44 protein-coding genes and 1 tRNA gene (1 of these 45 cut by a window edge) are annotated in these 57,671 nt (G+C 70.1%); 16 read left to right on the forward strand and 29 right to left on the reverse strand.

Features of this window, described 5'->3' with window-relative positions; genetic code table 11:
- Positions 1-6: 6 nt before the first annotated feature.
- From rpsA to aroA, 3 genes are all read right to left on the reverse strand, one after another.
- On the reverse strand, positions 7-1,719 hold the full coding sequence (gene rpsA, locus CRO12_RS12250; protein ID WP_097064380.1) for a 30S ribosomal protein S1: 1,713 nt from the start codon (positions 1,717-1,719) through the stop codon (positions 7-9).
- Between the two features lie 198 nt (positions 1,720-1,917).
- The gene (gene cmk, locus CRO12_RS12255; protein ID WP_097064381.1) at positions 1,918-2,550 is read right to left on the reverse strand and encodes a (d)CMP kinase; all 633 of its coding nucleotides are present in this window, start codon (positions 2,548-2,550) and stop codon (positions 1,918-1,920) included.
- Positions 2,547-3,887, reverse strand: coding sequence for a 3-phosphoshikimate 1-carboxyvinyltransferase (aroA, locus tag CRO12_RS12260; protein WP_097064382.1), 1,341 nt, complete (start codon positions 3,885-3,887; stop codon positions 2,547-2,549). Before aroA ends, cmk begins: the two co-directional genes overlap by 4 nt.
- A gap of 104 nt (positions 3,888-3,991) precedes the next feature.
- On the opposite strand from aroA, the gene CRO12_RS12265 reads away from it, so the two are divergent.
- From CRO12_RS12265 to CRO12_RS12275, 3 genes are all read left to right on the forward strand, one after another.
- On the forward strand, positions 3,992-4,309 hold the full coding sequence (locus tag CRO12_RS12265) for a TIGR02300 family protein (RefSeq protein ID WP_097064383.1): 318 nt from the start codon (positions 3,992-3,994) through the stop codon (positions 4,307-4,309).
- Positions 4,310-4,400: 91 nt separating this feature from the next.
- A tRNA-Ala gene (locus CRO12_RS12270) sits at positions 4,401-4,476 on the forward strand.
- 102 nt (positions 4,477-4,578) lie between these two features.
- Positions 4,579-5,259: a ThuA domain-containing protein gene (locus CRO12_RS12275; protein WP_245858482.1), complete on the forward strand. Its 681-nt coding sequence runs from the start codon at positions 4,579-4,581 to the stop codon at positions 5,257-5,259.
- A gap of 46 nt (positions 5,260-5,305) precedes the next feature.
- On the opposite strand, the gene CRO12_RS12280 is transcribed toward CRO12_RS12275, so the two are convergent.
- The 3 genes from CRO12_RS12280 to CRO12_RS12290 are packed head-to-tail and all read right to left on the reverse strand — an operon-like array spanning position 5,306 to position 6,890.
- Positions 5,306-5,593, reverse strand: coding sequence for a hypothetical protein (locus CRO12_RS12280; protein ID WP_097064385.1), 288 nt, complete (start codon positions 5,591-5,593; stop codon positions 5,306-5,308).
- Positions 5,590-6,258 carry a class I SAM-dependent methyltransferase gene (locus CRO12_RS12285; RefSeq protein ID WP_179641018.1) on the reverse strand — a complete coding sequence of 223 codons (669 nt, stop codon included), beginning with the start codon at positions 6,256-6,258 and terminating at the stop codon, positions 5,590-5,592. Before CRO12_RS12285 ends, CRO12_RS12280 begins: the two co-directional genes overlap by 4 nt.
- Positions 6,258-6,890, reverse strand: coding sequence for a DedA family protein (locus CRO12_RS12290; RefSeq protein ID WP_097064386.1), 633 nt, complete (start codon positions 6,888-6,890; stop codon positions 6,258-6,260). Before CRO12_RS12290 ends, CRO12_RS12285 begins: the two co-directional genes overlap by 1 nt.
- A gap of 665 nt (positions 6,891-7,555) precedes the next feature.
- Here CRO12_RS12290 and CRO12_RS12295 point away from each other — a divergent pair.
- The 6 genes from CRO12_RS12295 to CRO12_RS12315 all read left to right on the forward strand — a co-directional run bounded on the left by CRO12_RS12295 (position 7,556) and on the right by CRO12_RS12315 (position 14,716).
- Positions 7,556-8,476 carry an AraC family transcriptional regulator gene (locus CRO12_RS12295; protein WP_245858484.1) on the forward strand — a complete coding sequence of 307 codons (921 nt, stop codon included), beginning with the start codon at positions 7,556-7,558 and terminating at the stop codon, positions 8,474-8,476.
- A gap of 126 nt (positions 8,477-8,602) precedes the next feature.
- A complete protein-coding gene (locus CRO12_RS12300) occupies positions 8,603-9,553 on the forward strand; it encodes an SDR family oxidoreductase (protein WP_097064388.1) in 951 nt (316 codons plus the stop codon).
- 23 nt (positions 9,554-9,576) lie between these two features.
- Positions 9,577-9,792, forward strand: a complete 216-nt coding sequence (locus CRO12_RS17790) for a hypothetical protein (RefSeq protein ID WP_144033606.1) — start codon at positions 9,577-9,579, stop codon at positions 9,790-9,792.
- 8 nt (positions 9,793-9,800) lie between these two features.
- Positions 9,801-11,084, forward strand: a complete 1,284-nt coding sequence (locus CRO12_RS12305; protein WP_097064389.1) for an MFS transporter — start codon at positions 9,801-9,803, stop codon at positions 11,082-11,084.
- Positions 11,085-11,220: 136 nt separating this feature from the next.
- On the forward strand, positions 11,221-12,372 hold the full coding sequence (locus CRO12_RS12310; RefSeq protein ID WP_425443033.1) for an aldose epimerase family protein: 1,152 nt from the start codon (positions 11,221-11,223) through the stop codon (positions 12,370-12,372).
- Between the two features lie 40 nt (positions 12,373-12,412).
- Positions 12,413-14,716 (forward strand): GH92 family glycosyl hydrolase, encoded by a 2,304-nt coding sequence (locus CRO12_RS12315; protein WP_097064390.1) that lies wholly within the window; start codon positions 12,413-12,415, stop codon positions 14,714-14,716.
- On the opposite strand, the gene dgcA is transcribed toward CRO12_RS12315, so the two are convergent.
- The 9 genes from dgcA to CRO12_RS12360 all read right to left on the reverse strand — a co-directional run bounded on the left by dgcA (position 14,713) and on the right by CRO12_RS12360 (position 27,315).
- Positions 14,713-15,726: an N-acetyl-D-Glu racemase DgcA gene (gene dgcA / locus CRO12_RS12320; protein WP_342747233.1), complete on the reverse strand. Its 1,014-nt coding sequence runs from the start codon at positions 15,724-15,726 to the stop codon at positions 14,713-14,715. The two genes, CRO12_RS12315 and dgcA, sit on opposite strands and share 4 nt — an antisense overlap.
- A complete protein-coding gene (dgcN, locus tag CRO12_RS12325; protein ID WP_097064391.1) occupies positions 15,702-16,712 on the reverse strand; it encodes an N-acetyltransferase DgcN in 1,011 nt (336 codons plus the stop codon). The genes dgcA and dgcN overlap by 25 nt, the downstream gene beginning before the upstream one ends.
- 108 nt (positions 16,713-16,820) lie before the next feature.
- A complete protein-coding gene (gene paoC, locus CRO12_RS12330; protein ID WP_097064392.1) occupies positions 16,821-19,019 on the reverse strand; it encodes an aldehyde oxidoreductase molybdenum-binding subunit PaoC in 2,199 nt (732 codons plus the stop codon).
- Positions 19,020-19,024: 5 nt separating this feature from the next.
- Positions 19,025-19,975 carry an FAD binding domain-containing protein gene (locus CRO12_RS12335; RefSeq protein WP_097064393.1) on the reverse strand — a complete coding sequence of 317 codons (951 nt, stop codon included), beginning with the start codon at positions 19,973-19,975 and terminating at the stop codon, positions 19,025-19,027.
- Complete coding sequence (gene paoA / locus CRO12_RS12340; RefSeq protein WP_097064394.1) at positions 19,972-20,601, reverse strand: aldehyde dehydrogenase iron-sulfur subunit PaoA; 630 nt, start codon at positions 20,599-20,601, stop codon at positions 19,972-19,974. Before paoA ends, CRO12_RS12335 begins: the two co-directional genes overlap by 4 nt.
- A 175-nt stretch (positions 20,602-20,776) precedes the next feature.
- Positions 20,777-22,090, reverse strand: a complete 1,314-nt coding sequence (gene xylA, locus CRO12_RS12345; protein WP_097064395.1) for a xylose isomerase — start codon at positions 22,088-22,090, stop codon at positions 20,777-20,779.
- Positions 22,090-23,535 (reverse strand): xylulokinase, encoded by a 1,446-nt coding sequence (xylB, locus tag CRO12_RS12350; protein WP_097065045.1) that lies wholly within the window; start codon positions 23,533-23,535, stop codon positions 22,090-22,092. Before xylB (CRO12_RS12350) ends, xylA begins: the two co-directional genes overlap by 1 nt.
- Positions 23,536-23,635: 100 nt before the next feature.
- Positions 23,636-24,760, reverse strand: coding sequence for a glycoside hydrolase family 43 protein (locus CRO12_RS12355; protein WP_245858486.1), 1,125 nt, complete (start codon positions 24,758-24,760; stop codon positions 23,636-23,638).
- Between the two features lie 152 nt (positions 24,761-24,912).
- Positions 24,913-27,315: a glycoside hydrolase family 3 N-terminal domain-containing protein gene (locus CRO12_RS12360; protein WP_097064396.1), complete on the reverse strand. Its 2,403-nt coding sequence runs from the start codon at positions 27,313-27,315 to the stop codon at positions 24,913-24,915.
- 120 nt (positions 27,316-27,435) lie between these two features.
- Here CRO12_RS12360 and CRO12_RS12365 point away from each other — a divergent pair, with 120 nt between their 5' ends.
- From CRO12_RS12365 to CRO12_RS12375, 3 genes are all read left to right on the forward strand, one after another.
- The gene (locus CRO12_RS12365; RefSeq protein WP_097064397.1) at positions 27,436-29,577 is read left to right on the forward strand and encodes an alpha-glucuronidase family glycosyl hydrolase; all 2,142 of its coding nucleotides are present in this window, start codon (positions 27,436-27,438) and stop codon (positions 29,575-29,577) included.
- Between the two features lie 134 nt (positions 29,578-29,711).
- Entirely contained in the window at positions 29,712-30,701 is a 990-nt protein-coding gene (locus CRO12_RS12370; protein WP_245858572.1) for a LacI family DNA-binding transcriptional regulator, read from the forward strand.
- A gap of 48 nt (positions 30,702-30,749) precedes the next feature.
- A complete protein-coding gene (locus CRO12_RS12375) occupies positions 30,750-32,534 on the forward strand; it encodes an IlvD/Edd family dehydratase (RefSeq protein WP_097064399.1) in 1,785 nt (594 codons plus the stop codon).
- A gap of 78 nt (positions 32,535-32,612) precedes the next feature.
- On the opposite strand, the gene CRO12_RS12380 is transcribed toward CRO12_RS12375, so the two are convergent.
- From CRO12_RS12380 to CRO12_RS12400, 5 genes are read right to left on the reverse strand one after another with little or no spacing between them, the layout of a single operon-like run.
- Positions 32,613-34,013, reverse strand: coding sequence for a sugar porter family MFS transporter (locus CRO12_RS12380; RefSeq protein WP_097064400.1), 1,401 nt, complete (start codon positions 34,011-34,013; stop codon positions 32,613-32,615).
- Complete coding sequence (locus CRO12_RS12385; RefSeq protein ID WP_097064401.1) at positions 34,010-34,900, reverse strand: SMP-30/gluconolactonase/LRE family protein; 891 nt, start codon at positions 34,898-34,900, stop codon at positions 34,010-34,012. Before CRO12_RS12385 ends, CRO12_RS12380 begins: the two co-directional genes overlap by 4 nt.
- Positions 34,900-35,682: a D-xylose 1-dehydrogenase gene (gene xylB, locus CRO12_RS12390; protein ID WP_097064402.1), complete on the reverse strand. Its 783-nt coding sequence runs from the start codon at positions 35,680-35,682 to the stop codon at positions 34,900-34,902. Before xylB (CRO12_RS12390) ends, CRO12_RS12385 begins: the two co-directional genes overlap by 1 nt.
- A 15-nt stretch (positions 35,683-35,697) precedes the next feature.
- Positions 35,698-36,849: a fumarylacetoacetate hydrolase family protein gene (locus tag CRO12_RS12395; protein WP_097064403.1), complete on the reverse strand. Its 1,152-nt coding sequence runs from the start codon at positions 36,847-36,849 to the stop codon at positions 35,698-35,700.
- Positions 36,833-38,887, reverse strand: a complete 2,055-nt coding sequence (locus CRO12_RS12400; protein ID WP_097064404.1) for a GDSL-type esterase/lipase family protein — start codon at positions 38,885-38,887, stop codon at positions 36,833-36,835. Before CRO12_RS12400 ends, CRO12_RS12395 begins: the two co-directional genes overlap by 17 nt.
- Before the next feature lie 108 nt (positions 38,888-38,995).
- On the opposite strand from CRO12_RS12400, the gene CRO12_RS12405 reads away from it, so the two are divergent.
- Genes CRO12_RS12405 through CRO12_RS12415 form a run of 3 tightly spaced genes read left to right on the forward strand, consistent with a single transcriptional unit; the run spans position 38,996 to position 42,231 of the window.
- Positions 38,996-40,567, forward strand: a complete 1,572-nt coding sequence (locus CRO12_RS12405; protein ID WP_097064405.1) for an aldehyde dehydrogenase (NADP(+)) — start codon at positions 38,996-38,998, stop codon at positions 40,565-40,567.
- Between the two features lie 60 nt (positions 40,568-40,627).
- Positions 40,628-41,218 (forward strand): carbohydrate binding domain-containing protein, encoded by a 591-nt coding sequence (locus CRO12_RS12410; RefSeq protein WP_097064406.1) that lies wholly within the window; start codon positions 40,628-40,630, stop codon positions 41,216-41,218.
- Positions 41,191-42,231: a cupin-like domain-containing protein gene (locus CRO12_RS12415; protein ID WP_245858490.1), complete on the forward strand. Its 1,041-nt coding sequence runs from the start codon at positions 41,191-41,193 to the stop codon at positions 42,229-42,231. Before CRO12_RS12410 ends, CRO12_RS12415 begins: the two co-directional genes overlap by 28 nt.
- 9 nt (positions 42,232-42,240) lie before the next feature.
- Here CRO12_RS12415 and CRO12_RS12420 read toward each other — a convergent pair whose 3' ends face one another.
- From CRO12_RS12420 to CRO12_RS12460, 9 genes are all read right to left on the reverse strand, one after another.
- Positions 42,241-43,773, reverse strand: a complete 1,533-nt coding sequence (locus tag CRO12_RS12420) for a cation:proton antiporter (RefSeq protein ID WP_097064407.1) — start codon at positions 43,771-43,773, stop codon at positions 42,241-42,243.
- 62 nt (positions 43,774-43,835) lie between these two features.
- Complete coding sequence (locus tag CRO12_RS12425) at positions 43,836-45,350, reverse strand: tryptophan halogenase family protein (protein ID WP_097065048.1); 1,515 nt, start codon at positions 45,348-45,350, stop codon at positions 43,836-43,838.
- Positions 45,347-47,134 carry a glycoside hydrolase family 9 protein gene (locus CRO12_RS12430; protein WP_097064408.1) on the reverse strand — a complete coding sequence of 596 codons (1,788 nt, stop codon included), beginning with the start codon at positions 47,132-47,134 and terminating at the stop codon, positions 45,347-45,349. The genes CRO12_RS12425 and CRO12_RS12430 overlap by 4 nt, the downstream gene beginning before the upstream one ends.
- Positions 47,134-48,753 carry a glycoside hydrolase family 43 protein gene (locus CRO12_RS12435; protein WP_097064409.1) on the reverse strand — a complete coding sequence of 540 codons (1,620 nt, stop codon included), beginning with the start codon at positions 48,751-48,753 and terminating at the stop codon, positions 47,134-47,136. The genes CRO12_RS12430 and CRO12_RS12435 overlap by 1 nt, the downstream gene beginning before the upstream one ends.
- Entirely contained in the window at positions 48,750-50,270 is a 1,521-nt protein-coding gene (locus CRO12_RS12440) for a tryptophan halogenase family protein (RefSeq protein ID WP_097064410.1), read from the reverse strand. Before CRO12_RS12440 ends, CRO12_RS12435 begins: the two co-directional genes overlap by 4 nt.
- The gene (locus CRO12_RS12445; protein ID WP_179641020.1) at positions 50,267-51,646 is read right to left on the reverse strand and encodes a tryptophan 7-halogenase; all 1,380 of its coding nucleotides are present in this window, start codon (positions 51,644-51,646) and stop codon (positions 50,267-50,269) included. Before CRO12_RS12445 ends, CRO12_RS12440 begins: the two co-directional genes overlap by 4 nt.
- Positions 51,643-53,130 (reverse strand): tryptophan halogenase family protein, encoded by a 1,488-nt coding sequence (locus tag CRO12_RS12450; protein ID WP_097064412.1) that lies wholly within the window; start codon positions 53,128-53,130, stop codon positions 51,643-51,645. The genes CRO12_RS12445 and CRO12_RS12450 overlap by 4 nt, the downstream gene beginning before the upstream one ends.
- Before the next feature lie 2 nt (positions 53,131-53,132).
- Complete coding sequence (locus CRO12_RS12455) at positions 53,133-55,613, reverse strand: glycoside hydrolase family 3 protein (RefSeq protein WP_097064413.1); 2,481 nt, start codon at positions 55,611-55,613, stop codon at positions 53,133-53,135.
- 65 nt (positions 55,614-55,678) lie between these two features.
- Positions 55,679-56,941, reverse strand: a complete 1,263-nt coding sequence (locus CRO12_RS12460) for an endo-1,4-beta-xylanase (protein ID WP_097064414.1) — start codon at positions 56,939-56,941, stop codon at positions 55,679-55,681.
- Between the two features lie 105 nt (positions 56,942-57,046).
- Between CRO12_RS12460 and CRO12_RS12465 the strand changes: the two genes are divergently transcribed.
- A protein-coding gene (locus CRO12_RS12465) for a DUF6445 family protein (protein WP_097064415.1) crosses the window boundary here: on the forward strand, positions 57,047-57,671 show its 5' portion. Its footprint extends 77 nt past the window's final position; 625 of the gene's 702 nt are visible here — the first part of the coding sequence; its start codon is at positions 57,047-57,049; its stop codon lies off the right edge, out of view.

The following is a 57,671-nucleotide window of genomic DNA, read 5'->3' on the forward strand; positions in this document are numbered from 1 at the left end:
TTCGTCTCACTTGCTGTCAGTGCCGCGCGCCTTGAGCGCTTCGCCCAGGATGTCGCCGAGCGACGCACCCGAATCGGACGAACCGTACTGCGCGACCGCCTGCTTCTCCTCGGCGATCTGCATCGCCTTGATTGAGAAGGTCGGCTTCTTGGAGCGGTCAAAGCCGGTCACCATCGCATCGAACTTCTGCCCGACCTGGTAACGCTCCGGACGCTGCTCGTCGCGGTCGCGGCCGAGGTCGGTGCGCTTGATGAAGCCGGTTGCGCCGTCATCGCCCGCCTGAACCTCCAGCCCTGCGTCGCGGACCTCGAGCACGGTGACGGTGATCACCGCGTTCTTGTTCAGCCGGTCGCCGCTCGTCGCCACGCCGACCGACGGGCCGCCGCGCTCCAGCTGCTTCATGCCGAGCGAGATGCGCTCCTTGTCCGGCTCTACCGCGAGCACGATCGCCTGAACGGTCTCGCCCTTGCGATGAAGGTTGAGCGCGTCCTCGCCCGAGATGCCCCAGGCGATGTCCGACATGTGGACCATCCCGTCGACGTCGTTGTCCAGCCCGATGAACAGGCCGAACTCGGTCGCGTTCTTGACCTCGCCCTCGACGGTCGAGCCGACCGGGTGCGCGGCCTCGAAGGCCTCCCACGGATTGTTCTGCGCCTGCTTGAGGCCGAGTGAGATGCGACGCTTCTCGGCGTCGACCTCGAGCACCATGACCTCGACCTCCTGGCTGGTCGACACGATCTTGCCCGGGTGAACGTTCTTCTTGGTCCAGCTCATCTCGCTGACGTGAACCAGGCCCTCGATGCCCGGCTCCAGCTCGACGAACGCGCCGTACTCGGTGATGTTCGTGACACGGCCCGACAGCTTCGCGCCGACCGGGTACTTTTGCGACGCGCCATCCCACGGATCGCTCTCGAGCTGCTTCATGCCGAGCGAGATGCGCTGCGTGTCCTTGTTGATGCGGATGATCTGGACGCGGACGGTGTCACCGATGTTCAGCACCTCCGACGGATGCGCGACCCGCTTGTAGCTGAGGTCGGTGACGTGGAGCAGGCCGTCGATGCCGCCCAGGTCGACGAAGGCGCCGTAGTCGGTGATGTTCTTCACCACGCCGTCGATGATCTGGCCCTCGTGCAGGCTCTGGATCAGGCCGGTGCGCTGCTCGGCGCGAGTCTCCTCCAGGACCGCGCGGCGCGACACCACGATGTTGCCGCGCTTGCGATCCATCTTGAGGATCTGGAACGGCTGCGGGATGTCCATCAGCGGGGTGACATCGCGGACCGGGCGGATGTCGACCTGGCTGCCCGGCAGGAACGCCACGGCGCCGGCGAGATCGACGGTGAAGCCGCCCTTCACGCGGCCGAAGATCACGCCCTCGACACGGGCGGCCTTGGCGAACTCGGTCTCCAGCTTGTCCCAGGCGGCCTCGCGGCGGGCGCGGTCACGCGACAGCATCGCCTCGCCGTTCGCATTCTCGACGCGGTCGACATAGACCTCGACCTCGTCACCCACCTTCAGCTCGGCCTTCTGGCCCGGCGCGGCGAACTCGCGCAGTGGCACGCGGCCTTCGCTCTTCAGGCCGACGTCGATCACGGCCAGGTCGTTCTCAATCCCGGTCACGGTACCGATGACCACGCGGCCCTCGAAGCTGTCGGCGGCGCCAAAGGTCTCATCGAGCAGCGCGGCGAAATCGTCGCGGGTGGGTTGGGCGGCAGTTGCCATAGACAAGCAGTTCCTATTTCTTCAGTTTTCCGGCCAGCCGGTTGTGTCCGGCGGTCTTGGCCAAGAACGTCGCGGCGGCCCCGTGCCGGTCGCGACATCCACCGGGCGCCATCGCCGGCATGAAGACAGGGGACAGATGCAACAAGGGCGCGGCAAGCGGCACCGGCCTGTTCGCCGATCCGCTCCGCGCCTTGCGGGTCAGGCGCTACGCCCGGCCGTCCGTGCCTCCACGAGCGCTATCGCCCGCTGGACGGCCGCGTCTATAGAGAGAAAGCTGGTGTCGAGCAAGGCGGCATCGTCGGCCATGCGGAGCGGCGCCATGCTGCGCGAGCTGTCCCGCTCGTCGCGCGCACGGATGTCGGCAAGCACCTTGTCGAGGCTGACCGCGGAGCCCCGGGCGCGCAACTCGGCGTGTCGCCGCTGAGCACGGATCGTCGGGGTTGCCTTCACGAACAGCTTGGCGTCCGCATCCGGCGCGATCACCGTGCCGATGTCGCGCCCGTCCAATACCGCGCCGTCCGGCTGTTGCGCGAAGCGCCGCTGCCGCTGAAGCAGCGCGGATCGCACCAGCGGATGCGCCGACACGATCGACGCCGCCTTGCCGATCGCATCGTCCTTCAACCGCTCGTCGCCGAGCAGCTGTTCGTCGAATGCGCAGGCGGCGACCGCGTCCGCTTCCTGCTCTGGGTCCAGCTCTAGGTCGATCACCGTCGCCGCCACCGCGCGGTACAACAGGCCGGTATCGAGGTGCGGCAGCCGATAGTGTCGGGCGAGCGCTCGCGCGATCGTGCCCTTGCCGGACGCGGCAGGCCCGTCGACCGCGATGATCACGCTGCTATCTCGGCGGGAGCAAGACCGTCCAGCGTCGCGCGAAACGTCGGATAGCTGGTCGCGATCGGGCCCGCGTCGTCGATCGTGATCGCGCGACGGGCATGAAGCCCGGCGACGGCCAGGCTCATCGCGATGCGGTGATCGAGCAGCGATGCGATCGTCGTTCCCCCTGCGATCGGCTCGCCGCCCGAGCCTTCGATCGTCAGCCCGTCCTCGTGCTCGCTGAGCGTCACGCCGCACGCGGAGAGCGCAGTCGCCATGGCGGCGATCCGGTCCGACTCCTTGACCCGCAGCTCCTCCGCGCCGCGCGCCACCGTCCGGCCCTGCGCAAAGGCGGCGGCGACGAACAGCACCGGATACTCGTCTATCATCGACGGCGCGAGCGCCGGCGGCACCTCGATCCCGACAAGCGCGGCGTGGCGGACGCGCAGGTCGGCGACGGGCTCTCCGCCGACGGTGCGCGCGTCCTGCTCGGCGATGTCGGCACCCATCATCCGGAGCGCCTGGAGTAGCCCGGCGCGTGTCGAGTTCAGGCCGACGTTCTCGATCAGCACGTCCGACCCCGGCACCACGCTCGCCGCCACCATCCAGAAGGCGGCGGAGGAGGGGTCGCCCGGCACCACGATCTGCTGTGGCTTCAACTCAGCCTCGCCGCGGATCGAGATCAGGCGGCCCTCGCTCGTCTCCTCGACGGTCACGTCGGCGCCGAAGCCGGCGAGCATCCGCTCCGAATGGTCGCGGGTCGACACCGGCTCCAGCACCTGCGTGATCCCGGGCGTGTTGAGCCCGGCGAGCAGCACCGCGGACTTCACCTGCGCCGATGCGACCGGCAGCGTGTAGCGGATCGGCACCGCGGGCACGATCCCGCGCACCATCAGCGGCAGGCGACCACCCGGCGAGGAGGTGATGTCGGCCCCCATCTGCGCCAGCGGATCAATCACGCGGTTCATCGGCCGCTTGCTGAGCGAGGCGTCGCCGGTGAAGGTCGCGGTCACGCCGTGGCTCGCGACCAGCCCCATCAGCAGCCGGGTCGAGGTGCCCGAATTGCCCATGTCGAGCGCGCCCTCGGGCTGGAGCAGCCCGCCGACGCCGACCCCGTGCACTCGCCAGCGACCCTCGCCCTCGCGCTCGATCGTCGCGCCCATGCGGCGCAGCGCAGCGGCGGTCGCCAGCACGTCCTCCCCCTCCAGCAGCCCGTCGATCCGGCTCTCGCCAACCGCCAGCGCTGAGAGCATGAGCGCGCGGTGGCTGATCGACTTGTCGCCGGGTACGCGCACGCTGCCCGACAGGGCGCCGCGCGGACTGACATGCCAGGGCTGGGGGGTGACATGGGACATCGGGCGGGGTCTTTGACAGTGCGCTTGCGCTATGGCAAGGCGCGCCCTACGTCCGGGCTCAGCTCCGGATTTCCCCGAATTCCACGTCAGACGAGAGCGGTTTCATGATCAAGCCCGAGTGGGGCACCAAGCGTGCGTGCCCGAAGTGCGCCACGCGTTTCTATGACCTGGGAAAGGATGATCCCGTCACCTGCATCAACTGCGGCGTGACCTGGGAGCCGGAGCCGGTACTGAAGTCGAAGCAGCCGCTGCCGTTTGAGACGGTGAAGGCCGTGTCCAAGGAGAAGGTCGACGCCGATCTGGGCGGCGACGATCTGGACGTGGACGTTGAGGAGGAAGAGCCCTCGGCCGACGACGACGTCGATCTTGGCGGTGACGACGACCTGGGCGTCGAGACCCCGGACGACGACGAAGAGAGCTGATCGCGCTAGGGCGACGGGGCCAAAAAAGCGCCGCGCGCCCCGTTGCCAAACCCGCGCCGCCCGATTAGAGGCGGCGCCTTCCCAAGGATGTGGGGCCGTAGCTCAGCTGGGAGAGCGCTGCAATGGCATTGCAGAGGTCAGGGGTTCGATCCCCCTCGGCTCCACCACCTTCCCGCATCATCGCGAACCGGATTGCGCGCCTGCTGGCGGCGCTGCTGTGTCTGCTGCTGCCGGGTGTCAGCGCGGCGGAGGATCAGTTCGAGCTGCTGGTGATCGCGACGCCCAGCAAGTACCACTACGAGTACATCCCGGTCGCGCGCGAGAACATCGAGCGGCTGGCGCGGCTTCACTCGTTCAAAGTCACCTGGACCAGCGATCCCGCGGTATTCGACCGCGACCTGACGCCCTATGCCGCAATCATGTTCCTCAACACGCCGGCGGAGCAGCTGAGCGACAGCCAGCGCCGTCGCTTCGAGGGCTATGTGGAAGCCGGCGGCAACGCGATGATCGTCCACCGCGCCGCCATCGTGCCCGCGGGCGCATGGCCGTGGTTCGAGCGGCTGGTCGGCCGGTCGTTCGTCAACCATCCCAAGGTGCAGACGGCGGTGGTCACGACGGCGGACCCCGATCATCCCGCGACCTTCGGACTGCCCGCGCGGTGGCTGTGGAGCGACGAGTTCTACGTCACGACGAACCCGCACAAGGTGGCGATCAGCACCGTGCTTCGCGTTGACGAGCGCAGCTACGACCCGACCCGCATCTGGCCCGGGCAGGTCGGCGAGCGGATGGGGGCCGACCATCCGGAGGCCTGGCACCACCGGGTCGGCAGGGGCCGCGTGTTCGTGACCCTGCTCGGCCACACCGCCGACATGTACCGTGACGACCGCTACCTCCAGCACCTGCTCGGCGGCATTTACTGGACGGCGACGGGGCTCGGTCAGCAGCGCTGAGACGTCCGGCGCAAGCCTCGCCGGATCGATCGCGGGACGGCAGCGCTCAGCGCCAGGCGGCGCTGCTCAGCAGATACGGCCCGGTTCCTGCGATCAGCACCAACGCGATCCGGACGCGGGCATAGCTGCGCACGTCGGCGCGGGTGAGCAGCGCGGAAAGGTAGCGCACGTCCTCCATCCCGATCAGCAGCACGCCCGCGACCACGGCATAGGCGCAGAAGAACAGCGGATTGTAGCCGGTGCTGCCGAAGCCTGCCGGCAGGACCGTCGCCGCCAGCAGGTTGGCGGCGACCAGCCCCGCCGATTCGACCCGCAAGGCGAGCGCCTGGCTCACTGCGGGCGGTCGCCGGCGGGCGACGGATCCGGCAGGCGACGGACCCGGAAGACCGACGCGGGCGGCAGGTTGCGATAGGTCGTGCCGACCCGCTCGGCCCCTAGCCTGAGCCGCAGCAGCACATCGGCAGGTACGGAGCAGGTCTGGCCATAGGTGAAGAGGTACAGGCAGGCGTCGGGTTCGAGCAGCGCGAAGGCATTGCGGAGGATCGCCTCCACGTCCGCCGGCGGCATGGCGCGCAGCCCGAGCCCGCACACCGCGGCGCCGAAACGCGCGTCGGCCATTGCTTCGCGAAGCACCGTCGCATCAAGCGCGCGGACGCGGGCGGCGGGGTAGCGCCCAGCGAGGCGGCGGGCGAGCGCGCGATCCCGCTCGATCAACGTGAGGTCTCGTTCGGCGACTCCGCGGGCGAGCAGCGCGGGCACGAACGCGCCGGTGCCGCTGCCGAGTTCGAGCACCGGGCCGGTACCGCAGTCGATCTCCTGCGTGATCAGCGCCGCCAGCGCACGGCTCGACGGCGCGATCGAGGCGACACCGAGCGGGTCGCGCAGCCAGCGCACGAAGAACACGGTCGTATCGCCGATGTCGCGCACTACCCGCCGCGAGAGTGCGGCCACCCGGTCGATGCCGGGCGAGGTGGAGAGCGACGTTGGGCCGGACGTCATCACTTGCGAACCCTTGCTGGTGTGAATGGCTTGGTCGACGCCGGGGCGCGGTGCGGCCGAACATAGCGGGCGATCAGGCCCAAGCACAACGCACCTGCGGCAAACCCAAGGCCGATCAGGGTCGCGTTGGCCGGACTGCCGGACCGGCTGACGACATAGCCGAGGGCGATGAAGCCGGCGTTCCAGATCGCGAGACCGGCGAGCGTTGCGAGCAGGTAGCGCGCCCGGTCACGCCGCGCGAGGCCGGCAAGCAGCGGCGCGAGCGTGCGGCTCGCTGGGAAAAGCTGGGCTGCAAAGGGGAGGGCGACGACGCGGCGGCGAGTGGTGCGCAGCACCGCGCCGATCCTGTCGCGGCGCTTCAGCACCGCCCGCACGCGCGGGGCGGACCCTGCACCTGCGACGAATCCGAGCTGGTAGGTCCCGAGCGCGCCGGTGGCGCTGCCGAGGATCGATGCCGCGGTCGCGGTCGATAGGCACCACCAACCCTCAGCCGCGGCGATGCCGATCGCGGCGAACAGCCCGGATGAGGGCAGGATCGGGATCAATCGGTCGCCGAGCGCCAGCGCGAACACCCCCAGGATGCCGAGCGGCGCAGCCAGCAGCAACGCTGCCCCGACCGGATCGGCGATCACGCAGCGATCTCGGGCGGCAGGCTGTTCGCTTTGTCGACAGTGTAACGGTCGAGCGAAGCGCCGGCGTAGCCGTCCTGCTCACATGGTGCGGGCGGCGTGAGCAAGGCAGGAGCCTCAGGCAGGGGACGCGGGCAGCGCATCGGACGAGTCCTTGACGCGAGGGGAGGGTGGCCACCACGAGCGGAACGGGGCACGCCCACCCGTGGTGGCCTGGTGCCGTCGGGGAGGGGGCAGACGGCGCCGTTCGGAACCTCGACGCGCGACAGGTCACGCGTCGATTGCAAATCGGTGGAATGTTTAGTCGCGAGCGCGCCGGGCGACTTACTGTCGCCGTGCGTTGCCGTTGTACTGCATCGCTAAGCTCTACTCTGCATTCTAAGTGGATGTGCCATCATCGCGGGTCCAAATTCGCTTCAATGCCAGTTGAGCTACACAGCATCCTGTATAGGCTTGATCGTAACCCACTCAGATAGTAAATGTAGTCTATGGATTGCGTAGATAGAATTACGACAGTTCGGTACTTGATAGCTTGACAATCCTTGTGTTCGGCGCATGATTGTCGCGCCCGGCTTGGTTCGACCTACACAAGCTAGAAGGGTGACGCGATGAGCAGAATGCCGAATACCGCAGAAATCTTGCCTTTTCCTCCAGGCGGCGTCGCCGGGATGAGGCCGCAGACACCGCCGGCGCTGATGGGCGCCGTCACAGAGCTGATCGAGTCTCGCGGCGGCGGGCAGGGGCGGTTCGAGACCGGAATGCCCGGCGTCCACCTCGTTCAGTCGTTCCACACCTTCCTGCCGGTGCCCAACATGTACCGGCCGTCGCTCTGCGTCGTGTTCAAGGGTGCGAAGGAGATCCTGTTCGGCGACACCACGCTGCACTACCGCGAGATGGAGTGCCTGGTGGTGAGCGTCGAGATCCCGGCAAGCGGCCGGATGGTCGGCGCGACCGAAGCCAATCCCTACCTCGGCATGACCATCGAGTTCGACACGGCCGCGCTGCGCGAGGTGCTGCAGCAGCTACCCAGGCATCCCGCGCCGCTTCACCAGTCGAGCGCCTGCGTCTTCGTCGGCAAGGTCGATGGCGCGCTTAGCGACTGCCTGACGCGCATGATCCGGCTGATGAGCAACGCGCCCGCCATCCCCGTGCTGTACCCGACGCTCATGCGCGAGCTCTACTACTGGCTGCTGAGCGGACCCTACGGCGGCGAGATCGCGAAGCTGGCGCTGCCGGAGAGCCACGCGGAGCGGATCGCGCGGGCGCTCAACCACATCCGCGAGCACTATGCCGCGCCGCTTCGCGTCGAGCAGTTGGCGGAGGTCGCGGGCATGAGCACCTCGTCCTTCCACCACCACTTCAAGATCATGACCTCGATGACGCCGGTCCAGTACCAGAAGCAGCTTCGGCTGCTGGAGGCGCGGCGGCTGATGCTTTCGGACGCCTCCAACGTGTCGGAGGCGGCGTATCAGGTCGGCTACGAGAGCGCCTCGCAGTTCAGCCGGGAATATACCCGGTCGTTCGGCGTGGCGCCGAAGCGAGACGTGCTGAATTACAAGGCGCTGCTCGCGCAGGCCGAGCCGCGCTGATCTCGCCGCGGCGTCGGATTGGAGGATCGGGCAAGTAAGTCACGGCTTCGGGCATGGTGTCGGCGCGGGGCAGGCGTAATTTCGGGCAAGTCGCTGAACCGGCAGCTTGCTCGAAAGGCTCAATCCATGACCCGTTGGACCCATGCAGACATCCCCGCCCAGAACGGCCGTATCGCGCTGGTGACCGGCACCGGCGGGCTCGGCTTCGAGGACGCGCTGGCGCTCGCCCGGGCCGGCGCCGACACCATCATCGCCGGCCGCAATCCGGCCAAGGGCGCGGAAGCGGTGGCTGCGATCCGGCGGGCGGTGCCGCGCGCGTCGATCCGCTTCGAGCGCCTCGACCTCGCCGACCTGGCCTCCGTGGCCGCCTGCGCCGAACGGCTCGCCGCCTCCGTCGAGCGGATCGACACGCTGATCAACAACGCCGCCGTGATGATCCCGCCGGAGCGGACGCTGACAACGGATGGCTTCGAGCTGCAGCTCGGCACCAATCACCTCGGCCATTTCGCGCTGACCGCGCACCTGCTGCCGCTGCTGCGCCGCGGTCGCGCGCCGCGCGTCGTCTCCGTCTCCAGCGTGGCGGCGCCGCAGGGCCGGATCGACTTCGATGATCTCCAGGCGGAGCACCGCTACGTGCCGATGACGAGCTATTCGCAGTCGAAGCTCGCCAACCTGCTCTTCATGCTCGAACTCGACCGGCGCAGCCGCGCGGGTGGCTGGGGCATGGCCAGCATCGGCGCGCATCCCGGCGTCAGCCGGACCAACCTGATCCACAACGGCGCGGGGGAGAACAGCCTGCACGGGCGCATCCGCACCTATCTGCCGTTCCTGTTCCAGCCGGCGGAGCGCGGCGCGCTGCCGACCCTCTACGCCGCGACGGCGCCGGACGCGCACGGCGGCGGCTACTACGGTCCGGACGGGCTGTTCGGCGTGCGCGGCTATCCGACCGTCGCCAAGTTGCCGCATCAGGCGCTGGACGAGGAGGTCGCTGCGCGGCTGTGGCGCGTGTCGGAGGAACTGACGGGCATCCGCTTCGGCACCGAGCGTCCGGCGGTCGTCCGGCACGCCGCCGCCTGACCCGACCCGAGCGGAGAACGAGCATGACCCAACCCGTTCGTACCGTCATCGAAGCGGCGCTGCTTGCCGCCGCGGCAACGCTGCTGACCGCCGCCGCCCAGTCCGACGACCGACCCCGAATTGCCGCAGCGTGGGGGAAGGCACACTGGGAGGTCAGCGGCAGGCCGGTGCAGGAGCGTGTGCCTCTCGGGTCGTCCCCGCCGGTACAGGCTGCTACCTCTCCTCTCCAGCAGGGCTGAGTGGAGCGATGACGCACCAACCGGCAACGATCACCCCTGCCGATGCGCAAGGTCAGCGCGCTTTCCTGCGCGGTCCGCGCGCGGCGGCGCTGCTCGCGGCGCTGTTCCTCGTGTGCGTGTTCGCGCAGGTCGACCGCATCCTGCCCTTCATCCTGGCGGAGGCGATCAAGGCCGAGCTTCGGCTCAGCGACACGGCGCTCGGTCTTTTGACAGGGGTGGTATTCGCCGCCTGCTATGCGCTGCTCTCGCTGCCGATGGCGCGGCTCGCCGATGAGGGGTCGCCGCGGGTCGTGCTCGTCGGTTGCGCGCTGGTGTGGAGCGCGATGACCGCGCTCGGCGGCGCGGCGACCGGCTTCGCGACGCTTGCCGCGACCCGCTTCGGTGTCGCGCTGGGTGAGGCTGGCGCCATCCCGTCGAGCCACGCACTGATCGCGCGGCGCATTCGGCCGGAGCGGCGCGGCTTGGCGCTGGGGCTGTTCTCCATGGGCATTCCGCTCGGCACCATGGTCGGCTTCGCGGCCGGCGGAGCGCTCGGCGACCGTTTCGGCTGGCGCATGGCGATGGTGGTCGCCGGCGTCTTCGGGGCAGTCGTCTCCGTGCTCGCCTTCGCCGCCGCGGGCCGTACACCGGCCGAGCGGCGGCCTTCGTCCGCGAGCTCCTTCATCGACGCGAGCCGCGCGCTGCTCCGCCAGCCGGCGTTCCGCGCGTTGATCGTCGCCGCGATCAGCATCGGCTTCGCCGCCGCGCCCTTCTACGCCTTCGCCGCCACCTTCCTGATCCGCAGCCATGAACTGAGCGCCGCGCAGGCCGGGCTGATCTTCGGCGGCTTGCAGGGGCTAATGGGCACCGCCGGCACGCTGCTAGGCGGACGCGGCTTCGACGCCGCCGTCCGGGCCGGGTCCACCACGATCCTGCGCGCACCCGCGATTGCGTTCATGCTCGCCGGCGCCTCGACGCTGGTCTCGCTGTTCGTGCCCGTGCTGTGGGTGTCGGTCGCCTTCATGCTCCCGGCCATGTTCGCCTTTGCCTACACGCTGCCCTTCGCCTTCGGCGTAGCGCACCAAGTGGCGGGCGTCGGGCGGGAGGGCATGGCCTCCAGCCTGGCGATGATCGCATCCGGCCTGTTCGGGCCGGCGCTCGGGCCGCTGCTGGTCGGCGCGGTGAGTGACGGCGCGAGCGCGGCGGGGCTGGAGAACGGGCTGGCGGTCGGGCTGCTGCTGGTCCCGGTCGCCTGCGTCACGACCGCGCTCCTCTACCAGCGCGCGGGGCGGCGCATCGCGGCACTCGGCTGACGCTGCCTCCACCCACCCGTTGGCACCGCGGCTGCGCATTGGCGTTGACGCGGGCTCGCCAGGGCGCAAGACCGTGGCGGAACAGCCCCAGCGCGCGCGTCCGGTGCCGCTGGCCGGTGATGCAGGGGAGCAGGTAATGAAGGCAATGATGATGGCGCTGGGGTTGGGGCTGATGGCGATGGCCGATCCTGCGGCGGCGGCGGAGGCGAAGCGGTCGAGCTTCGGCCGCCTGCCGGACGGTCGCGAGGTGCCCGCGGTGACGCTGACCAACCGCAACGGCGTGTCGGCTAAGGTCATCGCCTATGGCGCGGCGCTACAGTCGATGCTGGTCCCAGATCGCGCCGGGCGCGTCGCCGACGTGACGATCGGCTACGCCGACATCGACGGTTACCTGCGCAAGCCGCAGTTCTTCGGCGCGACCGTGGGCCGCTTCGCCAACCGCATCGCGCGGGGCCGCTTCACCCTCGACGGCCGCCAGTACCAGGTGCCCGTCAACGACGGCGTCAACTCGCTCCACGGCGGGACCGCCGGGTTCGACAAGGTGCTGTGGGAGGTGGTGCGCGTGACCTCGGGCCCGAGCGCGTCGGTGACGCTCCGCTACGTCAGCCCGGACGGCGACCAGGGTTACCCCGGCACCCTGACGGCGGAGGCGACCTACAGCCTGGACGAGGCGAACGCGCTGACCATCGAGTATCGTGCGACAACCGACAAGCCGACGATCGCCAACATCACCAATCATGCCTTCTGGAACCTGGCAGGCGAAGGGTCGCCGGGCGGCGCGATGCGTCACCTGCTGACCATCCCGGCCGACACCTACCTGCCGACCGACGCCGGCGCGATCCCGACCGGCGAGCGGGCGAGCGTGCGCGGCACCAACTTCGACTTCCGGCAGCCCCGCGCGATCGGCGATCGGGTGCGCGACGCGAGCGACCGACAACTGGTCTACGGCCGCGGCTACGACCACAACTGGATCGTCGGGACCGCCGTCACCCCCGACCTGCACCTGACCGCCCGCGTGACGGAGCCGGTGTCCGGTCGCGGGTTCGAGCTCTGGTCCAACCAGCCGGGGCTGCAGTTCTACTCGGGCAACTTCTTCGACGGCACCACGATCAACAAGGCCGACCGCATCCTCCGGATGGGCGACGCCATCGTGCTGGAGCCGCAGATCTTCCCGGACACGCCCAACCAGCGCGGCTTCCCGACCGCCCGGCTGAACCCTGGCGAGACCTTCCGCAACACCATGGTGTACCGCTTCACCGGCGTCGGCCGCGCGGCGCCGCGCCGCTGACGCTCGCTGCGGAGTTCAACCAGCGCGCCCGGAGGTCTGCTTGCGTCTTGTCCTGATCGCCGCCGCGCTGATCGCCACGGCCGCACCGGCGCAGCGCGCGCCCGTGCCGGTCGATCCATTCATCGGCACCGGCGGGGAGGGGCACACCTTTCCCGGTGCCGTCGCGCCGTTCGGCATGGTCCAGTTGTCGCCGGACACCGACACGCGGTGCGTCATCCGTGACTGCTACGGCCATGCCGCCGGTTACCGCTACGACGACCCGACGATCGAGGGGTTCAGCCACACTCACTTCTCGGGTGCCGGTCACTCCGATCTTGGCGATATCCTGGTGGCCCCGGTCTCCGGCGACGACGTGCCGCTGGAGGCGGGCACGCCCGAGCGCCCAGGCTATCGCTCGCCGTACCGAAAGGCGTCGGAGCAGGCGCGTCCGGGCTATTACGCGGTCACGCTCGACCGGCCGGGCGTCCGCGCCGAATTGACCGCCGGACGCAGGATCGGCGTCCATCGCTACCGCTTCCCCGCCGGCAAGGCCGCGCACCTCGTCGTCGATCTGCGCTCGTCCTTGTACAATTACCCCGGCAAGGTGCTTTGGTCGGGGCTCCGGGTGCGGCCCGGCGGTACGCTGACCGGCTTTCGCGAGACCCGCGGCTGGGCGCCGGGGCGCAAGCTGTTCTTCGCGATGCGCTTCTCGCAGCCGCTCACCGGCCACGCGCTGCTCAATCGCGAAAGCGATGTGCCGTACAAGGGTTTTCAGGGCCCGGGCCGTGGCAGCGATCAGGTGGCCGAGCGGCTCGGGCGGGCGCTGGTCGCCCGTCTCGACTTCGGCACGCTCGACCGGCCGCTCGAGGTGAAGGTCGCGCTGTCGGGGGTGGATGAGCAGGGCGCACTGGCCAATCTGGCGAGCGAGGCGGGCAACTTCGACGCCATTCGCGCCCGAACGTCCGATCACTGGGCGAAGGCGCTCGGCGTTCTCGACGTCGCGGCGCCGCCAGCCGTGCGAACCAACTTCTACACCGCACTCTACCATGCGATGCTCGCACCGAGTGTCTGGGGCGACGCCGACGGTCGCTACCGCGGACCTGACGACCAGGTGCACCGGGCGGATGGTTTCACCTACCGCTCGACCTTTTCGTTGTGGGACACGTTCCGCGCGCTCCATCCGCTGCTCACCCTGACTCAGCCCGAGCGAGTGAATGCCGAGATCGTGCAGTCGCTGATCGCCAGCCGTGCGGCCAGTCTGGACGGCATCCTGCCGGTGTGGCAGTTCCACGGCCGCGAGACCTGGACCATGATCGGCTATCACGCGGCACCGGTGATCGCCGACGCCTATCTGAAGGGCATCCGCGGGTTCGACGCGCAGGCCGCACTCGACGCCATGGTCGCAAGCGCGAGCTACGCGCCGTACGGCGGTCTCGGCGAGTATATGGCGCGGGGCTACGTGCCGATCGACCGTGAGCCGGAGGCGGCGTCCAAGACGGTCGAATACGCCTATGACGACTGGACGATCGCCCGCATGGCGGCGGCGATGGGGCGGCCGGACGTGGCCTCGACCTTCGCGAAGCGGGCAGGCAACTGGCGCAACAGCTTCGACGTCCGCACCGGCTTCCTGCGCGCGCGCAAGGCGGACGGCAGCTGGCGGGAGCCATTCGATCCGACCGCGATCAACTACGGCTCCGATTACACGGAGGGCAATGCCTGGCAGTACAGCTGGTTCGTGCCCCACGATCAGGCCGAACTGTTCCGTCAGATGGGCGGTAACGCCAGGGTGATCGCCAAGCTCGACCGCATGTTCGAGTTCGACAACTCAACCGTCGATTACAGCCACGCCGAGGACATCGCCGGGCTGATCGGCCAGTACATCCACGGCAACGAACCGAGCCACCACGTCGCCTATCTCTACAGCTACGCAGGCGCGCCGTGGCGGACGCAGGAGCGGCTGAAGCAGATCGTCGAGAGCCAGTATCGGGCGACGCCCGACGGCCTGTCGGGCAACGACGACCTGGGCCAGATGTCGGCCTGGTTCGTGTTCACGGCGCTCGGCTTCTACCCGGTGGCGCCCGGCAGCAACGAATATGTGCTCGGACGTCCGTTCGTGGACCGCGCCACGCTCAACCTGCCGAGCGGCAAGCAATTCACGGTCACGGCGGAGGGGCTGTCCGACACCAACCGCTACGTGGCGCAGGTGCGCCTGAACGGCCGGCCACTGCCCCGCGGATTCATCCGCCACGATGAGGTCATGGCCGGCGGCACGCTCGCCTTCACCATGGCGGCGCAGCCGAACCGCCGCTGGGCGACCACACCCGCCGAGCGCCCGTTCTCCGCGAGCGTGGCAGCGGCCCGCTAGTCCGGTGTGCCCGTGTCGATGAGGCGGGGCGGTCCCCAGAAGTCGGGAGCGGGCGGGGTGACCGTGCCGTCGGGTGCAATGCCGACGCCGCCCGCGCGATCCCCCGCGAGCCACCACGGACCATCGAGGTCGGCGCAGTCCGCGCGCGCCGCGATCTGGAGCGCGGGCGCGATCGCCAGGGACGTTGAGATCATGCACCCGACCATCACGCCCATGTTCGCGTCGCGCGCGGCGGCGTGAAGCGCCAGCGCCTCCGTCAGCCCGCCGGTCTTGTCGAGCTTTATGTTGACGTACGCGTAGCGGTTGCGGAGCCGCGCCACATCGGCGGCGACGTGGCAGGATTCGTCCGCGCAGATCGGCACAGGGCCGCGGAAACCTTCCAGCGCCGCATCGTCGGCGGCAGGCAGCGGCTGCTCCAGGAACGCGATGTCGAGCCCGGCGAGTACCGGCTGGAGTGCCTCCACCTGCGCCATCGTCCAGCTTTCGTTCGCGTCGACGATCAGGCGGGTGTCGGGCAGCGTGGCGCGAACCGCGCGCAGGCAGGCCTCCGGCTCGCGCCCGTCGACCTTGACCTTGACCAGGCGCGCGTCGCGGACGGCAGCGGCGGCGGTGGCCATCCGCTCCGGCGTGTCGATGCCGAGCGTGATCGCGCTCGTGACCGGTGGTAGCGGCGCGGTCGCCGCGATCTCGCCCCGCTTCGCCGCCAGGTCCCACAGCGCGCAGTCGATCGCGTTGCGCGCCGATCCCGGCGGCATGACGCGGCGAATCTCCTCTCGGGTCAGGCCGGCGGCAACCTCGCCGGCGACTCTTCGCGCCTGCGCCAGCACTTGCTCTACGTTCTCGCCGTAGCGTGGCGTAACCGATCCCTCGCCGCGGCCGGTAACGCCGTGCTCGCTGATCGTCACCACGATCACCTCCGCCTCCGTCCGCACGCCGCGGGCGATGCGGAAGGGGGTGCGCAGCGGCCAGCGCTCGATCTCGGCGGTTACCGCCCGAAGCACACCGCCCACCGATCCACGATCGCGCCGACCCCGTGCCGAACCGGGTCGGCGCAGGGCAGGTCGAGCGCGATCTCCACTTCCGTGCACGCGTCGCGCGCCGTCCTCTCGTCCAGTCCGCTGGTGTTGAGCGCCACGCCGACGGCGATGACGTCGGGGTTGGTCAGCCGTGCCGCCTCCAGGTTGCGCTGCAGACAGTCGGCGAGCGGCGGCACCCGGTGATGGGTCATGTGGCGCATCCGCTCTCGCCCATGTTCGTGGCAGAGCACCAGCGCATCGGGCTGCGCGCCGTGAAGCAGGCCGAGCGACACGCCCGCGTAGGACGGGTGGAACAGCGATCCCTGGCCCTCGATCAGGTCCCAGCCATCGTCGTCGCGGGCGGGGGAGAGCTGCTCCACCGCGCCGGAGATGAAATCGCTGACGACCGCGTCGATCGGCATGCCCGCGCCCGAGATCAGGATGCCGGTCTGCCCGGTCGCACGGAAGTCGCAGGACATACCGCGGGTCCGCATCTCACGCTCGATCGCGAGCGTCGTGTACATCTTGCCGACCGAACAGTCGGTCCCGACGGTCAGCAGCCGCTTGCCCGCGCGGGGCACGCCGGTGCCGACCTTCAGCCCCGGCGGCGGCTCGCGCACGTCCCACAGATGGCGGCCGAGGGCGGCGGCACGGTCGCGGATCGCGGGCTGGTCGGCGAGCCGCTGGTGCAGCCCGCTCGCGACGTCCAGGCCGGCATCGAGCGCCAGGAGCACGTCGGCGACGGTCCGCTCGGCCATGATGCCACCGGCGTTGGCGACACCGATCACCAGCGTGCGCGCGCCTGCGGCGGCTGCCTCGTCCATCGTCAGGTCGGGCAGGCCGACCGAGATGCCGGCGGGATCGGTGCGGACCTGCCCGATGCACTGCTCCGGCCGCCACACCGCCAGGCCGCGCGCGGTCTTCGCGGCGATCGTGTCGGCGGCACCGCCCAAGTACAGCAAATATGGCGGCTCTAGCATGTGTGTTCCCCCTGCCGGCCGCGCGGCTTTCCGCCTCGCCGATTGAGCGGCTACGCTAGCATGCTACCGCCGCGCCGGACAGTGCAGTCCGTTGCAGATGCAGAACGGTCAGGCGACCTGGGGCAAGCGGTCAAGGTGCTTGTCGAGCGTGATCGGATAGTCGCGGATGCGGATGCCGGTCGCGTTGTAGACTGCATTCGCTACCGCCGAGCCCGGGCCGCAGATGCCGAGCTCGCCGACGCCCTTGGCCTTCAGCGGCGAGATCACCGGATCGAGCGTGTCGAGGAAGACGCACTCCTGGTGCGGGATGTCGGCGTGGACCGGCACCTCGTATCCGGCCAGATCGTGGTTGACGAAGAAGCCGAAGCGCTTGTCGACCGCCAGCTCCTCCATCAGCGCCGATCCCGCCGCCATCACCATCGCGCCGATCACCTGGCTGCGCGCCGACAGCGGATTGAGGATGCGTCCGGCATCGCAGACCGCGAGCATGCGGCGGATGCGGATCTCACCGGTGTAGCGATCGACGCCGACTTCGGCGAAGTGGCCGGCATAGGTGCCGATGTCGAAGTCGCGCTTGAACCGGCCGAAGTTCATCTCGTCGGTGACGGACAGGTTGCCGGCGTCGGCGAGCCGCCAGCTGCGATTGTCCGCGACGACGCGGCCGTCGGTGAAGGTCGCCGCGTCGCCATCGAAGCCGAGCTTCTGCCCAACCGCACGGCGCAGCGCGAGGCAGACGGCGTAGGTGCCGGCGGTGGAGCTCGCCGCACCCCACTGGCCGCCGGAACCGGCGGAGACGGGGTCGTCGGAGTCGCCGAGGCGTACGTCGACCTGCGCCAGCGGCACGCCCATCGTCTCCGCCGCGGTCTGCGCGATGATCGTGTAGGAGCCGGTGCCGATGTCGGTCATGTCCGTCTCGATCACGACCCGGCCGTTCTCCAGCGTCGCGCGCGCTGCCGACTTCATGGTCGGAGAACCGCGATAACCGGCCGCCACGCCCATGCCGACCAGCCAGCGACCGTCACGAACGGTGCCGGGCTTCGCCTGCCGCTTGTCCCAGCCGAACCGGGCCGCGCCCTCGCGCAGGCAGCGGACGAGGTTGCGGTCGGAGAACTTCTTCTCCGGCGTGCCCGGCACCGTTGCCGGCTCGTTCAGGATGCGCAGCTCGACCGGGTCCATTCCAACCGCCTCGGCCAGCTCGTCGATCGCGACTTCCAGCGCCAAGTGGCCGACCGCCTCGCCGGGCGCGCGCATCGCGTTCCCCTCCGGCAGGTCGAGCTGGGCGGTGTAGTTGGCCTGCAGCCGGTTGGGGCCGGCATACATCGACGCGGTCTGCGCGGTGCCGTTCTCCCCGTCCTGACCGTTGATGTTGCTGGACCAGTTCTCATGCGCGAGCGCGGTGATCCGCCCGTCACGGCCAGCGCCGATGCGGATGCGCTGGATCGTGCCCTGACGGTGGGTTGCGTTGTTGACCATCAGCGGACGTTGCATCGCGACCTTGACCGGCCGCTTCAGCTTGCGCGCCGCGAGCGCCGCGACCACCGCGTCGGCGCGCACGAACAGCTTTCCGCCGAACCCGCCGCCGATGTAGGGCGCGACCGCGCGGACGTTCTCTTTCGGGATCGACAGGATCGTCGCCATGCTGCTCTTGCACCAGGCGATCATCTGGTTCGCGGTCCAGAGCGTTAGCTTGTCGCCCTCCCACGCCGCCGTCGTCGCGAACGGCTCCATCATCGCGTGGCTCTCGTCGGGCGTCGTGTAGCGCTGGTCGATCTTGACGGGTGCGCTGGCGAACGCCGCGTCGAAGTCGCCCAGCTTCTTGTTGTCGGGCTTGCCGCTGCCGTCCTTCGCCATCGGCGCGGATGGCGCGGCGGCGGCGAGGTCGAACTTGCCCTCGACCCGTGCATAGCTAGGGCGGATCAGCGCAGCCGCAGCACGGGCCTGCTCGAAGGTCTCTGCGACGACGCAGGCGATCGCCTGGTGATAATGGCGGATCTCCGCACCGCCGAACAATGCCGTGTTGTTGCCGGTGCCCGTCGGCAGCGGTGCCGAATGATCGAGCGTGGACACGATCCCGATCACGCCCGGCGCGTTCGCCGCATCACGAGTATCGAGTGCGGTGAGCCGGCCCTTCGCCACCGCACTGCCGACGAGGTAGCCGTAGGCTGCGTCCGGCGCGACATCGTGGCGCTCATAGGCGTAGGGCGCGCGTCCGGTGGTCTTGAGCGGGCCGTCGATCCGCAGCGTGGACTTGCCGACGACCTTTGCATTGTCGAACAGGTTCGTCTCGGCGGGTGCGGTGAACTCCATGTGCGTTACGCCTTTGCCTGGTCGATGACGGAGGCGAGCGCGCGCTCCGCCAGCGTGATCTTGTAGCGATTGTCCTCAGTCGGCGTCGCGCCGGCAAAGGCCCGCTCGGCCGCAGCCTTCGCACCAAGCGAGAGCGCGGCGTCCGCCTCCGCGACCCGCCATGGCTTGTGCGCGACGCCCCCGAAGGAAACACGACCCGAGCCATCCCGCTGAATCACCGCAGCGACCGACACGAGCGCGAAGGCGTAGGAGGCACGGTCACGCACCTTCTGGTAGAAGTGCTTGCCGCCGATCGGCTTGGGCAGCGTCACCGCGGTGATCAGCTCCCCTGCCTCGAGCACATTGTCCTTCTCCGGCTGATCGCCGGGGAGGCGGTGAAAGTCAGCGATTGGGATCGCGCGGGTGGCACCGTCCGCCTTGACGGTCTCCACGGTCGCGTCGAGCACGCGCATCGCCTGCGCCATGTCGCCGGGATAGGTGGCGATGCACTTGTCCGAGGAGCCCACGACTGCGAGCTGGCGCGAATAGCCCCCGATTGCCGCGCAGCCGCTGCCGGGCTTGCGCTTGTTGCACGGCATGTTGGGATCATAGAAGTACGGGCAGCGGGTGCGCTGGAGCAGGTTGCCGGCAGTCGTCGCCTTGTTGCGGAGCTGGCCGGAGGCGCCGGCCTGGATGGCGCGGGTCAGCACCGCATAGTCGCGGCGGACGCGCGCATCGGCGCTGAGCGCGGTGTTGCTGACGAAGGCGCCGATCCTGAGGCCGCCCTCCTTGGTCTTCTCGATCCTGTCCAGACCCAGATCCTGGATGTCGACCAGATGGGTCGGCGTCTCGATCTCCAGCTTCATCAGGTCGAGCAGGTTGGTGCCGCCCGCCAGGAACTTGGCGCCCTGCTGACGCCCAACGGCCGCCGCGGCCTCCGCCGGCGTCCGCGCACGCTCATAGGTGGAGCTCTTCATGCGCGTGCCCCCGCGACTTCGGTCATGGCATCGAGGATGTTGGAGTAGGCGCCGCAGCGACAGATGTTGCCGCTCATCCGCTCGCGCATCTCCGCATTGCTCGCAGTCGGTCGCTTGCCGACGTCCGCCTGGACGTGGCTCGGCACGCCGCGCTTGATCTCGTCGAGCACCGCCACCGCCGAGCAGATCTGCCCGGGCGTGCAGTAGCCGCACTGGTAGCCGTCGTGCTTCACGAACGCCGCCTGCATCGGATGAAGCTTGTCGGGTGAGCCCAGCCCCTCGATCGTCGTCACCTTGTCGCCCTGATGCTGCACCGCGAGGGAAAGGCAGGAATTGATCCGCTCGCCGTTGACGATCACCGTGCAGGCGCCGCACTGGCCGTGGTCGCAGCCCTTCTTGGTGCCCGTCAGCTTCAGGTGCTCGCGGAGCGCATCGAGCAGGGTCGTGCGCGTGTCGAGTTCCAGCGTCTGGCGCTTGCCGTTCACCTCCAGCGACACCGGCATCGCAGCCGGCGGCGCGGGGCGGGGAGCCTGCCCCTCGGCCGGCACGGTGGTGAGCGCCGCCACCGCGGTGCCGCCGACCAGGACGCCGCGTCGTGACATTTCGAGATCCGCCTTCAAGGACATGAGTGTTCCTGTTCCGTGCAGCCGACGATGTGCGGCTCCGACATGGGACCAGGATAGCGCCCGCGCGGTGGCGAGCAAAGCCTTCGACTGATGCCCGCCAATGTTTCTTTACAAGCGGACCGTGGCGAACGGCGCACGAGCGCACCGGCGGGTGTAGCCCGCCGGTGCGTGAACGTCAGGCGAGGCGATTGATCAGGTTCTCGATGCGCTCCTGGCGGCCCGAGCGCGGCTTGGGGTCCAGGTCGCGCTCGATCGCCAGGTCGGCGATACCCGCGAGGTCGAGGCCGGCAATCTCCTGACCCAGCCCCTCGTTCCAGCCGGCGTAGCGCTCCGCCTTCCACTGGTCGATCCGGCCGTCCTCGATCAGCCTGGCGGCGTTCAGCAGGCCCTTCGCAACCACGTCGATCGCGCCGACATGGCCGTGGAACAGGTCCTCCGCGTCGATCGACTGGCGGCGGACCTTGGCGTCGAAGTTGAACCCGCCGGTGGTGAACCCGCCCGCCCGGATGATCTCCAGGTTGGCGAGCGTCAGTTCCTCCACCGAGTTCGGGAATTGATCGGTATCCCAGCCGTTCTGCGGGTCGCCGCGGTTCGCGTCGATCGAACCGAAGATACCGAGCGCACCGGCGGTCGCGATCTCATGCTCGAAAGTGTGGCTGGCAAGGGTTGCGTGGTTAGCCTCGATGTTGACCTTGACCTCGTCCTCCAGCCCGTAGCGCTTCAGGAAACCGTACACCGTCGCGGTGTCGAAGTCGTACTGGTGCTTGGTCGGCTCGAACGGCTTCGGCTCGATCAGGATGGTGCCGGTGAAGCCGATCTTGTGCTTGTGCTCGACGACGAGGCTCAGGAAGCGGCCGAAGTTATCGAGCTCGCGCTTCAGGTCGGTGTTGTGGAGTGTCTCGTAACCTTCGCGGCCGCCCCACAGGACGTAGTTGGCGCCTCCCAGACGGTGGGTCGCCTCGAGCGCCGCGCGAACCTGCATCGCGCCCCACGCATAGACCTCCGGAAACGGGCTGGTCGCCGCCCCGGCCATGTAGCGCGGATCGGAGAAGAGGTTGGCGGTACCCCACAGCAGCTTGACGCCGCTATCGACCTGGAGCTGCTCGAGGTGGTCGACGGCGGTCTGAAAATTGCGGCCGTACTCGGCCGTCGTCTTGCCTTCCTCCATCACGTCGACGTCGTGAAAGGCGTAGAAGGGGACACCCAGCCGCTTGATGAAGTCGAACGCGATCTCGCGCTTCGCGGCGGCCGCCTCGCCCGAGTGGGCGTGTGCCTGCCATGGCCGGTGGAAGGTGCCGGGGCCGAACACGTCCGATCCCTGCCAGCAGAAGGTGTGCCACATGCACACGGCGAAGCGGAGGTGGTCCTCCATCCGCTTGCCGAGCACGACCCGGTCCTTGTCATAGTAGCGGTAGGCGAGCTCGTTCTCGGTCTCCGGCCCCTCGAACTTGATCGGCTGGATCGCGGCGAAATAATCGTTGGCGGGCATCAGTGGCTCCTGGGCGAGATCTGCGGGTAGGCGGCACGGAACGCCTCGCGCTTGGGCGCGAGGCGGTCGACGAGGTCGGGTTCGGGCGTCACGACGCGTGCGGTCGGCGGGGCGGCGCAGACGGTCGCGGGATCGCCGCCGTCGACGGCGAGCTGGGCGAGGCGGGCGGCGCCGAGTGCCGGCCCGACCTCTCCACCCTGAAGATAGACGAGCTCGGCGCCGAGCGCGGCAGCAAGGATGCGTCCCCAATAGCCCGAGCGCGCACCGCCGCCGATGACGGCGAGCCGGTCAACCGTAGTGCCGGCGTCACGCAGCGCATCGACGCCGTCCGCGAGCGCGAAGGCGACGCCCTCCAATACCGCCTGCGCGAGCCGTGGACCGTCGCTGTCGTTGTCGAGCCGCAGGAACGCGCCGCGGACCAGCGGATCGTTGTGGGGCGTCCGCTCGCCGGAGAGATAGGGCAGGAACAGCTCGGGGCCGCTCGCCGGGCCCACGGCCTCGGCACGCTGGAACAGTTCGGCGGCGCCGCTCGCGCCGGTGATGCGCGCGACCCAATCGACGCACGATGCGGCCGACAGGTGGACCGCCATCTGGTGCCACAGCCCGGGCAGGCAGTGGCAGAAGGCGTGCACCGCACGGCCGGGATTGGACCGGAAGTCGCTGGTCGCGACGAAGATGACGCCGGACGTGCCGAGCGACAGCAGCGCGTCGCCGTCCTGCACCACGCCGACCCCGGCCGCACCCGCCGCATTGTCGCCGCCGCCCGCCGCGACCGGCACGCACGGCATGCCCCAGCGCTCGGCAACGTCGGCGGTCAGCTTGCCGGTGATCTCAGACCCCTCGAACAGCCGCGGCATCTGCGCTTCACTCAGGCCGGTCGCGGCCAGGAGCGCTTCGCTCCACCGCCGTCCCGCCACGTCGAGCCACAGCGTTCCGGCCGAGTCGGACAGGTCGGACGCCTTGTCCCCCGTCATCCGCAGCCGGACGTAATCCTTGGGCAGCAAAACGGTACGAACCTGAGCGAAGGTGTCGGGCTCATGCCGGCGGACCCAGGCAAGCTTGGGAGCGGTGAAGCCCGGCATGACGATGTTGCCGCCGACACCGCGAAAGTCGGCGGCCGCTTCCAGTTCCTCGCACTCGGCGAACGAACGGCCGTCGTTCCACAGGATCGCGGGGCGGAGCGGCCGGTCGTCGGCGCCGAGCAGCGTGGCGCCGTGCATCTGACCCGCGACGCCGACCCCGCGGACGGAGCGGCGGACCGCCGGGTCGATCGCGCGGACCGCGGCATCGGTTGCCTGCCACCACGCCTCCGGATCCTGCTCGGACCAGAGCGGCTGCGGACGCTGCACCGTCAGCGCGGCGGTGCCTTGCCCGGCGACCGCGCCGGCCTCGTCCAGCACGACGGCCTTCACGCCGGAGGTGCCGATGTCGATGCCCAGGAACATCAGGCAAACACCGCCACCCCGGCGGAGGCCGGGGTCCAGCATCGGAACACTCGCAACTGGACCGCGGCCTGCGCCGGGGTGGTCAGGTGTGCCATTCCCATCACTTCAGCAGCGGCTCGACGGTCTGGATCGTGCCGTCCGCATTGAAGGTCAGCGGCGCGGTCTTCACGTTGCGGAGGTGGTTCTTACCCGACAGCTGGGTGTCGTGATAGAACAGGTGCCACTGATCGCCGACCTGAACGATCGAGTGGTGGTTGGTCCAGCCCTGCACCGGGTTCAGCACCACGCCGCGGTACGTGAACGGGCCGTAGGGCGAGGTGCCGGTCGCATAGGCGATCTTGTGCGTGTCGCCGGTCGAGTAGGTGAAGTAGTAGGTATTGCCGCGCTTGAAGACCCATGACGCCTCGAAGAACCGGCGATCATGGTCGCCGCCGAGCACGGGCTTGCCCTGCTCGTCGAGGATCTGGACCTCCTTCAGCGGCTCGGCGATCTGCTTCATGCCGGCATCGAGGCGCGCGATGCGCGGCATCAGCGCGGGCTTGTCGTCCTGCTTTAGGTCGGTGACCCCGGCATCCTTGTTGTAGGTGCCGGTCGCCCAGTTCTGCAGCTGGCCGCCCCAGATCCCGCCGACGTAGAGGTAGCTGGTGCCGTCGGCGTCGGTGAACACCGCCGGATCCATCGAGTAGGTGCCCTGCATCGGCTGCGGGTCGGCCTTGAACGGCCCCGTCGGCGACTTGGAGGTCGCGACGCCGATCCGGAAGATGCCCTGCTTGTCCTTGACGGGAAAGTACAGGAAGTAGGTGCCGTTCTTGTAGGCCGCGTCCGGTGCCCACATCTGCTTGGACGCCCAGGGCACGTCCTTCACGTCGAGTGCCACGTCGTGGATCGTGACCGGTCCACCGATCCGGTCCATCGACAGCACCCGGTAGTCGCGCATCGCATACTGATTGCCGAGGTCGTCGTCCGGGATGCCTGCGTCGATGTCGTGGCTGGGATAGACGTAGATGCGGCCGTTGAAGACGTGCGCCGACGGGTCGGCGGTGTAGATCTCTTTGACCAGCGGCTGCGACAGGTAGCGCACGTTGGCCGCCGGCGCCGCGTCGCCGGCCGCCGGAGTCGCGGTCTGGGTGGGCGCGGCGGTGTTGCCGGACGGTGCCTGCGAGCAGGCAGCGGTTGGCAGCGAGAAGGCTGCGGCGGCGAGAAGGGCGAAGCGGGCAGTGGTCACGAAGTCCGTCTCCTGGCTGGCACGCCGTCTGCTGCGGCGATCACGATAGCGCTAACATTACGAAGCAATGAAGCGCTTCGCAAGCGTAACTAGTTATCGAATGAGACAGTTCGGTGGCGTGCAGAGTTGCTTCGTCACTGCGCGCCGGTGGATCACGCGATCTCCAGCGTCGCGCTCTTCAGATCGAGCGAGTTCGGCCCGGCCATGATCGTGAAGCGGCCGGGTTCGACCACCTCCTGCAACTCGCGGTTCCACAGCGCAAAGGCGCGGCGGTCGAGCGGGACCGTCACGGTCCGCGTCTCGCCGGGGGCCAGTGTCACGCGCTGGAAGCCGACCAGCTTCTTGCCCGGCTGGGTCACGCTCGCGACCTCGTCGCGGACATATACCTGGACCACCTCGTCGCCGGCGCGGTCGCCCGCGTTGCGGACGGTGACCGCGACGTCGACCGTACCGGCCGGTCCGATTCGCGCGGCGGAGAGCACGGGCGTGCTCACCTCGAACCGGGTGTAGCTGAGTCCATGACCGAACGGGAACAGTGGCGCGGTCGTGTCGAACAGGTAGCCGCGGCCGACGCTCGGCTTCGCGTCGTAGAAGAGCGGCAGCTGCCCGGCGTTGCGCGCGACGGTGACCGGCAGCTTGGCGCCGGGATTGACGTCGCCCCACAGCGCGTCCGCCACCGCGGTGCCGCCCTCCTGACCGGGGTACCAGCATTCGAGCACAGCGTTCGCGCGCGCGACGACGTTCGGCCACGATGGCGGACGGCCGTTGATCGCACACACGACCACCGGCTTGCCGAGCGCGTGCAGAGCGTCGAACAGCGCGTTCTGCTCGCCGAGCAGGTCCAGGCTGGTACGGTCGCCCAGGTGGTTCTTGGCGAAGCCCTCACGGCTGGTCTGCTCGGTGTCGCCGATCGCCAGGATGATGACGTCGGCGCCTTGCGCGACCATGACCGCTTCCGCGATCAGCGCGCGATTTTTCGCCGGGTCGGCGAGCAGCACCTCGTCCTCCGAGCGGTCCTCCGACTGGGTGATGAAGACGCCTTGCGCGTGAAGCACCTCCGCACGCCCGCGCAGCTTGGCGCGGATGCCCTCCAGCAGCGAAATCTCCTGCTTGGGCGCGCCCGAATAGCCGCCCAGCCGCGCAACCGCCGCGTTGGGACCGATCACCGCCACCCGCCGGTGCGCGCCCAGGCGCAGCGGCAGGGTGCCGTCGTTGGTCAAAAGGCACAGCGACTTCTCCGCCGCCTTTCGGGCGAGCGTACGTGCCTCCGCGTTGCCGGTGATCGCGCGGGCGGCACGCAGGTCGGCGAAGGGGTTCTCGAACAGCCCGGCGCGAAACTTCAGCGTCAGCATCCGGGCGCACGCCGCGTCGACATCGGCGATCGCGACCTGTCCGTCACGGACCTGCTGGACGAGGGTGCGGTAGCAGGTGCCGTCCGGCAGCTCGCTGTCGACCCCGGCGTGGAGCGCGGCGCGGGCGCTCGCCTCGCGGTCGGCGGTGACGTGGTGGATCGTCTGCAGCTCCTCCACCGCGCCGTAGTCGGACACGATCGCGCCGTCGAAGCCCCACTCGCCGCGCAGCACGTCGGTCAGCAGCCAGCGGTTGGCGTGGCTGGGGATGCCGTCCAGCTCGTTGTAGCTCGGCATCACGGCGGCGATCCCGGTCCGCTCCACCACCGCGCGAAACGGCGGAAAGAAGTGGGAGCGCAGCTCGCGCTCGGCGATCGGCGCCGGGCCGATGTTGTTGCCCGCCTGCGGCTGGCCGTGGCCGGTCATGTGCTTGAGGGTTGCGAACACCTTGCCGGGCTGGAGCGTGTGGCCGTTGCCCTGCAGCCCCTCGACCGCCGCCACGCCCATCTCCCCGCACAGATACGGGTCCTCGCCGAAGGTCTCCTCGATCCGGCCCCAGCGCGGATCACGCGCGATGTCGACGACGGGGGAAAGGGTGATCGGGCTGCCGTGCGCGCGGACCTCGCGGCCGACCACGGCCTGCACGGTGCGCATCATGTCGCGGTCGAACGCGCCCGCCATGCCGATCGCCTGCGGGAACATCGTCGCGTCCGGCGCCATGAAGCCGTGGAGCGACTCCTCGTGGAAGAGCACCGGGATGCCGAGCCGCGTGCGCGTGGTCGCCCAGCGCTGCACCGCGTTGACGAAGCCGATCGTCGAGTCCGCACTGCGCCACCGCGCGCCCGTGCCGCCCGCAACCGCCGCTACCGCCGGCCCGCCGCGCCGGTCGGAGGGTCGGGTGATCTGCCCGAAGCTCGCCGGATAGGCGGCGCTCGCCTTGTCGGGATCGAAGTCGAGTCCGCCGTCGCGCATCACCTGCGACTTGGTGCCCCACAGCGCGATCAGCTGCGCGACCTTCTCCTCCAGCGTCATGCGCGCGAGCAGGTCGCGGACCCGGAGGTCGATCGGTGCGCGCGCATCCTTGTAGACGGGCGGGGCCGCCGCGAGGGCCGCGCCACCGGGCGTCAGGGCGATGACGGAGGCGGTGCCGAGCCAGCCGAGCAGCGCACGCCGCGTGGGGCGGAGATGGTGGTCGGCGATCGTCATGGGGATCCTCTCACGCTCGAGAAACGGCGGTTTGCTGCGCCTTGCTCTTGATAGCGCTACCAGATAGCCTGCCCTCGAGCTTGTCAAGCCACGGCGGCCGACGTCGGGCGGGGAGAGGGTATGGACCGGTTGCTGATGGTTGTGGGTGCGACGTTGATCGCGCTGTTCGGCACGGCAGCAGCGCGGGCGGAGGATGGCTATGACCTGTGGCTGCGCTACGACGCGCCGCAGTACCGCCAGGCCTGGGCAAGCATCGGTTCTCCGGGTGCGGTCAGCGCGGATGAGGATCATCCGACGATCCGCGCGGCGGCCGACGAACTGACCCGCGCGCTCGGGCACGATCCGGCGGCAACCCCGGCGAGCAGCGCGGCCACGATCCTGATCGGGACGGCCCGCTCCCCCCAGATTGCCCGCCTAGGGCTGCCGCTCGCCGGGCTCGGGCCCGAGGGCTACCTCGTCCGTGCGGTCACTGCGGAGGGCCGGCGGACGATCGTGGTGGCAGCGCGCGAGCCGGTCGGCGTGCTCTACGGCGCCTTCGCGCTCATTCGCCAGGCGGGGCAGGGCGGCTCGCTCGGCGGGCTCGACCTCAGCGACCAGCCGCGGGTCAGGCTCCGCGTGCTCGACCACTGGGACAATCTCGACCGGCACGTGGAGCGCGGCTACGCGGGCCAATCGATCTGGGACTGGTGGCGGCTGCCGGCGATCGGCGACCGGCGCTACACCGACTATGCCCGTGCCAACGCCTCGATCGGGGTCAACGGCACCGTTCTCAACAACGTCAATGCCAAGGCGGACAGCCTCACCGCGCCCTATCTCGCCAAGGCGGCGGCGGTCGCCGACGTGCTCCGGCCATGGGGTATCCGGGTCTATCTGTCGGCCCGCTTCTCCGCGCCCATCGAGCTTGGCGGGCTGAAGACCGCGGACCCGCTCGACCCTCAGGTTCGTGCGTGGTGGAAGGTGAAGGCGGACGAGATCTACCGCGTGATCCCGGACTTTGGCGGCTTCCTGGTCAAGGCGAACAGCGAAGGGCAGCCGGGTCCGCGCGACTACAAGCGCAGCCACGCCGACGGCGCCAACGCGCTCGCGGCCGCGCTCGCCCCGCACGGCGGCGTCGTCATGTGGCGCGCCTTCGTCTACGCCGACACCGATCCCGACGATCGCGCCAAGCAGGCCTTTACCGAGTTCAAGCCGCTCGACGGCACCTTCGCCGACAATGTGCTGGTCCAGGTCAAGAACGGCCCGATCGACTTCCAGCCGCGCGAGCCGTTCCACCCGTTGTTCGGCGCGATGCCGAAAACGCCGCTGATGATCGAGTTCCAGATTACCAAGGAGTACCTGGGCTTCGCCTCGCACCTCGCCTACCTCGGCCCGCTCTTCGCCGAGACGCTGGCCGCCGACACCCGTGGCAAGGGCGCGGGATCGACCGTCGCAAAGGTGGTCGACGGGTCGCTCGACGGCCACCGGCTGAGCGGGATTGCCGGCGTTGCCAACATCGGCAGCGACCGTGACTGGTCCGGCTCGATCTTCGACCAGGCGAACTGGTACGCATTCGGCCGGCTCGCCTGGAACCCGACGGCCGATCCGCAGGCGCTCGCGACCGAGTGGACGCGGCTGACATGGTCGAGCGATCCGACCGTCGTCACGCCGGTGGTCGCGATGATGATGCGGTCGCGGCAGGCGGTGGTCGACTACATGACCCCGCTCGGGCTCGCCCACTTGATGGCCACGGGTCATCACTACGGCCCGGGGCCGTGGGTTTCCGATCTCGCGCGGCCCGAGTGGAACCCGAGCTACTATCACCGCGCCGACCGGAACGGCATCGGCTTCGACCGGACCCGCACCGGCAGCAACGCGGTCGCGCAGTACGCCCCGCCGCTCGCGCGCCGCTTCGCCAATCCCGCCGCCACGGGTGAGGACCTGCTGCTCTGGTTCCACCACCTGCCCTGGGATCACCGGCTCGCCGGCGGCGACACGCTGTGGGACACGCTGGTCCGGCGCTATGACCGGGGCGTCGCCGGTGCGGCGTCGCTGCGGAGCGACTGGGCGGCGCTGCGCGGCCGGGTGGATGAGGAGCGCTGGCAGCGTACGGCTGAACGACTGGCGGTGCAGGAGGCGGAGGCACGCTGGTGGCGCGACGCCAGCGTCGCCTACTTCCAGTCGGTCAGCGGACGTCCGCTCCCGCCCGGCAGCGCCAAGCCGGCCCACGACCTCGACTGGTACAAGGCGCAGTTGTTCCCCTACGCTCCCGGGCAGGGACAATGACGACCAACGGCGATCCCCCGGGCCTTGACGCTGCGCCGCAACTGTTGGAACCCATAGCGGTGTCCCAGAAGCGTCGGCGGCAGAAGCTGCTCCCCACCATTAGCGACGTCGCGCGACGGGCCGGCGTCTCCCCGATGACGGTCAGCCGCGTCATCAATGGGGAGGGGAACGTCCGCGAGTCCACGCGAGAGGTGGTCAAGACCGCGATCGCCGCGCTCAACTATGCCCCCAACCCGGCGGCGCGCAGCCTGGCGGGGGCGGGGCAGCTCCGGATCGGGCTGCTCTACAGCAATCCCTCGGCCGGGTTCCTCAGCGAGTTCCTGCTCGGCAGCCTCGACCAGGCCGCGCGCAACGACGTGCAGATCGTGGTCGAGAAGTGCGAACTCGGCGAACATGAGCTGGCGGTGTCGCAGCACCTGATCGACAGCGGGATCGACGGCATCATCCTGCCGCCGCCATTGTGCGAGGCGGCGGCCGTGCTGGAACTGCTCGCGGAGGCCGGTGTGCCGACCGTGTCGGTGGCGGCGAGCCGGCCGGAGGCGGACATGCTGGCGATCCGGATCGACGACCGCGAGGCGGCGCTGACCATGACCCGCCACATCATGGCGCTGGGGCACCGCCGCATCGGCTTCATCCGCGGCGATCCGAACCTGTCGGCAAGCGCGCAGCGCTTCGACGGGTTCGCCGCGGCGCTGGAGGAGGCCGGCATCGCACTCGACCCGACGCTGATCGCCGACGGGCTGTTCACCTATCGCTCCGGGCTCGATGCGGCGGAGCGGCTGCTCGACGTCGCCGATCCGCCCAGTGCGATCTTTTCCGCCAACGACGACATGGCGGCCGCCACGGTCGCGGTCGCGCATCGTCGCGGCCTGGACGTGCCGGGCGACCTGACCGTCTGCGGCTTCGACGACACTACCCTAGCGACCGCGATCTGGCCGGAGCTCACCACCATCCACCAGCCGATCGCCGACATGTCGCGCACCGCCGTCGACCTGATCGTGTCCGCCATCCGGCAGGGGCGGGCAGGCGGCGAGGTGGAGCGCCACCACCTGCTCGACTACACGCTGATCCGCCGCCAGTCGGATGCCGCCCCACGTCGCCGGCCCGGCACCGGAAGCGCTTGACCCCACTCGCTGAATCTGACTGGTAGCGCTCTCAAGGAAGAGGTGCCGATGTCCGACCAACGCCAGCCCGTTCGTCCGTTCCGTTCGCGCGACTGGTTCGCCGATCCGGCCCGGTCGGACATGACCGCGCTCTACCTGGAGCGCTTCATGAACTACGGGCTGACCCCCGCCGAGCTGCGCGGCGGCAAGCCGATCATCGGCATCGCCCAGACCGGCAGCGACCTGTCGCCGTGCAATCGCATCCACCTGGAGCTTGTCAAGCGGACGCGCGAGGGGATCGTCGCGGCGGGCGGCATACCGATGGAGTTCCCGGTCCTCCCCATCTTCGAGAACTGCCGCCGACCGACCGCGGCGCTCGACCGCAACCTCGCCTACATGACGCTCGTCGAGACGCTCTACGGCTACCCGATCGACGCGGTGGTGCTGACCACCGGCTGCGACAAGACGACGCCTTCGGGGATCATGGCGGCGTCCACCGTCGATATCCCCACAATCGTGCTGTCGGGCGGGCCGATGCTCGACGGCTGGCACGAGGGGGAGCTGGTCGGGTCGGGAACGGTCATCTGGCGCTCGCGCCGCAAGCTCGCCGCGGGCGAGATCGACGAGGAGGAGTTCCTCCAGCGCGCGACCGATAGTGCGCCGTCGGCCGGGCACTGTAACACCATGGGTACCGCATCCACGATGAATGCGGTGGCCGAGGCGCTCGGGCTGTCGCTGACCGGCTGCGCCGCGATCCCGGCGCCCTACCGCGAGCGCGGGCAGTTCGCGTATGAGACCGGGCGCCGCATCGTCGAGATGGCCTATGAGGACCTGCGCCCGTCCCGCATCCTGTCACGCGACAGCTTTCTCAACGCCATGCGGGTCGTCACCGCAATCGGCGGATCGTCCAACGCGCAGCCGCACATCCAGGCGATGGCGCGCCACGCCGGTGTGGAGATCACGGCCAGCGACTGGATGGAGCATGGCTACGACCTGCCGCTGCTGGTCGACGTCCAGCCCGCCGGGCGCTTCCTCGGCGAGCGCTTCCACCGCGCCGGCGGCGTGCCGGCGGTGATGGCGGAGCTGCTGGGTGCGGGTAAGATCGCCGCCGACTGCCTGACCGTGACCGGTCGGACCATGGGCGAGAACCTGCGCGGGCGGATCGCGACCGATCGCGAGGTCATCAGGCCCTACGATCGCCCTCTCAAGGAGCAGGCTGGCTTCCTGGTGCTGTCCGGCAATCTGTTCGATTTCGCGATCATGAAGACCAGCGTGATCTCGCCCGCCTTCCGCCAGCAGTACCTTTCTCAGCCTGGAGCCGAGGACGTGTTTGAAGCGCGTGCGATCGTGTTCGACGGATCGGACGACTATCACCACCGCATCAACGATCCGGCGCTCGACATCGACGAGCACTGCATCCTCGTCATCCGCGGCGCCGGGCCGATCGGCTGGCCGGGATCGGCGGAGGTCGTCAACATGCAGCCGCCCGACCACCTGATCCAGCGCGGGATCATGGCGCTGCCGACGCTCGGTGACGGCCGGCAGTCGGGGACGAGCGACAGCCCGTCGATCCTCAACGCCTCGCCCGAGAGTGCGGCGGGCGGCGGGCTGGCCTGGCTGCGCACCGGCGACACGATCCGCATCGACCTGAAGCAGGGCCGCTGCGACGCGCTGGTCGACGAGGACGAGATTGCGCGGCGGCGCGGCGAGCGAGCGCCCGAAGTGCCGGAAAGCCATACGCCGTGGGAAGAGCTGTACCGCGAGAAGACCGGCCAGCTTGGCGAGGGCGGTGTGCTCGAGTTCGCGCTCAAGTACCGCGGCGTCGCCGCGCAGACGCCGCGCCACAACCACTGATTGCCGCCGCATAGCAGAAGGCCCGCCGCTCCGGTCGGAACGGCGGGCCTTCTTCGTGCCGGACGAGGGAAGGGCGACTCAGCCCTTCATCGCCTCCAGCTCGATCCCCTTGGTCTCGGTCAGGAACCGCTGGACCAGGAAGAAGCTGATCAGCGCGCAGGCGCCGTAGAAGCTGTAGCTCGCCGCCAGGCCGATCCCGGCCAGCATGATCGGGAAGCTCTGCGCGATCAGGTAGTTCGCGAACCACTGCGCGAAGCCGCACACCGCAAGGGCCGAGCCGCGGATCTGGTTCGGGAACATCTCACCCAGCATGACCCACATGACCGGGCCCCAGCTGATGTTGAAGAAAGCGGAGTAGAGCAGCGCCGCGACGACCGCGACCAGGCCCATGCTGCCCGGCAGGACAAGCTGCGTGCCCGACAGCGTGCCGGTGCTGAACGCGTAGACCATGGTGAACAGTGTGACGGTCATCCCAGCCGAACCGAGCAGCAGCAGTGGCTTGCGGCCGATCTTGTCGACGTAGGCGACGGTGATGAAGCACGCGGCAATGGAGATCGCGCCCGAGATGATATTGGTCTCCAGCGCCTGCGCTTCGGTGAAGCCGGCCGCCTGCCACAGCGTCGCGCCGTAGTAGAAGATCACGTTGATGCCGACGAGCTGCTGGAACACGGCGAGCACCAGGCCAGCCCAGACGACGGGGCGGAAGAAGGTGCCGGGCGCGCGCACGTCGCTGAGACGCGGGCGGTGATCGGCGGTGAAGCTGCTGCGGATCTCCTCGAGCTTCGCGGTCGCGACCGTCTCCCCGAACAGCTTGGCGAGCACCAGCCCGGCCTGGTCGTGACGACCCTTGGCCACCAGGAAGCGCGGGCTTTCCGGGATGAAGAACAGCGCAATGAGAAACACCGCCGCGGGCACCGCCTGCATCAGGTACATCCAGCGCCACGCCTCGAGCCCGCCCCAGAACGGCGAAAGCGACGTGCCCGCGGCGCCCGCCAGCGCGTAGTTGACCAGGAACGCCGCCGTCAGCCCGGTGATGATCATGATCTGCTGAACGGTGGTCATCCGCCCGCGGATGTTCGCCGGCGCCACCTCAGAAATGTAGGCGGGCGAAAGCACGCTTGCCGCGCCGACCGCCATGCCGCCGAAGATGCGGGCGATGACGAAGATCGCCTGCTCGGTGGCGATGCCCTGCACGATGGCGGCGATCAGGAACAATACTGCCGCCAGCCGCATGACGTTGCGGCGACCAATGCTGTCGGCGAGCGTACCTGCGAAGAACGCGCCGATGAAGCAGCCGATCAGCAGCGAGCCGACGGTGAAGCCGAGTCCACCCTCCGACAGCGCAAAGGCCGTGCGCAGCCCTTCCTGCGTGCCGTTCACCGCGCCGCTGTCATAACCGAACAGCAGCCCGCCGATCGTCGCCACCGCGACGATCGCGGCGATGAAGCCGATATTGGCTCCGCTTCCCTCTTGAGTCACTCAACCCCTCCCTCGAAGTTCGATATGTCTGCAATGCCGCCCGGCACCCCGGCAACACCGGGATCAAAGGCGAAAAGGTCTCCGGCGAGAGGCTGGCCCGCCAGCGCCGCCGCGTCCAGCCCCTTGCGGGCGGTGGTCACGAACGCGGTGCCCAGATCGGGACCGCCGAACGCCAGTTTCGTGACGTTGGCGACCGGCAACCGCACGGTCGTGATCAGTCGTCCGGCGGGATCGTAGCGCCGCACGCCCCAGCCGCCGAACAGCCCGGTCCAGAGGCAGTCGTCCGCATCCAGCACGCAGCCGTCCGGGTAGCCCGCGTCGTCCTCGATCGTGACGTGCCGCTCCGCGCGCCCGAGCGACCCGTCGTCGTTGACCGGCACCCGCCAGATCACGCGGCCGAGCGTGTCGGTGTGGTACAGCGTCCTCGCGTCCGCGCTGACCGCCGGACCGTTGGTGATGACGACGGGGTCGAGCCCCGCATCGGCGCAGCGTCCGTCGGCGAGGCGATAGAGCCGCCCGGTCGTGTCGGTCTCACGATCGTCCATCGTCCCGAACCACAGCCGCCCGCGCGCGTCGACGGTCGCATCGTTGAGGCGATTGTCGGGCAGCGCCGGTTCGGGGTCGTGAAACGGTGTAAAGCTGCCATCCGCGGGTAAGAACCGGTGAAGCCCGGTCTTCAATCCGGCGATCATCGCGCCGTCGGTCGTCGGAAGCACCCAGCCGACCTGATCGGGCGCGTCCCACGCCTGCGCCGCGCGCGTCGCGGGATCGAAGCGGTGGACGCGGTTCTGCTTGATGTCGACGAACCACAAGGCAGCATCGCGCGCGACCCAGACCGGACCTTCGCCGAGAGTCGCGCCGACAGAGAGCACCCGCTCCGGCACCATCAACGCCAGCCTGCGTCCACGAAATAGTCGTGCCCGGTGCACATCCGCGCGTCGTCCGAGGCGAGGAACAGCACCAGCCCGGCCACGTCGGCGGGCTGGATGCGTCCGTCCAGGCACTGCGCGGCAACGATCTCCGCCTCGCCCTCCGGCGTGTACCACTTCTCCTGCCGGGGCGTCTGGACGTTGCCGGGTACGATCGTGTTGACCCGGATGTTGTCGCGGCCAAGGTCGCGGGCAAGGCTGCGGGTCAGCCCCTCGATTGCCGCCTTGGCGGTCTGGTACAGGACCAGGTCCCTGAGCCCGAGATGCCAGCTGATCGAGCCGAAGTTCAGGATCACGCCGCCGCCCGCCTGCTTCATCGCGGGAACCACCGCCTGCGCGGCGAAGAACTGGTGGCGCAGGTTCACCGCCATCCGCTCGTCCCAGTAGGCGGGGGTGACCTCCTCGACCGAGTGTCGGTCGTCGTTCGCGGCATTGTTGACCAGGATGTCGACGCCGCCCAGCTCCGCCGCCATCGCGGCGAAGCCATCGCCAAGCGCCGACAGGTCGGTGAGGTCGACCGGACGGAAGCGCGGCGCGACCGCCGCCGTCGCCGACAGGCGGGCGACCAGCGCCTCGGACGCGGCGACGTTCACGTCGACGAACATGACCTGCGCACCCTGCGCCACAAAGGCCTCGACCAGCGCCTCGCCAATGCCCGATCCGCCACCGGTGACGATCACACGCTTACCCTTCAGGCTGGGATAGGTCGTCCGGGCGAGCTGTGCGGTGGTATCGAGCAACGAGAAAACTCCAGATCAGGCGGTGAGCAGGCCGCGTGCGGCCAGGTTGCGGATGAGCGCGGTGGTGCCGAACGTCCAGGGCGCGGCCTTGTCGCAGGTCACGACGCGGTTGACGAGGCGGCCGAGCCGCGGATTGCTGATGATGACGCGGTCACCGACCTTGTGGGTGAAGCCGCGGCCAGGCTCGTCGCGGTCCTGGACCGGCGCGAACAGCGTGCCGAGGTACAGAACGAAGCCGTCAGGGTACTGGTGCTGGCTAAGCGCCTGGCGGACGAGGTCGGTCGGGTCGCGGCTGATCTCGCGCATCGAGCTGGCGCCGTTCAGGACATAGCCGTCCTCGCCCTCGATCCGGAGCGTGATCTGTGCGTCGCGGACGTCGTCCATCGTGTAGCGATCGTCGAACAGCCGCACGAAGGGCCCGAGCGCGGTCGAGGCGTTGTTGTCCTTGGCCTTGCCGAGCAGCAGCGCCGAGCGGCCCTCGAAGTCGCGGAGGTTGACGTCGTTGCCGAGCGCCGCGCCGACGGGCACGCCGTCCGGGGTCACCAGCAGCACGACCTCCGGCTCCGGATTGTTCCAGGTCGAGTCGGATCGGACGCCGATCTCCGCGCCGAAGCCGACCGACGAAAGCGGCGGCCCCTTGGTGAAGATTTCCGCGTCCGGGCCGATCGCGACCTCCAGATACTGCGACCAGAGATTGTCGTCGATCAGTGCCTGCTTCAGTCGAGCGGCCTCGCTCGATCCGGGCACCACGGCGCGCAGCGAGCCACCCATCTGCGCCTCTAGCCGAGTGCGGACGTCGGCGGCGGCGGCGGCATCGCCACGGGCGCGCTCCTCGATCACGCGCTCGAGCGCGGACACGGCGAAGGTGACGCCCGCGGCCTTGATACACTGCAGGTCGACCGGGCTGAGCAGCGCAGCGTCCGCGACCACGTCTAGCAGCGGCCCGAGCGCGCGGCCGCGGGCCGGATCGGTCGCGCCGGTCGCCACCAGTTCGGCGACGGTCGGCGCAGCGGGGGTCATGTCGTGGACGATCCCGCCGGCGACCAGGATCGGCGTCGGCCCGTCGCCCAGATCGAGCCGGCCGAGCAGCGTCGCCTCCTTCCAGTCGTCGGGCAGCGCGGTGTCGAGCGTATCGGTCAAGCGGTCCTCCTCAGGCACAAACGGCATCGGGCAGCGGCGCGCGTAGCAGCGCGAGCGATGCGGGCTCGTCGCGCGACGTCGATGGCCCCGGCAGCGACAGGTCGTTGCTGGCGGCGTAAGCGGGGTGCGCCTGCGCCTCCGCCAGCGGCACGATCGTGAAGTTCAGCTGCCTGTAGAGCGCCAGCAGCCGCGGCAGCATCCGCGCGTCGAACGCACCGACATGCATCAGCAGGACCAGCGGCTGCGCCGGTGCGCTGCTCGCCCGGGCGCGGATTGCGGCGATGTGTGCTGCGGCAAGGTAGCTGTCCTCCAGCGCGGTGATGGCCGCCGCGTCGCCCAGGGCAAGGCAGCGCGCATAGGCGCCGTTCCAGCCATAGTCGCCGAAGTCCATCGTTACCGCCGCAATCCGATAGCCATGACGCCGCAGCACCGCGCGTGCCGCGTCCAGAGCAGCGGGGGAGCGACCCTCCGACAGGAAGGGATAGCGGAACCAGCGCCAGTCGCGGGTGCCCGATGCCTTGAGCGCCGGTTCGTTCGCAAGCAGCTCCTGCTCGAACGTTGCAGCGTCCATCTCGGCGAGGTCGCGATGGCGGAAACCATGGTTGGCGAGCGGGTAGCCGGCCTGGCGCCACAGCCGGGCGGCGCGCGCGCCGTCCGCGCCGACGCCGCGGCCGGCGTTGAGGAAGCCGTACGCTTCCGGCACGCCGGCGGCCTTCAGCGACGCGGCGATTGACCCGACCGTATCGCTCATCGTGACACCCGCGGGCAGCGGTCCGTGATCGGGCACGTCGTCAAAGGTGAGGGAAAGTTTAGTCGCGGGCGCCTCCGCCGCGTCGGCGAACAGCGCGAGCGGGATGGCGTCACCCATCGCCTTGTACCCCGCCATGGAGGGGTGCAGGCCGTCGCCGGAGTCGAAGGCGGCGGCGAGGCGGTCGGGGCGGGCCGGATCGCGGAGCAGCTGGTCGAAGTCGATTACCGCGTCGAACAGGCCGCTCGTCCGGATGAAGCTGTTGACCGCCTGGCGATCAGCCTCCGTCGCCGCGCCGGGATGATAATATTCGTTGGCGACGAACGGCATGATCGTGCCGGCGATCACCTGGATCCCGTGGGCGTGCGCGCGGGCGACGACCTGCGCATAGCCTTGCGTGATCCGGCGGACGATGGCGGCGTGCTCGGCCGCGCTGGCCGGGCGATCCTTGGTCAGCACGCCGAGGTCGTTGATGCCCTCCAGCAGGATCGCCCACCGGATACCGCTCCTAGCGATCACGTCGCGGTCGAAGCGCGCCTGGAGGTTCGGCCCGAGCCCGTCGAGCAGCACGCGGTTGCCGCCGATCCCGGCGTTCACCAGCCCGATCGCGCGGGTCGCCGGATCGGCGCGCAGACGCTCGGCGAAGCGATCGGTCCAGCGCTGGTGCGTGTCGGGCTGGACGCCGTAGCCGTCGGTAATCGAGTCGCCGATGGCGACGATCGTGGCGGTTCCCTGAGTTCCTTCGACCTCGACGTCGGCGATGTGGTACCAGCGCGTGGTCGGTTCGGCGCCGATGAGGGTCGCGTCCGCCACGTGGTTGCCCGCGGCGAGGTAGCTGGTCGCGCGCGCGCCCTGATGACCCGTCTGGCCCGCGGTCGCGCCTGCGACATACAGGCTGATCGACAGGTCGGCCCCCGGCTCCACCGCCATCGCGACCGGATCGGCATACGCCTCCGCCCCGGCGGCGATCGTCACGCCCGCCTCGCCGGCGAAGCGGAGCGGCTGGCCGCTGTCCGGACGCAGGCTGGCCCCGGCGGCGGGCCGGGCGAGGTGGGCGGCGCCGATCACGAGCGGCTCGGTGCCGAACACGTTGGAGAAGCGGACCCGCACGCGCGTGCCGCCTGCCGAAAGGCGCACCTTTTGACGGATCGTCACGTCGCGGGTCCGGTTGGCCGGCAGCGCGTTCTCGGGCGTCGGCACCATCTGCGCCGTGCCCCAGCTCGCGATCCAGCGGGACCGGGTTGGGGTGGTGGCGGACGACGGGCACGCGAGCAGCATCGCTGCGATCAGCGCGCTTGCCCGTGCCAGCCTCCCCATAGTACACCCCTTCGCGTGTTAGCGCTCACACTATGCTGAAGGCGTAAGTGAGTGCAAGCGGCATCAGCCATCCCTATCTACCGCGCACCCTACCGGAGACAAAGCATCATGACCCTGACCGGCGAGCTCTTCATCGGCGCCGAGCGCCTTGCGCGTGGCGAGCAATTCCAGGCGGCGGACCCCGCGACCGGCGCGCTGATCGAGGACGTTTCGTTCAGCGTCGCGACGGTTGAGGATGTCGCGGCCGCCTGCGCGGCGGCCGAGGCGGCGTTCCCGATCTACAGCCAGCTTCCGCTCGAGCAGCGCGCAACCTTCCTGGAGGCGGTTGCCGACGAGATCGAGGCGCTGGGCGATGCGCTGACCGAGCGGGCGAGCCGCGAGTCGGGGCTGCCGGCGGCGCGGCTGAACGGCGAGCGGGGTCGCACCGCCGGCCAGTTCCGGCTGTTCGCACGCGAGGTGCGCGACGGCGGCTGGCAGCAGCTGCGCATCGATCGCGCCGATCCGGCTCGCACGCCTCCCAAGCCCGACCTGCGCCTGCGCACGGTGCCGCTCGGCCCCGTGGCCGTGTTCGGTGCGTCCAACTTCCCGCTCGCCTTCTCGGCGGCCGGGGGCGACACCGCGTCGGCGCTGGCGGCGGGCTGCACCGTGGTCGTGAAGGGGCATCCGGCGCACCCGGGAACGTCGGAGCTGGTCGCGAGCGCGGTGCTGCGCGCCGTCGAGCGGACGGGGATGCCGGCCGGGGTCTTCTCGCTGCTGAACGGCACCTCCAACGAGCTGGGTGGCGCGCTGGTGCGCGATCCGCGCATCACGGCGGTCGGCTTCACGGGCTCGCGTGGGGGTGGCACGGCGCTGATGAAGATCGCGGCCGAGCGGCCGGTGCCGATCCCGGTCTATGCCGAGATGTCGAGCATTAATCCGGTCATCCTGATGCCCGCCGCGCTTTCCGCGCGGGGCAGTGCGATCGCCAAGGGCTATGTCGGCTCGCTGACGCTGGGAGCGGGGCAGTTCTGCACCAATCCGGGGCTGGTGCTCGGAATCGATGGCCCCGACCTCGACGCGTTCCTGAGCGAGGCGGGCGCCGCGCTCTCCGGGCTGCCGGCGCAGGTGATGCTGACCGCGGGCATCCACCGTGCTTATGAGGAGGGGCGCGCGCGCCTCGCCGGCTCGGCAGAGGTCACGACCGTCGGCGAGGGACAGCCGGCGGACGGCCCGACCCACGGCCGCGCCGCGATCTTCTCCATTACCGGCGCGGACTTCCTGGCCGATCCGGCCCACGCGCATGAGGTGTTCGGCTCGACCTCGCTGGTGGTGCGCTGCGCTGACGCGGACGAGCTCGCGCAGGTGCTGGCCAAGCTGGAGGGGCAACTGACCGCGACGCTCCAGATCGACGAGGGCGATTATGCCGACGCCGCCAGGCTCGTGCCCGTGCTGGAGCGGGTCGCGGGGCGCGTGATCGCGAACGACTGGCCGACCGGGGTCGAGGTCACCCACGCGATGGTCCATGGCGGGCCCTATCCGGCGACATCCGACGGGCGCAGCACCTCCGTCGGCAGCCTCGCGATCGACCGTTTCCTGCGACCGGTATCGTACCAAAGTCTGCCCGAAGCGCTGCTTCCCGCAGTGCTGCGCGACGGCGGCGCGGGTGCCGCGCCGGTCCGGGTCGACGGCAAGCGCGGCTGACGCTTGCCGCCGCCGGAACTCTCCTGCAATCTGATAGCGATAACAGAGAGGGAGAGGACCATGCGGTATCTGGTGTGCGGGCTTGCCCTGGCCGCGCTGGCAACTGCCGGCGCGGCCCAGCAAGCGCGGATCAAGGAAACGATCATCAGCGATCCGGCGTCGGCCGGCTGGAACTTCGACGGCAATCCCAAGGTCAAGCAGGTCAAGGCCGACGGGCTGCCCGGCGGGCAGGCACTGCTGGTCACGATTGCGGCGAAGGGCGCAAACCCGTGGGACGTGCAGGCGCGCATGAAGGTGAAGGACGGGGTCGCGGCGGGCGATACCGTCACCTTCGGCTTCTACGCGCGCGCCGACAAGCCCGATCCCGGCAAGGAAACGGCGGGCGTCACCGTGCGGGTCCAGCGCGCGGCGGCGCCCTATGACGCCACCGTGGAGGGCGCGCTGGAGATCGGCCGCGAGTGGGCCTTCCACTGCCTGACTGGGGTCGCGCGCACCGCGCTGACCGCCGCGGAGACCGAAGTGTCGGTGCAGCTCGCGGGCGACCGGCATGCGGTCGCCTTCGGTCCTTGGATGGCGACCAAGCTCCCGGCCGGCGCAGGTGCCAATGCCAAGACCGGGTTGCCGTGCGGCAAGGCGCCGGGCACGACCTGATGAACGGGTTGCGCCCGCTGCCCGAGCGCGGGCGCGCCGATGCCGACGCGTTCGCGGCGATCGTCGCCGCCGACCAGCCGGTGGTCCTGCGCGGACAGAAGGCCGACTGGCCGGCCGTGGCGGCGGCGGGGCAGGGCGGGGAAGCAGTCGCCCGCTACATCGCGCAGTTCGACCGCGGTGCGCCGGTCCAGGTCATGGTCGGGCCGGCCGCGATCAATGGCCGGTTCTTCTACCGCGACGACTGGGCCGGCTTCAACTTCACCCGCGAGCAGGTGCCGATCCGGGCGCTGCTCGGCGAGTTGCTGCGGCTGGCGGACACACCCGAGGCGCCGGCGCTCTACGCGGGGTCGGCGCCGACCGGCGAGCACCTGCCCGGCTGGGCGGAGGCGAACCCGCTCGACCTGCCGCTGCCCGACGCGGTCGCGCGCGTGTGGATCGGCAACGCGACCCGGGTCGCGACCCATTACGACGGGTCGGCGAACCTCGCCTGCGTCGTCGCGGGTAAGCGGCGCTTTCTGCTGTTCCCGCCCGACCAGCTCCCCAACCTCTACATCGGCCCGCTCGACCGGACCATGGCGGGGCAGCCGGCCAGCCTGGTCGATCCCGACGCGCCCGACCTCAAGCGCTATCCCCGCTATGCCGAGGCGCTGCGGCACGCGATGGTCGCGGAGCTCGGCCCCGGCGACGCGATCTACATGCCGGCGCTCTGGTGGCACAACATCCAGGCGCAAGGGCCCCTCAACGTGCTGGTCAACTACTGGTCGGAGCGGCCGGGCGGCACTTCTCCCTTCGTTGCGATGGTTCATGCGCTGATGGCGGTCCGCGACCTGCCGGCCCGCGAGCGCGCGGTGTGGCGGGCGTGGTTCGACCATTATGTCTTCAACGACGAGGCGGCGCGCGCCGCAGATTATCTGCCGCCTGCCGTGCGCGGCGTGCTGGGTGCCGCCGCGCCGTCGCGGACCGAGCGCATCCGGCAGTTCCTGCTGCGCGCGCTCGCCGGTCCGGGTGGCTGAGCGGGATCCTCACGCCTCCTCGATGCGGCGCTCCTCGTCCGGCAGAAGAGTCAGCGTGCGCCAGTCGAGTTCCTCCTGCAGCAGGTAGAAGCTGTCCGTCCCGATACGGTCGTCGGCGCGCAGCCGGTCGAGTGCGGCGCGCTGCGCGTCGATCGCCGCGAGCCCGGCGCGGCGCTGTTCCTCCAGCCAGGCGGCGCTCGCCGGATCGTCGACCGCGAGCTTCGCCTCGTAGCTGGCGCGCAGCCGATCGCCCGCCGGCATCGTTTCCAGCGCCGCGAGTGCCGCACGCGCGAGGTGCTGCCGCGCCGTCGCCAGTTCGGCGCGCGGATCCTCCATCCGGTCGAGCCCGAGGCGGCGGATCAGCGGCGCGAGCGTCAGTCCCTGAACGACGAGCGTCGCGATCACGACGGCAAAGGCGGTGAGCGTCACCAGGTCGCGCTGCGGGAACTCCGGCGGCAGCGCAAAGGCGATTGCGAGCGACACCAGCCCGCGCATCCCACACCAGCCGACCAGCACGCCCTGTGCCGGTGTCGGCGGCTCGAGTGCGCCGCGCACCTGCGACCAGCGCCGCGCCGCCCAGTTCCACGCCAAAACCACGCCGAAGCGGGTCAGGACCACCGCGACGACGACGATCCCGGCAAAGCCGAGCGCGGGGCCGATCTCCGCCGCCGATAGTCGCTCCAAGATCGCGCGCGCCTGCATGCCCATGATCAGGAAGGCGACGACGTTGAGCAGGAAAACCACCGCCGCCCAGACGGCAAAGGACTGGACCCGCGCCCGCGGGGCGGACGTGATCTGCCGATCGGCCGCCAGCGACACGGCGAAGGCGACAACCGCGAGCACGGCCGAGAGATGGAGGTGCTCGGCCGCCAGCCAGACGACGAACGCCGCCACGAACTGAAGGATGTTGCCGCCGAGCGTGCCGGCCACCAGCGGATTGATCCGCCGCATGAGCCAGGCGAGCGCGAGGCCGAGCAGGATCCCGCCCGGTACCGCCGCCGCCAGCCGCAGCGCGACCGACCCGGCCGAGCCGTCGGCGGTCTGTACCATCAACGCGCCTGAGAAGAGCAGCAGTGCGGTGGCGTCGTTCAGCAGGCTCTCGCCCTTCAGCACCGACACGGTCCGGTTCGGAAGGGGGACGGTGCCGGTGATGGCGGTCGCCGCCGCCGCATCGGGCGGCGCGACGATGGCGCCGAGCGCGATCGCCGCTGCGATCGGCAGCCCGACCAGCGCCCAGCCGAGCACTGCCACGACCGCGGTGGTCGCCAGCACGGCGACGACGGCGAGCACCGCGAGCGGCCGCCACAGCCGTCCGGCGGTCGCCAGCGGGAAGTCGAAGGCGGCGTCGAGCAGGACGGGGGCGATGAAAAGCGCGAGGGCCGTCGCCGGATCGAGCCCGATCGCGGGCGCGCCCGGCACCAGCGCCACGGTTGCACCGGCGAGCGCGAGCAGCGACGGGTAGGGCAGGCCCAGCCGCCGCGCGACCTGCAGCAGCGCGATCGCGACCAGCAGCAGGACGAGCAGGCTCTCGAAGAAGGTCATGTGCGCTGGTGCTCCCGTAGCGACGTTCTGCGGGAGCGGAGCAGCGGCGGCAATCCCCGGCGTCAGCCGGTCGCGGCACCACGCGCCGCCAACTCCTGCACCACCGCGCCGTGAGCCGGCAGCTGCGCGGCGACCCGCGCGTAGCCGCCGCGCAGCTCGCGCATCGCGGCGATCACCCGCGCGTCATCGAGCGCGTCGACCAGCGGGTCGTAGCCGGTCGGCATCACGCCCTGACCGATCAGCACGGCCACCCAGCTCGCGACCGAGAACAGGTCGTCGTCGTAGCGGAGCACGCGGCCCTTCTCGCGAAAAAGGGCCAGGCGGGTGGCGAGCGTATCCGGCAGCGTCATGGTGCGCAGCGCGTCCCAGAACGGCTCGCCCACGCGGCCGTTGGCGGAATAGTGCAGGATTACGAAGTCGCGCACCGCGTCGATCTGCGCCGCCATCAGCCGGTTGTACTCCTGCGTCAGGATCGGGGCGAAGCCGCGGTCGGGGAACAGGGCGAACAGCTTCTGGATGCCGGACTGGATCAGGTGAATGGAGGTCGATTCGAGTGGCTCCAGAAACGCGCCGGCGAGCCCCAGCGCGACCACGTTGCCCTCCCACAGCCGATCGCGTCGACCGGTGCGGAACGAGAGGGTGCGCGGTTCCCCCTCCGCCGCGCCGTCCAGGGCGGCGAGCAGCCGCGCCGTCGCGGCGTCGTCGGACAGCAGCCCCGACGCATAGACGAGGCCGTTGCCGGTGCGGTGCTGGAGCGGGATGCGCCAGCGCCACCCGGCATCGTGCGCGATCGCGCGGGTGAGCGGGAGCAGCGGCTCCGTGCGCGCCGACGGTACGGCCACCGCGCGGTCGCACGGCAGCCAGTGCGTCCAGTCGCGGAACGGCACCTTCATCGCGTCGCCCAGCAGCAGGCTGCGAAAGCCGGAGCAATCGATGAACAGGTCACCGGTGACGATCCGCCCGCCGTCGAGGTGAAGCTGCGCGACGTGGCCGCTCGCGCCGTCATGCGCGACCCGGGTGATCCTGCCTTCGACCCGGACGACGCCGTGGTCCTCCGCCCGGCGCCTGAGATAGGCGGCGAAGCGGCTCGCGTCGAAGTGGTAGGCGTAGGCGAGTTGCGACAGCGGTGAGCGCCCGTCCGCGGACGGCGGGGCGAACCGGCTCGCGCGCGCGGCGACCGCGCTCAGCCAGTAATCCTCCAGCGGCCCGATGCCGTCGGCGGCGCGGTGCTTGAGCCACGCCATGTGGAAGTCGATCCCGTCGAAATCGCGGCCCTGCTGTCCGAACGGGTGGATGTACCGCTCGCCGGGAGCGCCCCAGCCGTGGAACTCGATGCCGAGCTTCATGGTCGCGCCGGTCGCCGCGACGAACTCGGCCTCGGGGATGCCAAGCAGGCCGAGGAATTCGCGGATGGGCGGGATCGTCGCCTCGCCGACCCCGACGGTGCCGATCGCCTCCGATTCGACCAGGGTGATGCGCCGCTGGCCGTCGGCGAGGAAGCGTGCGGCGGCGGCCGCCATCATCCAGCCGGCGGTTCCCCCGCCGACGATCACGACGTCGCGGATCGGTTCGCTCACGCCGCCGGCTCGGTCGCGTCCAGCCACGCGGCCACCCAGGCGAGCGGCGCGTTCCAGTTGATCGCGACCTCGTTCAGCGCGAAGGCGCGCGCATTGTCCGACCAGCACGCCATCGGCGCGCAGTCCGCGGCCATGCCCTCCACCCCGTCGGTGCGTGAACCGCCATTGTTCGGCCCGCCCGAGACGACACCCGGGGGCGGCGGCGGGTAGGCCGGGTCGATCCCCGCCGCCCAGAAGCGGTGGTGCGGCGCGCGCATCGGATCGGTGCCGTAGCCGGAGACATAGGATCGTCCGACCGGATTGCGCCCGAGCAGATAATCCATGACGTCGACGACCGCGGCGCGGTAGCGCGGCTCGCGCGTCCAGTCGTAAGCGAGGGCGATCAGCATCGCGCGATTGAGCAGGTTGCTGTTCGACCCCCAGGCGAAGCGCGTGCCGGCATACGGGATGGCGAAGCCGGTCCGGTCGCGCTCGCGGGTCCAACCGTCGGCGGCAGCGATGATCCGCTGCCGCGCCTCGGCGCGCAACGGCGTGTCGGTGAGCGCGAGCGACACGAGCCCCAGTGCCGATACCGACGGCCAGCCGGGTTCGCGCGCGCTCTGTTGCAGGAACGAGGAGCCTTGCAGCACGGCGAGGTAGCGGGCGTCACGCGTGGTCGCGTAGAGTTCGGCCGCCGCCCAGAAACGCTCATCGGTGAGGTCGCTGTCGCCGTAGTTGCCGCTGCCGGTGAAGTCGGAGACGAAGTAGATCGCTCCGTTCCGCTCGGCGGCGGCCCAGGCGCGATCGGCCGCCTCGGCGCAGCGGCGCGCGAAGCCGGCGTCAATCGTGCGCCAGATGCGCGCGCACTGCGCCGCGACCGCTGCCAGGTTCAGCGTCGCGGCGGTGGACGGCGGGTGCAGCACGCGCTCCTCCCGATCCCGGTCCGGCCGCATCGGCAGGGCGGTCCAGTTGCGGTCGGCGACCTTGTGGTGCGCCATGCCGCCGATCTCCACCTCGCTGAAGCGCAGCGGTTTCGAGGCGTCCGGCTGATCGACGGGCAGGCGCATCCGGCGGCCCTCGGGCACCTGCATCTTCAGCAGGAACTCGACCTCGTTGCGCGCCTCGTCGAGCAGGTCGGAGGTGCCGTTGTTCGCCTCCGGCACGCGCAGGCTGTTGTCGCCGAAGCGGGTGGGCAGGCGTTCGTAGAGGTTGAGGAGCGTCCAGGTCGCGATGCCACCGTTCACGACGTACTTGCCGTGATCGCCCGCGTCGTACCAGCCGCCGGTCACGTCCATGGCATAGCCGCAGTTGGGCCAGTCGTTGCTGCGCGTATCCTTTCCCGACACGCAGGTCGCGTACTCGCGCGTGTGTGCCGCGGGTCGGGCCCAGCGCTCGCCGACCAAGCGTGCCTCGATCGCAGTGCCGGCACGATTATGGTAGAAATAGGCGAGCGCGTCGCGGGCAAGCGCAGCGTACGGGTGCGCCGCGATCGCGAAGCGTGGGCTGGTGCTGTCGCCCACTTTGACTACGAGGCCGTTGCCCGGCCGGCGGAGCGCGGAGAAGTCGGCGCGGTGCAGCGAGCGGCCCGATGCCGCATCGCGGCCGTACGGAACGGTGCGCCCACGCAGCAGCACGCGCCCGTCCGCTCCCGTCACCTGCCATGCGAGCGGGCGCGTTGCCGTCGTCTCCACGATCGCGCGCTTGGGTGCGCCCGGCGCGAAGCCGACGCCGTTCAATCGCACCGCGCCGACCTGCGCCGCCGCCGGCGCGGCGATGGCGAGCGCCGCCGCGGCGAGCAGGCGCATCAGCGGTCCTCCGCGAAGACGCCGAACACCGCGCCCACGAAGCCGCCGGCCTTGGCGGTCGAGAGCAGCGTGCCGTCCTGCGCCGGACCGAGCGTGCGCCACGCGCCGGCGGTGCGCCAGGCAAAGCGGTAGGTCGATCCGGCGGCCTCGCCGCGCAGTTCGATCGGCGCGGTGCCGGGGGCGGGTGCCTCCGCCACGATGCGGCCGGCCTTCGGTTCCTGCTCGCCGCCCCGCGCGATCAGGCGGACGACCCGGCCCTTTGGAGTCGTCGCAACGGCGATCGCGAACCAGTGATCGTCGTTCTGGAGCGCGGCCAGCCCGGCGCGGCCCTTCGCCGCATCGAAGCGGACGCGGGTCGTGACGGTCGCATTGGTGTGCTGCTGCCGCCGCGCGAGGAAGGACGGATTGCCGTTGTCGCCCAGGCCCACGGCTCGGGGCTTCAGCGTCAACGCGCCGCCAGCCAGCGTGTACCAGCTCTCCCGCGGGTTGCGCATCATCAGCCACTCGGGCCCAAGCTTCGCCGCGTCGAACTCCTCGCGGTAGCCGAACGCGCCGCTGGTCGGCGGCGCGGGGCGGGTGTCGCGCGGCAGGTTGGGGCGCGCGAGCGCGAGCGGGATCGGCGTCTTGGCCGGCAGGATGCGCGGCCACTCGCCCGACCAGTCGACGGGCAGCAGGAAGGTTTCACGCCCCGTGTTGTAGAAGTCGCCGGCATAGGGGCGGACGGCGAGGAAGCTCGCCCACCACTTGCCGTCGGGTGTCTGGACGAAGTCGGCATGGCCCGCGGAGGTCACCGGATAGGGGCGGTCGGCGGGCAGGTCGCGCTGGGTCAGGATCGGATTGGGGCCGGGGGTGAATGGCCCGTCCGGGCGGCGCGAGCGGAGCACGACCTGCGAATGGTTGATTGCGGTGCCGCCCTCCGCACAGATCAGATAGTACCAGCCGTCCTTTGCGATCAGGTGCGGTCCCTCGATCCAGATCGGCTTGCTCGCCGGATCGACCCCGCCGTCGACCAGCACCTTGCGCGGACCGAACGTCTTGTTGGTCTTGAGATCGAAGCGCTGGATCCAGATCGCGCGGTGCCCCTCGTAGCGGGGGGTGCCCTCCGGCGGGCCGTTGTTGACGATCCATGCGCTGCCGTCCGCGTCGACGAACAGCGACGGATCGATCGCGCCGCGCAGGTCGGGCAGCCAGATCGGGTCGCTCCACGGCCCCGCCGGGTTGCTTGCGGTGACCAGGAAGTTGTCGCCGCAGTCGACGCAGGTGTTGAGGATGTAGAAGGTGCCCGCGTGATGCTGGATGGCGGGGGCGAACACGCCGCGCGACAGGCCGAGGTTCTTGAAGTCGAGCTGGTCCGGGCGGTCGATCGCGTTGCCGATCTGGCGCCAGGTGACGAGGTCGCGGCTGTGCCAGACCGGAATGCCGGGAAAGTAGCTGAAGGTCGAGTGGACCAGGTAATAGTCGTCGCCGACGCGGGTGATCGACGGATCGGGGTAGAAGCCCTGCAGGATCGGGTTGCGGTACTCGCTTGGCCGGACCTGAACGGCGCGGTCGACCGGGTCGGCGCCGCGATAGTCGAACCAGTCGAAGCTGGCCGACGCGAGGAGAAGCGGGAGCATCATGCCGCGGCGCAGTGCTGACGGATGTAGGCGCGGTGATCGGGCATGTAGTCGACCGAGTTGCGCATGACGGCGGCGATCTCCGCCAGCCGATCGCGGGTGAGGTCGAGGCCCATCGCGTCCGCGACCGGATCATAGCCGCGCGGCCGCATCAATTGGCCCCACATCACCGCGAACCAGCTCGTGTCATTGAACAACTCCTCATTCTCGCGGAACACCCGCCCGTGGGCCCGGTAGACCCGCATCTTCTCCGCCAGCCGATCGGGGATCGGCATGGTCCGGCAGTAATCCCAGAAGGCGGAGTCGGTGCGCTCAGTCGCGTGGTAATGGAGGATCAGGAAATCCCTGATCTCCTCGTACTCGGTCAGGATGATGCGATTGTAGCGGTCGATCGTCGCCTGGTCGAAGCCGCGGTCCGGGAACATCGCCATGAAGCGCGACAGCCCCGACTGGATCATCCACAGGCTGGTCGACTCGAGCGGCTCCATGAAGCCCGACGACAGTCCCAGCGCGACGACGTTGCGGTCCCACACGCGGGTGCGGTGTCCGGTGCGGAACGGCACGTAGCGCGGGTCCGCGAGCGGCTCGCCGTCGAGGTTCGCGAGGAGGACCGCCGTTGCCTCGTCGTCGGAGACGTGTGCGCTCGAGTAGACGTGGCCGTTGCCGATGCGGTGCTGGAGCGGGATCCGCCACTGCCAGCCGGCCGCGCGCGCGGTTGAGCGGGTATAAGGCTCCATCCGCTCGGCACCTGCGCAGGGCACCGCGACCGCGCGGTCGCAGGGCAGCCAATGCTTCCAGTCGACGTAATCGTTGCCGAGCGCCTGGCCGATCAGCAGCGCGCGGAAGCCCGAGCAGTCGACGTAAAGGTCGGCCTCGATCCGCTCACCGCTCTCCAGCACGACCGCGCCGACGTGGCCGCGCTCGTCGAGCCGGACGTCGATGATCCTGCCCTCGCGCCGCTCGACCCCGCGCGCCTCGGCATAGCCGCGCAGGTAGCGGGCGTAGAGCCCGGCGTCGAAGTGGTAGGCGTAGGCGATGTCGGACAGCGGCGACTTGGTCCCGGCATCGACGGAGCGCATGAACTTCGCGTGGCTCGCAGCGCCGGCCTGAAGCGAGAAGGCATCGATGTCGGGCGCTTCGCCCAGCTGGTTGAGGCGGAGGAAATAGGCGTGGAACGACAATCCGCCCATGTTGACGCCGTAGCTGCCGAACGGGTGGAAATAGGTGTGGCCGAGCCGGCTCCAGTCGACGAACTGGATGCCGAGCTTGAAGCTGCCCCGGGTTTGGCGGATGAACTCATCCTCCTCGATCCCGAGCATGCGGTTGAAGGTCCGCATCTGCGGGATCGTCGCCTCGCCGACCCCGACGATGCCGATCTCTTCCGATTCGACCAGCGTGATCTTCGCGTAGGTGGGACCGAGCAGCCGCGCCATCGTCGCGGCGGTCATCCAGCCGGCGCTGCCGCCGCCGACGATGCAAATCGAGCGGACTCGCTCAGGGTTCAGGTCGGTGTCGGTCATGAGGCGGCGCGGTACCGGGCGAGCTGGTCGGCGTGGCTGGGCATCTGGCGAACGGCGGCGAGCAGGCGGTCACGCAGGCGCCCGGCGTGCGCGGTCACCGCGGCGTCTGACACGGCGGCACCGAGCGGATCGAGCCGACGCGGGCGGAGGCCCTGTCCGTCGAGTATCGCGATCCAGTCGGCGCGGGAAAGCAGTTCCTCATCGTACAGCGGCACCCGGCCACGGCTGCGATACAGGTCGAGCGTCCAGCGGAGCTGATCGGACCCGCGGTCGCGCGCGGCGTCCCAGAGCGGCTCGCCCACGCGGCCGTTGGTGGCCCAGAGCGCCACCGCCGCATCGCGCGCGCGGTCGAGCTCCGCGGCGGTCAACCGGTTGTACTCGGCCGCCTCCGCCGACTGATCGGCGGCATGGGGAAGCAGCGCGGCAATCCGCTCCGCCTGCCTGAGCGCGAGCAGCAGTGGGGCGCCGAGCACCGGCTCGATCACGCCGGCCGCCGCGCCGAGCGCGACGCAGTTGCCGCGCCACGCCGCCGTCCGGCGGCCGTTCACGTATGGCGTGCCCGCACCGGCGACGCTGAAGCGTGTCTCGACGCGTCTGCCGTCGAGCGGGATCGTCGCGGCCCAGCCGTCCCGGTCGGCGCTGTGGAAGGCATAGGGCGGGGGTGGCTGGGTCTCGGCCGTGGCGGTGACGGTCGCGCGCGCGCAGGGCAGGCATTCGGCCCAGCTCTCCCAACCCGGCGACAGGTGCCCGATCAGGCGCCCGTCCCCGCCGGTCGCGTCGACGTACAGGTCGGCGACGAGCATCGCGCCGTCGGCGAGGACCAGCGCCGCGATCCTGCCTTCGCTGTGCTCCACCCGCACCAGCGGCGCCACTGCCTGGACGGGAGCGAGCGCCGTCAGTGCATCGGCGAGCGCCTCGGCAGGGTAGTGGACGCCCATTGCCAGCGTCGACAGCGGCGAGCGTGGGTCGGGGGAGGGCGGGGCGAAGCGGCCGGCCTGCGCGGCTTGCGTCGCGAGCGCGAAGTCGGCGAAGCGGAGCGCGTGGCCTTGCGCCCGCATCCGCGCGATCACCTGCGCAAAGGAGATCGGGCCGAGCGCCGCGCCGACATCGCCGAACGGGAGGAACCAGCCGCCGCCATTCGCCGCCCATCCGGCAAAGGCGATCCCGAGCGCGAAGCTCGCACCGGGGACGGGGGGGAGGGCGGCCGCGATGTCGCTCGCCTGCCAGTCAGGCATGGCGGTGAGCGCCGGACCGAACGGTCCGAGCCCGGTACCACCTTCCTCGGTCGGCACTCGGATCACCGCCGCACCGGCACGGGCGAGCACGGCGCCGGCAAGCGCCGCCGCAACCCCGTCACCCACCACCGCGACCCTCACGCCGCAGCCTCCAGCGTGCGCGGCAGTACGCTCTCGTGCGTCGGCAAGCGCTCCACCGTCGATGCTATGTTGCGCAGCATCGCCGCAGCATCCGCAGCGCCGGCGCCTGCCCGCGGATCGATGCCGTCCGGCACGATGTTCTGCCCGAGGTACACCGCGAGCCAGCTCGGCTCCAGGAACATGCCCTGACGGTAGTTCACGACGACTCCGCGGGCGCGCCACAGCGCCATCTTGGTGGCGAGGCTGTCCGGCAGCGACATGGTGCGAACGTGGTTCCAGAACGGCGTGTCGTCACGCTGGGTGGCGGCATAGTGCAGGATGATGAAGTCGCGGACCCGCTCATATTCCAGATCCATCAGCCGGTTGAACTCGGCGGCGTCGAGCGGATCCCAGTCGGCGGTCGGGAACAGGTCCAGCAGCCGCTCGATCCCGAGCTGGATCAAGTGGATGGAGGTGGACTCGAGCGGTTCGAGGAAGCCCGCCGCCAGCCCGATCGCGACCGTGTTGCCGATCCACTGCCGCCGCCGCTTGCCCGCGGTGAAGCGCAGCTGGCGCGGTTCGGCAAGCGGCGCGGCGTCGAGCTGGCCGAGCAGACGGTCGAGTGCGGCCTGTTCGTCGGTGAAGCCGCTGGCGAAGACGTGGCCGTTGCCGGCGCGGTGCTGGAGCGGGATGCGCCACGCCCAGCCGGCGTGCAGCGCCGTCGCGCGGGTATAGGGTCCGATCGGGCCGACGTTGGCGCACGGCACCGCCCAGGCGCGGTCGCACGGTAGCCAGTGGGTCCACTCGTCATACCCGCTCGCCAGTGCGCCCTCGATCAGCAGCCCGCGGAAGCCCGAGCAGTCGACGAACAGGTCGGCGGACAGGCGGCGGCCGTCGTCCAGCGTGACGGCCGAGACGTGGCCGCGCTCGTCCTGCGTGACGTCGACCACGCGCCCTTCCAGTCGCGTGACGCCCTTTGCCTCCGCCTGCGCGCGCAGGAAGCGGGCGTAGAGCGACGCGTCGAACTGATAGGCATAGCCGTAGGTGGAGGCGAGACTCGCCGGATCGGCCGCCGGATGCGCGAAGCGGTTGGCGCGCGCCATGGCGACCGGCAGCGAGTAATGGTCGAACGGCTCGGCGCGGCCGCTGCGACGCAGCGCGATCCACTGGTGATGGAAGTCGACCCCGCCGATCGGTTGCCCGAAGGCGCCGAACGGGTGGATGTAGCTGTCGCCGATCCGACCCCAGTTGCGGAACTCGATGCCGAGCTTGAAGGTCGCGTTGGTGGCAGCCATGAACGCCGCCTCGTCGAAGCCGAGCGCCTGATTGAAGGCGCGTATGTGCGGCACCGTCGCTTCCCCGACGCCGACGGTGCCGATCGCCTCCGATTCGACCAGCGTGACGGCAATGCCGGTACCGCTCAGCTTGTGGCCGAGCGCCGCCGCGACCATCCAGCCGGCAGTGCCACCGCCGACGATCAGGACCGAGGCGATGTTCCCGGCCATGCTCAGTTGCAGCGCACCACGGTGTCGGCGGCGGTGCCGAGCGACACGCCGTCGATCGAGAAGGCGCCGGTCGCCTTGGTCAAGAGGGTCATGGGCGAGCGGACCCGCGTCATGTCCGCGCCCTTGGCCTGGAAGCATTTGAGCGGCACTCCGATCGTCCGCCACTGGCCCGCCGCGGCGGTGGTCAGCGCGTCGAAGGGCAGCGTGACGGTCTTGCTCGCATCGGTCAGTGAGAGCGTGACTGGGCCGGTCAGCTGCTGGTCGTGGCGTAGCCGCATCAGCAGCAGCACGTCGCCGTTGGTCTCACGCGAGTAGTCGACCGGCTCCTGGCTGGTGAGGCTGATCGACTTGGCCTCTGCACCGCTCAGGTCGAAGCGGCGACCGCTCTCCTGCGCGACACCGTCGACCGCGGTCACGCGGATCCGTCCGCCACCCGCCGCCACGGGGACCTGGGTCACGCGCGTGCCGCCGGCCTCCAGCGACCAGCCCGGCGTCGCGCTGCCGCGCGCGAAGATGCGGGTGCGATCGCTCGCCGCGGCCACGCCGCTGTTCTCCGGCAGCGGCGTCCATGTCGCGGACTCCGCCCCGGTCAGCCCGTAGCCGAACGGGTAGAGCGTCGCCGCCCCGACTGCGGCGCTGACCGGCCACGCGACCGGCAGCTTGCCTGTGAAGCGGGGCGCGGGCTGGCCGCGCGCGGGCACGAGCATGTCGGCGACGCCGGCACCCTCCGACCCGGGCAGCCACGCGACGACGAACGCGTCGGCGGCGTTGAGGGCAGGGTTCACGTAGAGCGGCCGGCCGGTCAGCATCACCGCGACCACGGGCACGCCCTCAGCCTTCAGCCGGCGCATCGTTTCAATCGGCGCCTGCTGCTCGGGCTTGAGCTGGAGCGTCGGGATGTCGCCCTGGAACTCCGCGTACGGCGTCTCGCCGAACACGACGATCGCGACGTCCGGCTTGGTCGTGAAGCGGCCGTCGGGGGCGAGTGTCGCGCGACCGCCGGTCGCCTTCACCGCGGCGTCGATGCCGCTCCAGATGCTGGTCGCTCGAGGGAAGTTGGCGTTGGTGAGGCCCGTGCCCTGCCAGGTCAGCGTCCAGCCGCCCGACTGGCGCGCGACATCGTCGGCGCCGTCGCCGGCGACCAGCACGTTGGCACCGGCCTTGATCGGCAGCACCGAGCCGCTGTTCTTCAGGAGCACCAGCGACTTGCGCACCGCTTCCCGCGCGAGCGCACGGTGCTCCGGCGCGCCCAGGACGTTGTACTGGCCGGCGAATGGGCGGGCGGAAGGCTTCCCCGCTTCGAACAGTCCGAGCCGCATCTTGACCCGCAGGATGCGCGACACGGCATCATCGAGCCGCGCCATCGGCACCTCGCCCGCCTTCACCTGCGTGAGGAGCGAGGCGTAGAGGTCTCGCCAGCTGTCGGGCGCCATGTACATGTCGATCCCGGCATTGATCGCACCCGGGCAGCTCGCGTTGGTGCAGCCGGGCAGCTGACCGTGCGCATTCCAGTCGGTGACCACGAAGCCGTCGAAGTTCATCCGACCCTTGAGCACGTCGGTGACGAGCCCCTTGTTGCCGGCGATCTTGAGGCCGTTCCAGCTCGAGAAGCTGGTCATCACCGTCTGCACGCCCTGCTCGATTGCCGGGACGTAGGGCGCGCCGTGGACGCTGATCAGCTCCGCCTCGCTGATCCGCGCGTCGCCCTGGTCGCGGCCGTCGGTGGTGCCGCCGTCGGCCAGGAAGTGCTTGGTGGAGGCGAGGACGTGCGGCCCCTTCAGCAGCGCGCCGCGGCCCGGCGCGCCCTGCAACCCGCGGACCATCGCCGCTGTGTAGGCGGAGACGAGCGCCGCGTCGGAGGAGTAGCCCTCATACGCGCGGCCCCAGCGCCAGTCGCGCGGCACGGTGACGGTCGGGGCGAAGGTCCACTCCTGACCGGTGACGCGGATCTCCTTGGCGGTCGCCTGGCCGATCCGCTCGATCAGCGCAGGGTCGCGCATCGCGCCGAGGCCGACGTTGTGCGGAAACAGCGTCGCACCGACGATGTTGGAGTGGCCGTGGACGGCGTCGGTGCCCCAGATCAGCGGCACCGCGGTGCGCCCGCCCGTCTTGTCGACGGAGGCGGCGTAGAAGGCGTCGGCGAGCTCCAGCCACTTGGCGGCGGGCGCAAGGTCGTCGTTGCCCGGCCCCGAGTTGCCGCCGTTCAGCACGGAGCCGAGATGGTAGCGCCGCACGTCGTCGGGCGTGACGGAGGCGAGGTCGGCCTGGATCACCTGACCAACCTTCTCCTCCACGCTCATGCGGCGGACGAGCGCGGCGATCCGCCGCTCCTGCGCGGCGTCGCGGGCGATCGGCCACTTCGGAGAAGGCCAGCGCTCCGGATGCACGGCCGTGTCACCCGCCGGCGGCGTCGGAGCGGGCGACGTCTGGGCCAGGGCGGCGCCGCACGACAGCAACAGGGCGGCTCCAACCAAACGCTTCATGTTCAACCCTCTCCTCGATCCGACGAACGTCGCCGCCGCTTGTATAGCGTGCGCCCGGCGCCGCGTCATGCCGTCCGCGCCGGCCGGGCGGGCGCGGCGGCGAGCGCGGCGGCGAGGGCGGCGCGGAGCGGTTTGGGCTGGAAATCGATATCGTAGGGGCAGCCGCGCGTGATCTCACCGTCGGCGCGCGGTTCGAACCCGCGCAGCCAGCTGTAGCGGTCGCTCATGCCCCAGACGAGGAAGTCACCGAGCTGCGGATAGGAGAGCATCAGGTCGACATAGGCGCGGGCGAACTCGGCCACGCCCGCGTCGCGCGCGGGCACGGCAGCGGGCAGGCCCTTGTCGCGGACGTCGAATTCGGTGACGACCAGCCGGTAGCCGAGTGCCACGACCTGATCGAGGAACTGCCGCCACGCGGGGCTGAGCTGCGCGACCAGCTGCGGCACCGACGGCGTGGGGTTGAGGAGGGCGATGTGCGACTGGATGCCAAGCGCATCGACCGGCACGCCGCGCGCCTTGAAGCCTTGCAGCAGCCGCAGCACGCCCGCGCGGTGCTGCTCGTTGCCGGCCTCCCAGCTCATATAGTCGTTGTAGACGAGCTCGGCATGCGGCGCATGGGTGCGGGCGGTGCGGAAGGCGTGGTCGAGCACCGCCTCCGCCGAGCCCATCGCGCGCGATAGCGAGGTCTGCCGCAGCGCACCGGTCGCAGGGTCGACCGCCTCGTTCACCACGTCGTAGCTGCGGATGCGGGTTTCGTAGCGCTCCGTCACGGTGCGGATGTGCGTGGCGAGCAGCCGTTCCGCTTCCGCGCGCGGACTGCTGCCATAGTCATAGTCGTTGAGCCACGCCGGGAACCACTTGTCGTAGTGCCAGAGCAGCGTGTGGCCGCGGACCGCCATGTTCTTAGCCCGCGCGAAATCGACGATCGCGTCGAAGCGGGTGAAGTCGAAGCGGTCGGCGGACGGGCGGATCGCCTGCCACTTCATCTCGTTCTCGGGCACCAGGATCCCACAGTCGCGCTCCAGCAGCGCGGCGTAGGCGGGGTTGGCAAAGGAGCCGCGATCGGCGCCTGCAGTGCCCCAGGCGACGCATGAGCCGAAAGTAAGATTGCGGGTCCGCGCGATCGCCTGCAGCCCGGCCGAAGGCTCCGGCGTCGGGCTCGGCGTCGGTGCGGCAACCGGCTGCTGCGGGTCGGCTCCGGCTTGGGCGGAAGCGGCCTGACCGGCGCTGCCGCAGGCGGGAAGCGCCACACCCGCGAGCAGCAGCGCGCCGGTGCCGAGCGCGCGGCGTCGGCTGTACGGCAACGAACCCGTGGAATCCTGATCCATGTGAGCGCTCTCCTGACGGTCGTCTCGGCGACCTTCTGTTAGCGCTATCAGACACGGGCGGACATGGCGTTGTCAAGCTTGGGTACGCAGCTTAGGCGAACGGGTGTGACGACCCGCTTTCCCCTGGCTACCGGCCTTCGCGTCCAGCTCACCGCGGTGGGCCGCGAGCAGGAGCCGGTGCTGCTGATCGACGACGTCGCCGCGGACGCCGGGCGATTGGTCGATGCGGCGGCGGCGAGCCGCTTCGATCCAGCCTACGGGCCGGGCGGGGGCTACCCGGGGCTGCGCGCACCGGCACCGCTCGACTATGTGGAGACGGTGGTGCGCTGGCTGGCCGGGCCGATCGGCGATGCCTTCGTCCTCGGCTCCATCCGGCCGCGGCGCGCGGAGTGCAATTTCTCGCTGGTTACGCTGCCGCCCGACGCGCTGGTGCCAGCGCAGCGCGCGCCGCACATCGACACGACGGACGCGGCGCAGTTCGCGATCCTGCACTACCTGTGCGACGCCAAGTTCGGCGGCACCGCCTTCTTTCGTCACCGCGCGACCGGGTTTGAGGCGATCACACCCGAGCGGCTGGCCGCCTATGATGCTGCCCGCGTCGCGGAGGAGTCAGGGGTCGGCTATGTCGCTGCGGATGATCGCTGGTTCGAGCAGACGGGCGCGGTCGATGCGTCGTTCAACCGGCTGGTGGTTTATCGCAGCCGGCTGCTTCACTCGGGCGTGATCGCGG

This window comes from Sphingomonas guangdongensis (assembly GCF_900199185.1).
Classification (GTDB): domain Bacteria; phylum Pseudomonadota; class Alphaproteobacteria; order Sphingomonadales; family Sphingomonadaceae; genus Sphingomonas; species Sphingomonas guangdongensis.

Bases quoted from the DNA above. Each gene is read 5' to 3' on its own strand.
- CRO12_RS12395 (WP_097064403.1), bottom strand. From the start codon at position 36,849: ATGCCGTTTGTGCCTGAGGAGGACCGCTTGACCGATACGCTCGACACC.
- CRO12_RS12300 (WP_097064388.1), top strand. From the start codon at position 8,603: ATGACCCGTTGGACCCATGCAGACATCCCCGCCCAGAACGGCCGTATC.
- rpsA (WP_097064380.1), bottom strand. From the start codon at position 1,719: ATGGCAACTGCCGCCCAACCCACCCGCGACGATTTCGCCGCGCTGCTC.
- aroA (WP_097064382.1), bottom strand. From the start codon at position 3,887: ATGTCCCATGTCACCCCCCAGCCCTGGCATGTCAGTCCGCGCGGCGCC.
- CRO12_RS12410 (WP_097064406.1), top strand. From the start codon at position 40,628: ATGCGGTATCTGGTGTGCGGGCTTGCCCTGGCCGCGCTGGCAACTGCC.
- CRO12_RS12365 (WP_097064397.1), top strand. From the start codon at position 27,436: ATGGACCGGTTGCTGATGGTTGTGGGTGCGACGTTGATCGCGCTGTTC.
- CRO12_RS12335 (WP_097064393.1), bottom strand. From the start codon at position 19,975: ATGAAGAGCTCCACCTATGAGCGTGCGCGGACGCCGGCGGAGGCCGCG.
- CRO12_RS12400 (WP_097064404.1), bottom strand. From the start codon at position 38,887: ATGGGGAGGCTGGCACGGGCAAGCGCGCTGATCGCAGCGATGCTGCTC.
- paoA (WP_097064394.1), bottom strand. From the start codon at position 20,601: ATGTCCTTGAAGGCGGATCTCGAAATGTCACGACGCGGCGTCCTGGTC.
- CRO12_RS12435 (WP_097064409.1), bottom strand. From the start codon at position 48,753: ATGATGCTCCCGCTTCTCCTCGCGTCGGCCAGCTTCGACTGGTTCGAC.
- CRO12_RS12460 (WP_097064414.1), bottom strand. From the start codon at position 56,941: ATGGATCAGGATTCCACGGGTTCGTTGCCGTACAGCCGACGCCGCGCG.
- CRO12_RS12305 (WP_097064389.1), top strand. From the start codon at position 9,801: ATGACGCACCAACCGGCAACGATCACCCCTGCCGATGCGCAAGGTCAG.
- xylB (WP_097065045.1), bottom strand. From the start codon at position 23,535: ATGTTCCTGGGCATCGACATCGGCACCTCCGGCGTGAAGGCCGTCGTG.
- CRO12_RS12430 (WP_097064408.1), bottom strand. From the start codon at position 47,134: ATGCGCCTGCTCGCCGCGGCGGCGCTCGCCATCGCCGCGCCGGCGGCG.
- CRO12_RS12370 (WP_245858572.1), top strand. From the start codon at position 29,712: ATGACGGTCAGCCGCGTCATCAATGGGGAGGGGAACGTCCGCGAGTCC.
- CRO12_RS12455 (WP_097064413.1), bottom strand. From the start codon at position 55,613: ATGAAGCGTTTGGTTGGAGCCGCCCTGTTGCTGTCGTGCGGCGCCGCC.
- CRO12_RS12310 (WP_425443033.1), top strand. From the start codon at position 11,221: ATGAAGGCAATGATGATGGCGCTGGGGTTGGGGCTGATGGCGATGGCC.
- CRO12_RS17790 (WP_144033606.1), top strand. From the start codon at position 9,577: ATGACCCAACCCGTTCGTACCGTCATCGAAGCGGCGCTGCTTGCCGCC.
- CRO12_RS12440 (WP_097064410.1), bottom strand. From the start codon at position 50,270: ATGACCGACACCGACCTGAACCCTGAGCGAGTCCGCTCGATTTGCATC.
- CRO12_RS12285 (WP_179641018.1), bottom strand. From the start codon at position 6,258: ATGACGTCCGGCCCAACGTCGCTCTCCACCTCGCCCGGCATCGACCGG.
- CRO12_RS12385 (WP_097064401.1), bottom strand. From the start codon at position 34,900: ATGGTGCCGGAGCGGGTGCTCTCTGTCGGCGCGACTCTCGGCGAAGGT.
- CRO12_RS12420 (WP_097064407.1), bottom strand. From the start codon at position 43,773: ATGACCTTCTTCGAGAGCCTGCTCGTCCTGCTGCTGGTCGCGATCGCG.
- CRO12_RS12265 (WP_097064383.1), top strand. From the start codon at position 3,992: ATGATCAAGCCCGAGTGGGGCACCAAGCGTGCGTGCCCGAAGTGCGCC.
- dgcN (WP_097064391.1), bottom strand. From the start codon at position 16,712: ATGCTAGAGCCGCCATATTTGCTGTACTTGGGCGGTGCCGCCGACACG.
- CRO12_RS12295 (WP_245858484.1), top strand. From the start codon at position 7,556: ATGAGGCCGCAGACACCGCCGGCGCTGATGGGCGCCGTCACAGAGCTG.
- CRO12_RS12405 (WP_097064405.1), top strand. From the start codon at position 38,996: ATGACCCTGACCGGCGAGCTCTTCATCGGCGCCGAGCGCCTTGCGCGT.
- CRO12_RS12450 (WP_097064412.1), bottom strand. From the start codon at position 53,130: ATGGCCGGGAACATCGCCTCGGTCCTGATCGTCGGCGGTGGCACTGCC.
- CRO12_RS12375 (WP_097064399.1), top strand. From the start codon at position 30,750: ATGTCCGACCAACGCCAGCCCGTTCGTCCGTTCCGTTCGCGCGACTGG.
- paoC (WP_097064392.1), bottom strand. From the start codon at position 19,019: ATGGAGTTCACCGCACCCGCCGAGACGAACCTGTTCGACAATGCAAAG.
- xylA (WP_097064395.1), bottom strand. From the start codon at position 22,090: ATGCCCGCCAACGATTATTTCGCCGCGATCCAGCCGATCAAGTTCGAG.
- CRO12_RS12360 (WP_097064396.1), bottom strand. From the start codon at position 27,315: ATGACGATCGCCGACCACCATCTCCGCCCCACGCGGCGTGCGCTGCTC.